This is a genomic window from Halorientalis brevis, assembly GCF_023077655.1.
This window is the reverse complement of sequence record NZ_JALLGV010000011.1, coordinates 1-57,363: the sequence shown is the minus strand read 5'-3', so window position 1 is coordinate 57,363 and position 57,363 is coordinate 1. Positions and strand designations below refer to the sequence as shown.

Annotated in this window: 54 protein-coding genes, 1 pseudogene and 1 CRISPR repeat array (1 of these 56 only partly in view); of the genes and pseudogenes, 35 read left to right on the top strand and 20 right to left on the bottom strand. The window is 58.2% G+C overall.

What is annotated here, in order from left to right:
• The 8 genes in view from cas10d (MU553_RS21885) to cas2 are tightly spaced (at most 4 nt apart) and all read left to right on the top strand, a layout consistent with a single transcriptional unit that may run on beyond the window.
• Positions 1-566: the end of a type I-D CRISPR-associated protein Cas10d/Csc3 gene (gene cas10d / locus MU553_RS21885; protein ID WP_282594423.1), read on the top strand. Its footprint begins 1,942 nt before the window's first position; the window shows 566 of its 2,508 coding nt (coding positions 1,943-2,508); the start codon falls outside the window, past its left edge; the stop codon is at positions 564-566.
• On the top strand, positions 563-1,006 hold the full coding sequence (gene cas10d, locus MU553_RS23695; protein ID WP_282594422.1) for a type I-D CRISPR-associated protein Cas10d/Csc3: 444 nt from the start codon (positions 563-565) through the stop codon (positions 1,004-1,006). Before cas10d (MU553_RS21885) ends, cas10d (MU553_RS23695) begins: the two co-directional genes overlap by 4 nt.
• Entirely contained in the window at positions 1,003-1,998 is a 996-nt protein-coding gene (gene cas7d / locus MU553_RS21880; protein ID WP_247381630.1) for a type I-D CRISPR-associated protein Cas7/Csc2, read from the top strand. Before cas10d (MU553_RS23695) ends, cas7d begins: the two co-directional genes overlap by 4 nt.
• A gap of 4 nt (positions 1,999-2,002) precedes the next feature.
• Positions 2,003-2,710 (top strand): type I-D CRISPR-associated protein Cas5/Csc1, encoded by a 708-nt coding sequence (gene cas5d / locus MU553_RS21875; protein WP_247381627.1) that lies wholly within the window; start codon positions 2,003-2,005, stop codon positions 2,708-2,710.
• The gene (gene cas3, locus MU553_RS21870; protein ID WP_247381625.1) at positions 2,707-4,812 is read left to right on the top strand and encodes a type I-D CRISPR-associated helicase Cas3'; all 2,106 of its coding nucleotides are present in this window, start codon (positions 2,707-2,709) and stop codon (positions 4,810-4,812) included. The genes cas5d and cas3 overlap by 4 nt, the downstream gene beginning before the upstream one ends.
• Complete coding sequence (gene cas4 / locus MU553_RS21865; RefSeq protein WP_247381623.1) at positions 4,809-5,417, top strand: CRISPR-associated protein Cas4; 609 nt, start codon at positions 4,809-4,811, stop codon at positions 5,415-5,417. Before cas3 ends, cas4 begins: the two co-directional genes overlap by 4 nt.
• Positions 5,414-6,409, top strand: coding sequence for a CRISPR-associated endonuclease Cas1 (gene cas1, locus MU553_RS21860; protein WP_247381621.1), 996 nt, complete (start codon positions 5,414-5,416; stop codon positions 6,407-6,409). Before cas4 ends, cas1 begins: the two co-directional genes overlap by 4 nt.
• A 2-nt stretch (positions 6,410-6,411) precedes the next feature.
• Entirely contained in the window at positions 6,412-6,684 is a 273-nt protein-coding gene (gene cas2 / locus MU553_RS21855; RefSeq protein ID WP_247381619.1) for a CRISPR-associated endonuclease Cas2, read from the top strand.
• 115 nt (positions 6,685-6,799) lie between these two features.
• Positions 6,800-7,423: a CRISPR direct-repeat array (repeat unit 37 nt; unit sequence GTCGCGACGGGCAGAAAACCCAGTACGGGATTGAAAC).
• An 80-nt stretch (positions 7,424-7,503) separates the two neighbouring features.
• Here the strand turns inward: cas2 and MU553_RS21850 are convergent.
• Both MU553_RS21850 and MU553_RS21845 read right to left on the bottom strand, forming a co-directional pair.
• Positions 7,504-7,758, bottom strand: a complete 255-nt coding sequence (locus MU553_RS21850; RefSeq protein ID WP_247381618.1) for a hypothetical protein — start codon at positions 7,756-7,758, stop codon at positions 7,504-7,506.
• Positions 7,755-8,084 carry a class-II aminoacyl-tRNA synthetase family protein gene (locus MU553_RS21845; RefSeq protein ID WP_247381617.1) on the bottom strand — a complete coding sequence of 110 codons (330 nt, stop codon included), beginning with the start codon at positions 8,082-8,084 and terminating at the stop codon, positions 7,755-7,757. Before MU553_RS21845 ends, MU553_RS21850 begins: the two co-directional genes overlap by 4 nt.
• Positions 8,085-8,243: 159 nt before the next feature.
• On the opposite strand from MU553_RS21845, the gene MU553_RS21840 reads away from it, so the two are divergent.
• Positions 8,244-8,471, top strand: coding sequence for a winged helix-turn-helix domain-containing protein (locus MU553_RS21840; RefSeq protein WP_247381616.1), 228 nt, complete (start codon positions 8,244-8,246; stop codon positions 8,469-8,471).
• Here MU553_RS21840 and MU553_RS21835 read toward each other — a convergent pair.
• A complete protein-coding gene (locus MU553_RS21835; protein WP_247381615.1) occupies positions 8,450-8,722 on the bottom strand; it encodes a winged helix-turn-helix domain-containing protein in 273 nt (90 codons plus the stop codon). The genes MU553_RS21840 and MU553_RS21835 overlap by 22 nt on opposite strands.
• Before the next feature lie 369 nt (positions 8,723-9,091).
• Between MU553_RS21835 and MU553_RS21830 the strand changes: the two genes are divergently transcribed.
• From MU553_RS21830 to MU553_RS21820, 3 genes are all read left to right on the top strand, one after another.
• Positions 9,092-9,877, top strand: coding sequence for a hypothetical protein (locus MU553_RS21830; RefSeq protein ID WP_247381614.1), 786 nt, complete (start codon positions 9,092-9,094; stop codon positions 9,875-9,877).
• Positions 9,878-10,294: 417 nt separating this feature from the next.
• A complete protein-coding gene (locus MU553_RS21825; protein WP_247381613.1) occupies positions 10,295-11,287 on the top strand; it encodes a hypothetical protein in 993 nt (330 codons plus the stop codon).
• 399 nt (positions 11,288-11,686) lie between these two features.
• Positions 11,687-13,111, top strand: a complete 1,425-nt coding sequence (locus tag MU553_RS21820; RefSeq protein ID WP_247381612.1) for a hypothetical protein — start codon at positions 11,687-11,689, stop codon at positions 13,109-13,111.
• Positions 13,112-13,172: 61 nt separating this feature from the next.
• Here MU553_RS21820 and MU553_RS21815 read toward each other — a convergent pair whose 3' ends face one another.
• Positions 13,173-14,114, bottom strand: coding sequence for a hypothetical protein (locus MU553_RS21815; RefSeq protein WP_247381611.1), 942 nt, complete (start codon positions 14,112-14,114; stop codon positions 13,173-13,175).
• A 53-nt stretch (positions 14,115-14,167) separates the two neighbouring features.
• On the opposite strand from MU553_RS21815, the gene MU553_RS21810 reads away from it, so the two are divergent.
• The 4 genes from MU553_RS21810 to MU553_RS21795 all read left to right on the top strand — a co-directional run bounded on the left by MU553_RS21810 (position 14,168) and on the right by MU553_RS21795 (position 21,416).
• Positions 14,168-15,031 (top strand): hypothetical protein, encoded by an 864-nt coding sequence (locus MU553_RS21810; protein WP_247381610.1) that lies wholly within the window; start codon positions 14,168-14,170, stop codon positions 15,029-15,031.
• Between the two features lie 1,031 nt (positions 15,032-16,062).
• Positions 16,063-17,166, top strand: coding sequence for a single stranded DNA-binding domain-containing protein (locus MU553_RS21805; RefSeq protein ID WP_247381609.1), 1,104 nt, complete (start codon positions 16,063-16,065; stop codon positions 17,164-17,166).
• An 894-nt stretch (positions 17,167-18,060) separates the two neighbouring features.
• Positions 18,061-19,521, top strand: coding sequence for an ATPase domain-containing protein (locus tag MU553_RS21800; RefSeq protein WP_247381607.1), 1,461 nt, complete (start codon positions 18,061-18,063; stop codon positions 19,519-19,521).
• Entirely contained in the window at positions 19,518-21,416 is a 1,899-nt protein-coding gene (locus MU553_RS21795) for a PAS domain-containing sensor histidine kinase (RefSeq protein ID WP_247381605.1), read from the top strand. The genes MU553_RS21800 and MU553_RS21795 overlap by 4 nt, the downstream gene beginning before the upstream one ends.
• 11 nt (positions 21,417-21,427) lie before the next feature.
• Here MU553_RS21795 and MU553_RS21790 read toward each other — a convergent pair whose 3' ends face one another.
• The 6 genes from MU553_RS21790 to MU553_RS21770 all read right to left on the bottom strand — a co-directional run bounded on the left by MU553_RS21790 (position 21,428) and on the right by MU553_RS21770 (position 31,122).
• On the bottom strand, positions 21,428-22,423 hold the full coding sequence (locus MU553_RS21790; protein ID WP_247381603.1) for a methyl-accepting chemotaxis protein: 996 nt from the start codon (positions 22,421-22,423) through the stop codon (positions 21,428-21,430).
• Between the two features lie 858 nt (positions 22,424-23,281).
• The gene (locus MU553_RS23990; protein WP_465262020.1) at positions 23,282-23,725 is read right to left on the bottom strand and encodes a toxin-antitoxin system TumE family protein; all 444 of its coding nucleotides are present in this window, start codon (positions 23,723-23,725) and stop codon (positions 23,282-23,284) included.
• Positions 23,726-23,728: 3 nt separating this feature from the next.
• Positions 23,729-24,250 (bottom strand): DUF7342 family protein, encoded by a 522-nt coding sequence (locus tag MU553_RS21785; protein ID WP_247381601.1) that lies wholly within the window; start codon positions 24,248-24,250, stop codon positions 23,729-23,731.
• Positions 24,251-25,853: 1,603 nt separating this feature from the next.
• Positions 25,854-29,165, bottom strand: a complete 3,312-nt coding sequence (locus MU553_RS21780; protein WP_247381599.1) for a VirB4 family type IV secretion system protein — start codon at positions 29,163-29,165, stop codon at positions 25,854-25,856.
• A 6-nt stretch (positions 29,166-29,171) separates the two neighbouring features.
• Positions 29,172-30,722 carry a TrbL/VirB6 family protein gene (locus MU553_RS21775; RefSeq protein WP_247381597.1) on the bottom strand — a complete coding sequence of 517 codons (1,551 nt, stop codon included), beginning with the start codon at positions 30,720-30,722 and terminating at the stop codon, positions 29,172-29,174.
• 58 nt (positions 30,723-30,780) lie between these two features.
• Entirely contained in the window at positions 30,781-31,122 is a 342-nt protein-coding gene (locus MU553_RS21770; protein WP_247381595.1) for a hypothetical protein, read from the bottom strand.
• 218 nt (positions 31,123-31,340) lie between these two features.
• Here MU553_RS21770 and MU553_RS21765 point away from each other — a divergent pair, with 218 nt between their 5' ends.
• Together MU553_RS21765 and MU553_RS21760 are read left to right on the top strand one after the other, a co-directional pair.
• Entirely contained in the window at positions 31,341-32,387 is a 1,047-nt protein-coding gene (locus tag MU553_RS21765) for a hypothetical protein (RefSeq protein ID WP_247381593.1), read from the top strand.
• 96 nt (positions 32,388-32,483) lie between these two features.
• On the top strand, positions 32,484-32,756 hold the full coding sequence (locus MU553_RS21760; protein WP_247381590.1) for a DUF8069 family protein: 273 nt from the start codon (positions 32,484-32,486) through the stop codon (positions 32,754-32,756).
• Positions 32,757-32,787: 31 nt separating this feature from the next.
• On the opposite strand, the pseudogene MU553_RS23915 reads toward MU553_RS21760, so the two are convergent.
• Positions 32,788-32,886 (bottom strand): annotated as a pseudogene (locus tag MU553_RS23915) (PadR family transcriptional regulator); the annotation flags it as partial.
• Between the two features lie 101 nt (positions 32,887-32,987).
• Between MU553_RS23915 and MU553_RS21755 the strand changes: the two are divergent.
• The 7 genes from MU553_RS21755 (at position 32,988) to MU553_RS21725 (ending at position 39,342) form a co-directional block, all read left to right on the top strand.
• On the top strand, positions 32,988-33,941 hold the full coding sequence (locus MU553_RS21755; protein ID WP_247381588.1) for an ImmA/IrrE family metallo-endopeptidase: 954 nt from the start codon (positions 32,988-32,990) through the stop codon (positions 33,939-33,941).
• A gap of 354 nt (positions 33,942-34,295) precedes the next feature.
• The gene (locus MU553_RS21750) at positions 34,296-34,589 is read left to right on the top strand and encodes a PadR family transcriptional regulator (protein ID WP_247381586.1); all 294 of its coding nucleotides are present in this window, start codon (positions 34,296-34,298) and stop codon (positions 34,587-34,589) included.
• Between the two features lie 1,288 nt (positions 34,590-35,877).
• Positions 35,878-36,873, top strand: a complete 996-nt coding sequence (locus tag MU553_RS21745) for a hypothetical protein (RefSeq protein WP_247381584.1) — start codon at positions 35,878-35,880, stop codon at positions 36,871-36,873.
• A 53-nt stretch (positions 36,874-36,926) separates the two neighbouring features.
• Positions 36,927-37,679, top strand: a complete 753-nt coding sequence (locus tag MU553_RS21740; RefSeq protein WP_247381582.1) for a mechanosensitive ion channel family protein — start codon at positions 36,927-36,929, stop codon at positions 37,677-37,679.
• A gap of 425 nt (positions 37,680-38,104) precedes the next feature.
• Positions 38,105-38,575: a DUF7992 family protein gene (locus MU553_RS21735; RefSeq protein ID WP_247381579.1), complete on the top strand. Its 471-nt coding sequence runs from the start codon at positions 38,105-38,107 to the stop codon at positions 38,573-38,575.
• A 186-nt stretch (positions 38,576-38,761) separates the two neighbouring features.
• On the top strand, positions 38,762-38,965 hold the full coding sequence (locus MU553_RS21730; protein ID WP_247381576.1) for a hypothetical protein: 204 nt from the start codon (positions 38,762-38,764) through the stop codon (positions 38,963-38,965).
• Positions 38,966-39,009: 44 nt separating this feature from the next.
• The gene (locus tag MU553_RS21725) at positions 39,010-39,342 is read left to right on the top strand and encodes a DUF5789 family protein (protein WP_247381573.1); all 333 of its coding nucleotides are present in this window, start codon (positions 39,010-39,012) and stop codon (positions 39,340-39,342) included.
• 161 nt (positions 39,343-39,503) lie between these two features.
• Here MU553_RS21725 and MU553_RS21720 read toward each other — a convergent pair whose 3' ends face one another.
• Both MU553_RS21720 and MU553_RS21715 read right to left on the bottom strand, forming a co-directional pair.
• Positions 39,504-39,773 (bottom strand): HalOD1 output domain-containing protein, encoded by a 270-nt coding sequence (locus MU553_RS21720; protein ID WP_247381572.1) that lies wholly within the window; start codon positions 39,771-39,773, stop codon positions 39,504-39,506.
• Between the two features lie 910 nt (positions 39,774-40,683).
• Complete coding sequence (locus MU553_RS21715; RefSeq protein ID WP_247381570.1) at positions 40,684-41,493, bottom strand: formate/nitrite transporter family protein; 810 nt, start codon at positions 41,491-41,493, stop codon at positions 40,684-40,686.
• A 614-nt stretch (positions 41,494-42,107) separates the two neighbouring features.
• On the opposite strand from MU553_RS21715, the gene MU553_RS21710 reads away from it, so the two are divergent.
• Together MU553_RS21710 and MU553_RS21705 are read left to right on the top strand one after the other, a co-directional pair.
• Complete coding sequence (locus MU553_RS21710) at positions 42,108-43,316, top strand: CBS domain-containing protein (protein WP_247381567.1); 1,209 nt, start codon at positions 42,108-42,110, stop codon at positions 43,314-43,316.
• Between the two features lie 267 nt (positions 43,317-43,583).
• Positions 43,584-43,826, top strand: a complete 243-nt coding sequence (locus MU553_RS21705; protein WP_247381565.1) for a hypothetical protein — start codon at positions 43,584-43,586, stop codon at positions 43,824-43,826.
• 82 nt (positions 43,827-43,908) lie between these two features.
• Here MU553_RS21705 and MU553_RS21700 read toward each other — a convergent pair whose 3' ends face one another.
• Complete coding sequence (locus MU553_RS21700; protein WP_247381720.1) at positions 43,909-45,717, bottom strand: SLC13 family permease; 1,809 nt, start codon at positions 45,715-45,717, stop codon at positions 43,909-43,911.
• Between the two features lie 288 nt (positions 45,718-46,005).
• Between MU553_RS21700 and MU553_RS23985 the strand changes: the two genes are divergently transcribed.
• The gene (locus MU553_RS23985; protein WP_465262021.1) at positions 46,006-46,236 is read left to right on the top strand and encodes a DUF8106 domain-containing protein; all 231 of its coding nucleotides are present in this window, start codon (positions 46,006-46,008) and stop codon (positions 46,234-46,236) included.
• A 259-nt stretch (positions 46,237-46,495) separates the two neighbouring features.
• Here the strand turns inward: MU553_RS23985 and MU553_RS21695 are convergent, their stop codons facing one another.
• Complete coding sequence (locus MU553_RS21695) at positions 46,496-47,587, bottom strand: AI-2E family transporter (RefSeq protein ID WP_247381563.1); 1,092 nt, start codon at positions 47,585-47,587, stop codon at positions 46,496-46,498.
• 128 nt (positions 47,588-47,715) lie between these two features.
• Between MU553_RS21695 and sp36 (MU553_RS21690) the strand changes: the two genes are divergently transcribed.
• Complete coding sequence (sp36, locus tag MU553_RS21690) at positions 47,716-47,901, top strand: Sp36 family protein (protein WP_247381561.1); 186 nt, start codon at positions 47,716-47,718, stop codon at positions 47,899-47,901.
• Entirely contained in the window at positions 47,894-48,889 is a 996-nt protein-coding gene (locus MU553_RS21685; RefSeq protein ID WP_247381559.1) for a DUF7972 family membrane protein, read from the top strand. Before sp36 (MU553_RS21690) ends, MU553_RS21685 begins: the two co-directional genes overlap by 8 nt.
• Before the next feature lie 72 nt (positions 48,890-48,961).
• Here MU553_RS21685 and MU553_RS21680 read toward each other — a convergent pair whose 3' ends face one another.
• The 3 genes from MU553_RS21680 to MU553_RS21670 all read right to left on the bottom strand — a co-directional run bounded on the left by MU553_RS21680 (position 48,962) and on the right by MU553_RS21670 (position 50,974).
• The gene (locus tag MU553_RS21680) at positions 48,962-49,978 is read right to left on the bottom strand and encodes a DUF7972 family membrane protein (protein WP_247381557.1); all 1,017 of its coding nucleotides are present in this window, start codon (positions 49,976-49,978) and stop codon (positions 48,962-48,964) included.
• Positions 49,975-50,181, bottom strand: coding sequence for a Sp36 family protein (gene sp36, locus MU553_RS21675; protein WP_247381555.1), 207 nt, complete (start codon positions 50,179-50,181; stop codon positions 49,975-49,977). Before sp36 (MU553_RS21675) ends, MU553_RS21680 begins: the two co-directional genes overlap by 4 nt.
• Positions 50,182-50,254: 73 nt before the next feature.
• On the bottom strand, positions 50,255-50,974 hold the full coding sequence (locus MU553_RS21670) for a DUF2270 domain-containing protein (RefSeq protein WP_247381553.1): 720 nt from the start codon (positions 50,972-50,974) through the stop codon (positions 50,255-50,257).
• Positions 50,975-51,600: 626 nt separating this feature from the next.
• Here MU553_RS21670 and MU553_RS23980 point away from each other — a divergent pair.
• The 4 genes from MU553_RS23980 (at position 51,601) to MU553_RS21655 (ending at position 53,867) form a co-directional block, all read left to right on the top strand.
• The gene (locus MU553_RS23980) at positions 51,601-51,753 is read left to right on the top strand and encodes a DUF7837 family putative zinc-binding protein (protein WP_465262022.1); all 153 of its coding nucleotides are present in this window, start codon (positions 51,601-51,603) and stop codon (positions 51,751-51,753) included.
• An 84-nt stretch (positions 51,754-51,837) separates the two neighbouring features.
• On the top strand, positions 51,838-52,251 hold the full coding sequence (locus MU553_RS21665; protein WP_247381551.1) for a TRAM domain-containing protein: 414 nt from the start codon (positions 51,838-51,840) through the stop codon (positions 52,249-52,251).
• Positions 52,252-52,567: 316 nt separating this feature from the next.
• Positions 52,568-52,966: a hypothetical protein gene (locus MU553_RS21660; RefSeq protein WP_247381550.1), complete on the top strand. Its 399-nt coding sequence runs from the start codon at positions 52,568-52,570 to the stop codon at positions 52,964-52,966.
• A 667-nt stretch (positions 52,967-53,633) separates the two neighbouring features.
• Positions 53,634-53,867 carry a HalOD1 output domain-containing protein gene (locus MU553_RS21655; RefSeq protein ID WP_247381549.1) on the top strand — a complete coding sequence of 78 codons (234 nt, stop codon included), beginning with the start codon at positions 53,634-53,636 and terminating at the stop codon, positions 53,865-53,867.
• Between the two features lie 358 nt (positions 53,868-54,225).
• On the opposite strand, the gene MU553_RS21650 is transcribed toward MU553_RS21655, so the two are convergent.
• Together MU553_RS21650 and MU553_RS21645 are read right to left on the bottom strand one after the other, a co-directional pair.
• Positions 54,226-55,515: an MFS transporter gene (locus MU553_RS21650; RefSeq protein ID WP_247381548.1), complete on the bottom strand. Its 1,290-nt coding sequence runs from the start codon at positions 55,513-55,515 to the stop codon at positions 54,226-54,228.
• A gap of 3 nt (positions 55,516-55,518) precedes the next feature.
• Positions 55,519-56,628, bottom strand: a complete 1,110-nt coding sequence (locus MU553_RS21645; RefSeq protein WP_247381547.1) for an MBL fold metallo-hydrolase — start codon at positions 56,626-56,628, stop codon at positions 55,519-55,521.
• Between the two features lie 89 nt (positions 56,629-56,717).
• Here MU553_RS21645 and MU553_RS21640 point away from each other — a divergent pair.
• A partial coding sequence (locus MU553_RS21640) for a helix-turn-helix domain-containing protein (protein WP_247381546.1) occupies positions 56,718-57,363 on the top strand: 646 nt, incomplete at its 3' end.

Genomic DNA, 57,363 nt, shown 5'->3' with positions numbered 1-57,363 from the left:
GATTCGAGAGTGCGCTGTTCGACACGGATACCGGCCGCCAGATGGCTGAAATGCTCGATCAAGGGTTTGATCCAGGCTCCCAGTTCGGCGCTCGTACGCTCGGGTACTACAAACCGGAGGACAACGAGACGGAGTTCCAGTTCTTCGGAGTCTACGTCGGTCTCGCAGTCGCAGCCTACGCCGGTCTGCGCGTGTATGTCTCCGAATCGCCGATCCCTGATATCAAGGGCCGTGACTTCCGGAGTTACGCTCGCATCGGAGCTGGATTCACGCAGGTCCACGACTTCTACGGGAGCGAGATTCGCCTGTCTGAGTTAGCATCCCGCCTTCGGGCCGCGTCGGCACTGATCAAACTCGGTTATGGCACCGAACGAAATGACGCGCTGTTCGCGAAGTTCCTTCGCGTGACTCGGAACCAGTTGCTTCCCGGATCCCATCTGCTCAAGCGCATCGCGCAGGCCGATGATAGCAGTGACGCTCGCTATCTGCTGGAGGAAGCGCGAGTGCTGGACCAGGAAACCGGTATCGAATCGACAACCAGTGAGACACAAACATCAAACGAATGAAAGAGACGAGTGATACGATTTCGGAACTCGCAGTGCGCGCATTTGATGTCATCCGCCCCGCCCCGGGCAACGACAAACCATATGCGATCGAACGCGTGTTCCGTGAGAGCGTCAAGGCAGTCAAGCAGTTTGGCCCACTGGATATTTCCCGGCAGGACGCGATCGACGCTGTCGCCGGACGAGTTGGGAAAGTTCCAGAACGGAGTGAACAGGTGTATCGCGTTCCACACGAGGACAGTGACATTAGCGGCACCTACGACGAGCGCGTCGAACGGTACGCCGAGTTCTTCGTCGATGAAGTCCTGATCGGGATGTTCGACGGCAAGCCATCCCGATTGAAACGCCGAGCCAATAATCTCGCCGACGGCTTCTACGCGGCGACTCTGCGCCTGCAGCGTGAACAGTTCGACAACGATTCCGAAGATACTGACGACCAATGATCGACCAGAATACCTACCCCGAACTTGAACCCGGTACCGTTCCCGCAGACGAGATGACGCTCCGCCCGCGGAGTAACTTCGTAAATATTCTCGTCTTGCGCGAACTCGAAAGCCACGCCGTCTTCACGACGAACGGCGAGGATGCCGACATCGCGACAGTGGCACTCGATGCTGAGGACGGCTCGATGGACTACGCCCCTGGATTGATGTTCATGCGAAAACAGACTGGGAGCGACCGCCGGTTTGGAAAAGCTCTCCAGCGAGATCTAGGTCTCTTCGATGAAGATGAGGACGAGTGCACGATGCAGGTCAACGAGATGTGCCAAGACTGCGTTGACTGTATCCTCTATGGGAGTGCCGCGAGCAGCGATGAAGGCAACGACGTGTCGATCACCTCTCGGGTGATGTACGATACGGCCTATTCGCTTCGGGACGCCAGCGTCGTGATCGACGAGAAGTTCCAGAACGCCCCCGGTGATGACTACGCCAAATCCGCCGAGGCGACGATCCGGGAACCAGACTTCTTCGAGCCAGGAACGATGTTCCCCAGTGTGGTTACACTACGAGACGCCACTCCTGCGGAACTTGCCTTCGTACTTGGAATCACAGCGAAGAACAAACGCTACGGGGCTACTACGTCGCGGCTGGGCCGCGTCAAGAACCGCATTCTCGGCGTCTACGTTGGGAGCGAAGAAGGACCGGCGAACCTCGACCTCACCCGGGAAACGATCGCTCGACTTCGGGCAGACGATGAGACGGACTATGAAACAGTGTCGGACATCGTGATGGCCGAGGCGTTGGATCCATCTCGCACAGCTGAGCATGTCAGCGATGCGTTCGACGCGGCGATCGACACAGAGGGTCTCGATCTGCAGCAGGTCTCTAACGAAACTGTAGACAGCATCGTCGATGTCGCAACCAGCGACGACCTTGCCGAGGTACTCACTGAACAGCGCGATCACTCGACGACGTTCCTCGATCAAGCGGAGTAGAGGGATGGAGGTTCTCGAAGCGACTCTCAGGACGCGGGGTGAAGTCACCTTCACGTCGCGTGAGGTCGGACGGCTGGCAGACACCGGGACTTACATCCTCAACACGGCCCTCTACTACGCTCTGGGGCTGGCAAGCGGTCGCTACGTGGATACATCGTACGAACCCACCTATGTTGAGGACACTGCTGACGTCACTAGCGTGTACGTCTCGCCTGCAGCGCCAGTTTCGGGAACGACACCGAACTACGTGACGACGACCTACAATGCGACAAGTGACGAGTACGCGGAAGTGAATTATTCGGCACAGGACGATCCGAACGCCAAACAAAACCTGCCTTCGTACGGGCGGCGTCGATCACTCGCACACGGAACACCGCTTAGGTTTTTCGTCATCTCACGTAACCACGCTCCTAATAAACTTGCTGAGCGGTTGCCTCGGTACATCAGGTTAGGGAAGAAACGGGGTAAAGCTCGACTCGACATCCAACGCCGATCCGCCAGCAAGCAGACCGGAAAGTTTCAACTGAACCATCCGATTGGAGCGTACGATTATCCCGATCCTCCTGAGGGAAACGTCATCACGAAATCGATGAAGCCGACGCCGCTCGTGATCCAGGGTGATTACACGGGCGAATACATCAGAATCGATCGAGGGGACAACGACCAGGTCTGTTTCCCAACAGGTCTCACATTCCTCGAAACCAAACGATGACGAGTCTCGAACTCGCAGGTGTTGCCTTACGGACCCACGACATAGCCTATCCCTTTGACGTATCTCCGTTTGCTCACCAGAGAGAGCTGCAGCAATTGTTCGACGATGCCAACCGATTCGTTGCCGTCAATGACAGTCCGACAGGCGGGGGAAAAACATCATCATGGCTAGCCCCTGTGCTCGCTGACAAGATCGATGCAATCGCGATCTATCCGACAAACGCACTCATCGCGGATCAGCAAGAGGCTATCCAACGGCAGGCCACGACGGCAGTTGATCACGACGTAACGGTGATGAAAGTGACGTCAGCGACGCTGTCCGAACAAAGTAAGGACTTCGGGCCGAATTCTCACGGTGCAGTTCTCGACGATTGGCTCAGACAGGCGGGACGATACAATGACCAGCGGATTCTCCTTACGAATCCAGACATCTTCGTGATGATGCGCCGTGGTCTCTACCGAAAGGGATCACGTGAGTACAAGGATTTCGAGGTAGCCGTCGTCGACGAGTTCCATCGCGCTGGTCGGAAAGAACAGAACACACTCCGGTTTCTCCTTGACGAGATGCAAACAGAAGACGAGGAAATCGTTGCGCTCCGCAAAGTAGCGTTTCTCAGCGCTACGCCCGATCAGCGTCAGGAGCGATTGTTTGAGGATGCGATGGAAGCCCCGTACTTCCGCGTGACCGAGCACGACAGCCGAGAACGGGCTTCGTACACAGAATCACCGGACGATGGCTGGTACGGCGTGATGCCACCGGTCAAACTCGACGTGCGTACTGCTCCAACTTTCGGTACTGCAGAGACACTGCTTGAGGAACAGGAAGACACGCTCGCATTCTGTCGAGGAGACCGGACAGTCGTCATGCTGGATGGTATTCACGAAGTCGGACGAATCCATACGTGGCTTGACGAAGAGATCGATGGGAACGTCGAACGGATCGACGGGTTCTATGAGGAAAACAAAGCCGAAAAACTGGACCGGTTCGACGTACTGGTAAGCAACTCTGCAGTCGAAGTGGGTATTGATTTTGAGGTCGATCAAATTCTGTTCGCTGGTCACAACCGAGATAGTTTTCTGCAGCGACTTGGGCGACTACGATCGGCCTCCGACTGGAAACAGGCGCGATGTTACGTTCCTCGAACAATCGCTGACTGCTTGTCGGAGTACGGGGAACGTGTTGTCACCCGAAGCGAACTCGACGATATCTTGGCTGCGGCTTATCCTGAACCACGGCAGCCCGAGACATTCGATGCACGGTATTCGGCGGCCGAGGGGTTTGAGCATCTGGACGATCGCCTCCAGAATGCACCCCCTGACGAACAGCAGGCGATCAAGCAGTCGACGCTTGATCGAATTGAGCGGCACTTCGGCGTCGGTTCTGGGGCCGGTTTTTCACTCCGGGACATGGAAGCGTTTACAGACGCGCTTGATTGGCGTGTCCTGACGGCCTTACAGTGGTATCGGGGTGACAACATTCAGGCACTGGTCTACGATCGAACAAGAGATCGCATCACCACCTATGACCTGTTCTACTTGCTTCGATATGGCGACGTAGAGTTTGTTGATCGAAATACCTTCGAGCAGTGTGCTCCACCGGATCAGAGATCAAAGATCGATCGGCAAGAGCGCTACGTCGACGGATTCTGTCTATATGACGGAACGATAGAGACAAACGATGAGGGATTTGGCCGAAACGTGTACTTCACGGGAGCTGTGCTGAACGCCTGGATAGACGGTACGTCGAATACCAGTCGGAAGCCACAGATCCAAACCGGGCTGCAAATCGATGTCGATCCCAACGACACTGGTTCTCGCGTCCCGTCTGTGACGAAGGTTAACGAGAGTCTTCGTGAACGTGGACAGAACTCTATCGACGACGAATCTGGGCTGTTGTGCTATGCCGTTAGTGGAACTCCAAACCGGGTGAAACGGCAGTATGAACTCGACGACTTCTTCTTCCTCTATCCGATTCGCGTTCAGAACGAAGACCTCCATAGCCTCGCTGTTGGCACCGATGCGCTCTATCTGCATTGTCACGTTCTTGAGCAGGAACAGCAACTGACCGGTAATGACGACCAAGAGTTCCTCAGTGGTCTATGACGAGAGCCAGCTTTCGAGACGAACTCGTTCACGTAAGTGCGTTACAGGAATACGTGTACTGTCCACGCCGGTACTACTACCAACGGTATCACGATCAGATTGGCACGCCGTACGAACTGGCCGATGGACGTTCAAAACATGCTGCTCAGGCACAACGTGGCGGCTGGACTACTGAACAATACTTCCGATCCGACGAGTTGGGGTTACACGGGAAAATCGACCTGATAGAGAGCGACAGAGGGACACTCACCCCAATCGAACGGAAGCGAGCCGAAAGCGGGGACTACTACCCGAGTGACGAGGTACAGATAGCGGCATATTGTCTGCTGCTCGAAGATGCTATCGACGAATCAGTGAATGTTGGATACATCTATCTTTACTCGACTGATGAACGTCATGCAATCCACATTACAGACGAACACCGCCGCACGGTAACCGAGATTATTTCCCGGATTCAATCAATGACCGTTGACACAATCCCTTCGTTCACTGACAACCCATCGAAATGCGAAGCGTGTTCGGCACGCTCGTATTGCATGCCCGAGGAGACGGCGATCCTCGAACCAGAGAAAGCCCGCGGAACCGGGTGGGAGGGTGAAGTATGAAAGCGACTGAAGGCATGTTCGACGAGTCGGTCGTCTACGTCACCACACAAGGTACGCAGGTTCGCAAAGACGGCGGTCGAATCGTCGTGTGGGACGTCGACGGTGACGAGGGCGAACTGGCCACCTTCCCCACCGAGAAACTCGACACGATCAACGTCTTCGGTGGTGTGAACTTTTCGACGCCGTTCGTAGCCGAAGCGAACGAACACGGAATCATCCTGAACTACTTCACCGAGAACGGGCAGTATCGAGGGAGCTTCGTCCCGGAGAAGAACACGATCGCGGAAGTTCGACGGGCACAGTACGCACTCTCCGAGACGACCGAGCTGGATATCGCGGCGGCGATGATCGCAGCCAAAATCCGCAACGGCAGAACACTGCTTTCCCGCAAAGGCGTCCACGGGACAGATGTGCTGAAGGATCTCGGTGTTCGAGCGACCAACGTTACCTCTAAAGATGACCTTCGGGGTGTCGAGGGAGAAGCCAGCGAACGGTACTTCACCCGCCTCGACGAGACGCTCACTGACGGGTGGACGTTCGAGAAACGGACGAAGCGGCCACCGGAGGACCACATCAACTCGCTGTTGTCGCTGACCTACGTCTTCATGAAAAACGAGGTGTTGAGTGCGCTCCGGCAGTACAACCTCGATCCGTTCCTGGGTGTGCTGCATGCCGACCGACACGGTCGGCCGTCACTGGCACTCGATCTTCAAGAAGAGTTCAGGCCGATCTTCTGCGATGCCTTCGTGACACGATTAGTGAATCGGGGCGTCATCACGCACGACGAATTCACCCAGGACAATCACCTGGCGGATGATGCGTTCAAAACCTACTGCTCGAAGTTTGACGAGTTCATGCAGGAGGAATTCACACACCCCTACTTTGAGTACACCGTCTCACGCCGCAAGGCCGTTCGACAGCAGGCGATCCTGTTACGGAAAGCGATTACTGACGAACTGGACGAGTACCACGCACTCACGTTCTCAAAATAACGATGCGCCTGGCAATTGCGTACGACATCAGCGACGATGCGAACCGTCGACGAGTGTATCGAACGCTTCAGCGATATGGGGCGTGGCGACAGTACAGCGTCTTCGAAGTCGACGTCTCCAAGTCTGAGCGAGTCGAGCTCGAAGACGAACTCGAATCGCATATTGAACCGAGCGATGGTGACCGGATCCGGATCTATCGCCTCTGTCAGTCGTGTCTCGATGATACGACGGACCTTGGCGAGGATCCGCCGAGCGAGCAATCCAACGTGATCTGATGCTGGTTACGTGGACCTTTATGAAGTAGCTGTACAGCCCCGGTCGACGTAGTCGGGTGCTAATTTGCGGGACTGAGAAAGCTTTTTGAGCCATATAGCCGTATTTCGACCCCCTGTCGCGACGGGCAGAAAACCCAGTACGGGATTGAAACCGCGGATGTCGCCGCTGCTGACGCCGGCGAGGCGGACGATGGTCGCGACGGGCAGAAAACCCAGTACGGGATTGAAACGCGTTCGCTTCTGTTTGATGTACCGGAGTTCCGTCGCGACGGGCAGAAAACCCAGTACGGGATTGAAACGCCGATCGATATCGTTCGGCACATCTCGATCGTAGGTCGCGACGGGCAGAAAACCCAGTACGGGATTGAAACTCAATAACGACATTGAGGGTGAAAGCTTCGAACCTGTCGCGACGGGCAGAAAACCCAGTACGGGATTGAAACGATCAGGACGCGTCGCGATAAACTCGCGGATCTCCGTCGCGACGGGCAGAAAACCCAGTACGGGATTGAAACTCGCTGACTGCGCTCGTCTCAAAGGTCCCGCTCAAGAGTCGCGACGGGCAGAAAACCCAGTACGGGATTGAAACGGCGTGAAACCCCACACTATCGAGGGCGACCCTGTCTTGTCGCGACGGGCAGAAAACCCAGTACGGGATTGAAACACCATCTTTTGTTGGCGAGGATACGACCGAATAACCGGGTCGCGACGGGCAGAAAACCCAGTACGGGATTGAAACAACGTCACGTACTACTTCGACGCGAAGCCCGCAACCGTCGCGACGGGCAGAAAACCGGTTCAAAAATATCTGATGGTAGCTTACTGCTCAACCACAGCCATGCCGTGCCACCAGTCGCTGCGTGGGCCGGCGTGTTTGAGCGTCAGTCCGTATTCGCCGAGAATGCTGTTCACGACGGCTGGAACCCCGTCAGTTCGGAGCGTCAGTTCCAGCGTCCACTGGTCAGTCGGATCGACGCTCGGGGCGATAACGTCGACCCCGATCACCGCGGGGACGGCTTCGAGTTCGTTCACGGCGTTGTGGGCACGGTGGCGGGCTTCCACGCGGCAGTTCATGCCGTCGCCTCCTGCGCAGAGTCCTTCGCCAGGTTGTAGCGGATGTCCGCCGCCTGCGCCTTCGCGGCCTGGTGGCGGTCGTGCGCTGGCGTTGCCGTGTTCCACCACTCGTCGATCCAGCCGCACTTGTCGTCGCGAACGTAGTCGATCCAGTGCTGGACGGCCGGCCGGGCGAGTTCCTCCGTGTGGACGACGTCGCCGTCGACGGTGACGTAGAGCGTGGCCCGGACGGGGTCCCAGCGGTGGCACCGGCCGCGTCGGTCGTAGCCGATGACGCCGGCTCGCTGTGCAACAGATTTTTCTCTCGAAGTGTCGTTGTCTGTCATGCGTAGCTTCCTACGCGAACCCTGCTCGCCGTGTCCCTAGCACGGTGGGCAATTCACATTCATCCAGTGTAATCGCCCAAGAGCGACGTGTTCGCGTATCTAATTAATGTGCCGCCACCACCATAAACTCTTTGACGCGGAACAACATTCAATGGAATAATGAGCGTGACTGACCCCGATAAGGTGGGTGAATTGAGCTACGAGAATATCAAGCGGTTGTTTCGCATCTCGGAAACGCCTGTTCTGACTGCCCCGGAGATTGCAGAGACATTCGGAATCTCCACCCAGGCAGCAAACTACCGGGTGAAGCAACTCCACGAGAATGGAGAAGTTGGGAGAAAACGAGTCGGCAGCTCGGCTGTCGTTTACTGGCTCTCAGATGATTGACGCCATTCAGAGAGCGTTTCTCCTACTTTCTGCTTCCCAGCCGGAGTCAACCAATAGACGACAGCAGCTGCGCCGACACGCTTCGACGCGATCAGATCATTTTCTTCGAGTTTGTTGAGTCGCTTATTGACTGCCTGGTTCGAGATCGGCAAGTTCTCAGTCACTTCTTTAGCTGTGAAGACCGGATCAGGGAGCAGAGCAGCTACGCGAAGAAATTCATCATCGGGGATCGAGCCGTCGTTTGTCGGCACTACCTACACTGCAGCCCGGAGCTTAATAAATATCTGAGCATTGTCAGAAGTTGATGCGCATCACCCATTGTTCCGGAACAACTACATGGTTCGCGATTAAAATCGAGCATAGTCTCGACGCGGTGGCACCGTCGCCACGCTTCAGAAACGGTGGCGACCTGCCCTAAACAGGCCGCCGCGTGAGGCTCCCGACGAGGCAGAAGCCATGTCAGCCTACGATATCGAGGGGCTTGAAACCTCTCACCGACAGTCGATAGTATCTCCACAGAATCTCCAGATCCCATTAACCAACATCCAACTTACTACCCCGACTCTGTTGGTTAGAAGTGTTGCCACACTTCCCGCCAGCCACGGTGGTCAGGAGGCATCATGACAGAGCCATCCGACGACCCCGAATGTTGCCCCATTCCTGACGATACACTCACGGCTGAGGAAGTATCTCTCACCAAGCAACTCCTCGCCGAGTGCCAGCAGCTCCGCGAGACCGTCGAAGCACAACAGGAACTCATCGACAAGCAACAGCAGACGATCACCGACCAGGTCAGCCGGATCAACGCCCTGGAGGAACGCGTCGCCGACCTCGAAGCCGACAGCGAGAAGACGCGGGACATCGCCCGGAGTGCGAGCGCCAAAGCCGAGCAGGTTGCCGCCGACACAGACCAGCAGGAGGATGCCGAGCAACTCCCCCAGGGCGTCGAGCCGTCGTCGTCGCCACTGGATTTCTTTGCGAACTGCCGGCAGTCGAAGGCGAAGGAGCTGTTCGTCGAGGACAGCAATCGGTCGAACACCTACCGCGCGATCTGTGTGGCGAAACGCTGGCCGGAGTTCGCCCAGCGACGGACCGACGGGAGCGGGATCTTCTTCACGCGGGACCACCTCGAAACGGCTCTCACGGCGCACCTGGGGGAGTCACCGCATCGCCAGACGATCCACCGGGTGTGGGATCAGTTGCAGGAGTTGGGGGGTGACGACGTCCGGGTGAAACGCCGGCAGGTCAGCCGGTCACAGGAGCCGAAGGAACTACTGACGATGGACATGGCAACGGCCGAGGGGCTGCTGGACAGTCGGTATCTCGGGTTGGATCTGTTGGAGGCGACCGCTGGGAAAACACGGACGGGTGGCGTCACGCCCGTTGTGACGGGGGTGACCGGCTGATACCGTGACGAATCCGGCATAGGACCGTCGCGACGACCAGCGATCCTGATCGACTTGTTTTCCCCACTCTGCAGGCGGCTGGTGCCTGCTGTGGCTAGCTGCAGGACTGTGCGGGACCCTACTCGTTCTAGGTTTAGTGAGCGTGTTCGTTACATGCGACCGGGTCTGGTGCTCGTGCCCTGCGTCACAACGTCTGTGACAGGATCCTGGATACGGCGTAGTGGGATTGAAGTTACTGCGGGTGATGTCGACTTTGGACGGGTTGAAACTGGGACGCCAACGATCTCTACCGAATTACAGCTCATAGAAGTTATCTAATTATCTCTTCAGTATTCTATAAGGCGTAGATCTGGTTATTTCACTTTCACTCTGGTGACGGAGCGCTAATAGGTCACGATATTGAACTGGTGAGTATAGATGACAACACGAAGATCTGTCCTGAAAGGTCTCGGCTGCTGCGCGGCTACTCTATCTCTCACCGGTCCTGGATCTGCGGTTGCCTCAACACAGTCCGGTAGTTTAGGGCAGTCCGTCAAGAGTTTCCAGGATGAGTTGGAGGACCGAGGGTTCACGGAGTATGAATCGTTGCAAGATTCTGGGAGTTCTCCTGACGAGGAAGGTGAGTACAATACCCGAGTTTACCACAAAAAGGAGGTTACAGAGCAGATCAGGGAAGAGTCTGAAGGAGAGGTGGAACGCCCGGGGGCTGTTTTCTTTGAACAGGAACTGACCGGTGACTGGGAAGGTTCCTGGGAGATCGATGCTTCCCTGGGGGAGGTATCGAACGAAACGGATTACGAGTTGAGCAACACGAACAATGTCGATATGAGTTTGTTCAAGATCAACGTCCCTATTCTCAGTCCTAAACTGGACGCAGACTATACTAAAAAGAACACTACAATAGAGAACCAGACGGTGGAAGGAGGTAGTAGTGAGTCAGAGAGTTTGGTCCCGCCTCACGCAATCGGCCATATCGTAAGTTCGTATGAGAGTTTGCTGCTGGAGTTAGGGTGTGACGATCTTCGATACTCGGATGGACTATGGCAGGATATGAGAGCAGGAAAAAATTGGGGAAAGACGTTCGTTGCACAGGATGAGGAAATAGACTATTCTAAAAGCGGTGTAGCCATGGCTCACCGGACATACAATGCAGAATGGGACGGTGCAGAGAAGTCTCTAACAGAGGGAGTCGACGGGGACATTTACAACAGTCATATCGATATCCGTGGGTATCTCTCGATAGAGAGTCAAGGTGGAGAGCAGCACTTGGCTGTCGGCGGTTTCTACATTAATGAGGACGAAGTCGATTTCAGCACTGGTCCTCTGTCGTCACCTGAGGTCGAAGTTGACGGAGAATCACTTCACGAAGATCTTATCCAGTTAATGTGTTCCCGAGAACTCAGTGAATGAGTGAGTGTTTCTCGAGCGGGCTGGCTACGTCGGTCTAATAATTTGGGTACGAATCCTATTGTGTAATTTATCCACTCGGTTGTAGTCGGGGACAACGGACTGTCACCTCCGGTCTGAGAGCGGATTAAATCAGCCAAACTCTCTCTTCTAAAATGACGTTGGCCGACTTTGCTACGTAGTTGGGGAGATTACGTTGAACGCCTACTAGTAACGTGGCTTTTCTTGGGAACACGGCGCAATCGTCTTTGGTGCAGTGAGATCCGAAGATTATGCCACTTCTTAATCCAGCTGGTCCCGGTGATACCCCATCAAATACACTTTCGGTGGCTCTCCATGCCGTCACTGATCAGGATTGCTAGTCTGGAAAATTTATATTTATCCTTGAACTAAACCAAGGTGATGAGATGGACGTATTTTGCTGCTCTTCTCGTACTCTGTGGGTTTCTTGCAACCTCTACAGTCGTTTCCGATACGGCTACTGCTCAAGCGCAATCGACTACTGACTCATGTCTTGATCCCCAGTCCGATATCACGCTTCAAAACGGCGTTTCAGTCCCTCGTACTGAAGCGAATGTCACCGGTGTACTTGATTACAACAGGAACACCCAGAGACTGACCATTACATATCATAATCTTTCCTCGGTTGAGGAGTTCTGGGTCGATCTATCGACGACCCATTACAACCGTGGTGTTAGAATAGTGAATGCGACTGGATTCGCCAATCTGTCGTCTGATATTGGGTATTCCTTTCGGTGGGATGGAAAAACGTCACGGCCAGAGGTGACCTTGACCGTCGTCGGTCAGCCGGCCTCTGGGAGAGAGAATCATGAATATGCAGCATCCTCACGCTGGGGGTTCTTTCCAGTCCCAAGCCATTCGGAGGCAACGAACCTCAGCTTCGCTAGCCAGGGATTTGTCGGCGATCAATTCATCCTTGCAGGACCGAACACAGTTCATTCGGCAACGGCGGGGTGCCAGGACATTCGCCTCATTGTGCCGCAGGCTGCGAATTTGTCCGAATCACCGGACAGTATCGTTAATTCGCTTGCTTCGGCCTCCAGCCAGTTCGATGCTGGACCACGATACACCTACGTCAATGCGTATGCAGTCACCGACCCGATCCGTCGTGGTGGGGCAGCGGAAACACACGAATTCTGGGTCCACGATGCAGCGACCTTTGACTTTGGTTCCGAATTCCGTGGCGGTGTGATACTGGCGAATACCTGGCTGCACGAATATACGCATACACGCCAGCTATTCACCTTTCATTCGACAGTCGATCTGGGAGAGAAGATGTGGTGGTTTACCGAGGCAAGTGCGACATACTATGCCGTCGATCTCACCACCCGACAGGTGTACGCGAGTCCATGTAACTATACATACTACTTCTGGAACTTGAGTCGCAGACGGATGGGCAATGTCGTTCTTAGCAATCAGAGCCGGTGGGGACCGCACGAGCAGGGCCAATACAGAAAAGGCGCTGTGGTGCTGTCAGCCCTGGATCAACGAATCCGGAACGAGACTAACGGACAACGTACGCTGGATGCTGTCGTCTATCGCATGAACACGCACAATGGGACTGTCACTTACGCCGACTTCAAACAGATCGTCAAGGATGTAGCGGGCACCCCACTCGATTCCTGGCTTGATACACATATCACAACCAGTACCTATCCAGAGCCAGGCCTCCGCAAGAAGGCCTGCCGCTGGCACTTAGCAAAGCAGCAATTACTCTATACGAACAAGGGCCGCGTAGCCCTCCTCTTGGCCTGTCTCATTGTCATTGGTACTGGCTATCACATATATCAGTGGAAACAAAACTAAGTCTGATACAGTGAACCAAACCAGTGAGAAATCGTAGTCCCCGGTATCCTATCTCGACAGTCTACTTCGCAAATACATCTCGAATATCGAACAGCAACGCTAGCGCTTTGTCGAACTGCCGGTCACGGGCCGACTGTGTGGTGTCGGGGTCGGAGGCGGTACGCAGGTGCGAAAGTGCCGTCCGATAGTTCGAGAAGATCGTGGCGTAGTCGCTGATGGCCAGCGACGAGGAGGCGAGCGCATACGACTGTACGGGGGACGGAATATCGACTTGAGCGGGTTTCTGTGCGGACTCAAACTGTGTGCGTGCCTGGTCGAAATTTGACTGCTCGAACAGCTTCGAGCCGGCTTCCACGTCCGTACTGATTCGGCGAAACGCCTCTTGAAGTTCCAGATGCGTCTCGTAGACAGTCATCTGCTTGCGGAGTCCTGTGGTTACCTCCTCGGCGGCTGGTAGGAGCCGGGCTACAGCCGAGGATTCAAGCAACTGAGTTTGAAGTTCATCAACGTCGCTGATTCCGCTCCCAAAGTTGTCGAGGGAAACATTTTGTAAGTCCGTATCGCCTGCCTGACCCCGGTTGAATGCCCGCTTTTCTCGGTCACGAATTTTCACCCTCACGTCGAACCCATCCAGAAGAGTCGTCCGGAGGGTGGTGTAATAATCGAACGCTGAATTGATCGCCCCGATGTTCGGTCCCGTTGGAGTCGGGCTATTTGGTGTGTGCCTTGACCGACGAATCCCTTGCTTCTCAAGCGATTCTTCGACCCTACGTAAAGTGCGTCTGATACGCTGGGTCACGTCCGGGAGCTGTTGTGGATCCGCGAGATCGCGCTGATCGATGAATGACGCAAGCTGCTGGAACTCCGTCTCGGCAGTCGTGAAATCCGGAGGTGACTCTTCTTTGTCCGATTGGGTAGACAGCACTATAGCACCAGCTGTGCCAATCGCACCGATCTTGAGCAGTTTCCGCCGATCGGGGTCTGGGCTGTCGCCGTTCGCCATTGTCGCCTCGTCGTAGTGACAATAATTAAATTCGTCGGCAGAGACCGATTCCTATGGTCGAACTGGAGTCCGCCCGGACGGAACTAGCCGGCCAGCGATTGCAACAGGGCTTCCAGACACACGCCGCTGTGCAGAGCCGGGAGCCTGCCCTGGCGCTGGCACGCCAGCTCGACAACGGGCACGACCTGGCGATGGATTTGGAAATCAATCCGGAGACGGAACTCAAGGACGTCAAATCCCAACTCTCGACAGCCTCGCTCAGGCGGCTCCGTAAGATCGTGGATGTGCTCGAAGACGATCTCGGAGTGAAGTTAGCTCACGGCAAGTTCGCCCGGCTCGCCGGAACCGCCGCGACACTCAACTCGTCCCTGGCGCTCGCAATCGCGGGCTGGAATCTACTGGAGAGTGCCAATACGTTGACCGGGGCCGCCGCCAAAGTGTCGTCGCAGGCTGCGATTGACGAGAAGTACTACCATCGCTTCTACCGAGCGGGGGGTATGTTCCTCGTTGAGTGTTTCCTCTTCACGACGCCACTGACATTCGAAACAGCCTGGAAAGGCACCCGGTTTTTGAACAATCGGTATCTCTATCGACTGCGGAACGTTTCGTCGTTCCTCTACCGGTTAGTCCTGAGTGAGGTGCATTTCGCTATCCAGAACCTTCTGAAATCCAGCCTCCGGAAGCCAGAGGAACTCTACTCGTATCTCGTCGAGATGACCACCCAGACTGTGACTATCCTCAAAAAACAGTCTTCCGATGGAATCGGTGAGGTAGCGGCTAAGGTTGAGACGATCGTGGACGAGTTCTACGCGTTTATTGAGGACACCTATCAGGTCGTGGTTCCCGATGTAGATTTTGCGGCGATTGTCCAAGACGTCTTAGAGGAACTCGATCTGTCCATCTCGATTCAGTGGTAGCTGGTGGTCACCAGCCGCTTGACACAGTCGGTTGCGTGGAGGACCTTAGCAGTAAAATCCATTATTGCGAAGTATGAGAACTCGGGTTCGGTCTTTGCGTGCCGATCTCGTCGTACTCAGGGAAGCCCCTGGCAACGTAGCCACCACGAACCAAGGGACCGATTCAGTGTCAACTAACAACCCGTGAGCCCTCGGCCGGGTCGCGGTCGCTGTGCGGGATATCCGGGGGATAGGGCCCGCACAGACGACCACGCAAGCGCGACCCGGCCTCGCCCTCACAGTCCGCCAGGCCCGCCCGTGGGCCATCTGACGAATGGCGACGCTTCCAAAAGCGACGCTGTAAGATAGCGTGGGTCGCTTCCTATCTCGCGATCCCGCGCGCCTTCGGACAACCCGACAACTCGCGCACGCGTCGAGTCACGCGCACGGACTGCCAGCACTCAGGCGCGCGGACTGCGCGCCGGGGCCCACCCGCACCTCCTTGAGTCGGTGCGGGTCCCGCCCGGTGCTCGGTCGCGCGGTGCGGGCCAACCGCGCGACTCGCGTCGTGAGAGTAATCTGTTCACACGTAGGTGCCCCGGTTCCTGCGCTCGCGTGGCGTGCTCGGATACGCGCCCCCGCTCGCCGATGGCGAGGCTGCGCGGGGGCTGCCGGGACGCGAGCGCAAAGCGCTCGGTCCGGGCTGCCGGGCGCGACTCCCGCACATGGGATTCCATCCGACGCACAGCGCGGATTCCATCCCATGTGACGCCGTCGTGCCGGGCGCTCAGGGGCCCTCCCGCGCACGGCGCGGGCCCCTCCCTGACGGACCACCTACGTGCGAACGGCGGGCGAGCCGGCGGCTCGCCCTTGGTCTTCGACCAGATCATAGACGGGGGTGGCCCGTCCGGGGCAGGTCGCGATCCCGGCGGTTGGTCGGTTCGTGACGTGTCGTCGGCCACCGGGCGGGGCGTGGGGCGACAGCCGTGGCTCGCGAGTGCAGAAAGCGAGGCGCGGTGAGCACCCCTGTGTGAAGCAATTTGGTGATTGCAATGAAAGGTAACACGACTTCGCTGAAAAAGGTATCGACGGATAACTACGGCGCGCTGGCGGACAAGCGGCGCGATCCACGCGAGGAACAGCTGACGGTCGCGATGGCCCAGAAGGTTAGCGGGCCGGAACACATGCTCCAGCAGGTGGCCAAAACCCAGTCCGGTGACGAGTTGGACTTCCGGCCCAACAAGGGCAAGGACTCACGCGCGAATTACTACGACGTCCAAGATGACTACAACTGGACGCGCGATCCGGACGTGGCGCCCGCTCGCCGCGCCGGCGAAACCCTGGCCCAGCAGGAACGGCGGCTGGCGCGCGAGGATGAGCTGACTCGCCACCGGACGCTCGCCCGCGATGCCCACGAGGCGGGCGTGAACCGTGCACAGTCCTGCCGCGTCCAGAACGCGGCCGACACACCCTCCCAGCGGACGACGGCCGACGAGCGCCCGGACGTTGGGCTGGAAGACAGCGCCGATCCACGCGAGCGGCTCACCCAGGACGACCTCGCGGCGGTCAATCGGGTCGCCATGTCACTCGCCGACGAGTTGGGCCACGACGTCCAGCTGGGACGGGCCGGGCTCGCCAAGCTGGTTGCCCGGCGCGTCCGCAGTGGGGCAGACCCGATCGGGGCAGCAACGGCCGTCAAGCGCTCGCTCCAGCGGCTGCCCGACGTCGCTGAGACGTTCACTGACCTCGACCAGTTCACGACCTGGAAGACGACGGTCGACGTCACAGTCGACAAGCTGTTCGCGATTCCGGCCCCCAGCCAGTACCAGGCGGGGTACGTGGAAGACGCGAACGGCGACCGACGCAAGTTCGTCTACTGGGAGAAGTCCCACAAGGCATCTGGGATGCCCACGCTGCGAGAGGGTGACGAGGTGCGACTGGAGGACGTGGCGGTCAACGTGTGGCACGGGCAGGCCTGCCTGGCCATTCTGGGCGACACGGCGATCACGTTCGACAAGCGTGGTGACGGGCCCGCGCACCGGAGCGGGACGCGAACGGACGCCCCAACGATCGGGCCCTGGAAAGTCGACTCAGACACCCACGCCTGGATCGAGACGGCGGACAGCGAGCGCGCGCTCGAGCACCTCGCGGACTAACCCTCTCGCCGCTCTTTTTTCGTAAGGGGTTCCGTCGGTGAGGGAATCAGTGCCGCCACTCGTGGGGCAGGCAAATGGGCGACACGCCCCGGCTGGTACTCGATCGCCCCGCGCGCGACGCCAACGGGGCGCTGCGTCGGCGCAGCGCGCGTCTCGCAGCGGTCCATCGTGCTCACATCCGTTGCGCGCGATCCCAGTTCATGCAACAGTTTGAGCGTCGAGCCCGCACACTTGCGGTGGTTGGGCGGTGGGCAACAGAAAGTTCGGTTCTGGGCCGTGAGTCCGTCTGCTATGGCGGGGCTGGAAGCGTCTTGCATCCGTTGCTGCAGGTATGGAGCAGGTACTGCCAGTCGCGATGGCGTCGGTGTGTACCCGCCGTCTGGTCCGTGCCTGTGGTTAACCCAGCCGGTTCCCAGGTGAGAACAGTATATATCGGCTGGGGTGTCACTCGATACCGAGTGTGAGTCGTGTGGGTGAGTGCTGCTGTGGTCCGTTGGAACTTAGACTCACAAACTCTCGGACATGTGGAGTGATGTGAAACGTGGTCGGTAAACGACTCTTGGCGTCAGACTCGCCGCTCGCATCGCGACACTGATGACGTCGTGACGGGTCGTTCCGTTTGCGTGGAACCAACGCGCTTTCCAGCCTTACCGAACGTTCACATCATACCTTTTGGCAGTTTGGTAAGACCACTGGTGATGCATCGGGTGCCTCTCCAGTCCAGCTATCATCATCCAATCCTTCGATTTACCTGCTGATACACAGTGCAAAGGCTGAGCCGTCTGATTAAGCCCCTCTGCGCTGAAAATACAACTCCCATAATATGATAGTGTATATACTATATCGCATCTATAGGTCGGTGGTCTGATGTGTGGGGCGAACAACTCGATACCTATGAACAAGGATTTACAACAAATTGGTAGTGGGGTAGCCGGTCTCGATGACCTGCTTCGGGGCGGATTTGCTGCAGGACGGATGTATCTCACCATCGGTCCCCCGGGGTCCGGAAAGACGTTACTCGGCATGCATTTCCTCGAACAGGGGCTTGAAAACAGTGAGACGACCCTGCTCATTCACGGTGAGGAATCACAGCCAGAGATCGCCACCAGTGCAGCCGCAGTCGACATCGACATCGACGGGACGGAGTTCCTGGACATCGGTCCCAAGTCGAGCATCTTCATCGAAGACCGCACGTACGACCTGGTTGCCCCGAGTGAAATCGAACGCGACAGATACACGCCGGAGATTCACGAGGCAGTCAGCGAGATCGATCCGGATCGAGTCGTCATCGATCCGATCACCCAACTGCGCTACGTCGAGGCGAACGACGCACAGTTCCGCCGACAACTCCTTTCGTTCATGCGCTTCCTCAAGGGTGAGGGTATCACCGTGCTGGCCACGGCGACAGCAACACCGGACCGCGAGTACGAATCTGAACTGCGGTCACTCAGCGACGGGATCGTCGAACTAACCCAGGGTGAGGGCGGCCGTCGGATAGAGGTCACAAAGCATCGAACGATCGGTCAGATAGAGGGGAGCCACGGGATGGAGATTCGGGACGCGGGAATCGAGGTGTTTCCTGCACTGGTTCCCAAACAGCACGAACAGTCGATCGGCGATTCACAGATCTCGGCCGGCATCGACGAACTCGATCGACTCCTCGGCGGTGGGATCGAACGAAACACCGTGACGTTCATCACCGGGCCGAGCGGGGTCGGCAAGACGACGCTGGGTGGGCAGATACTCGCCGAGGTTGCGCAAAGTGGAACTGCAGCGCTCTACCTGTTCGAGGAGAGTATCGAGACGTTCACCCACCGATCCGAGGCGATCGGCATTCCTGTGGCACAGTTACGTCAGGAGGGGAGGCTGGTGATTCGCTCAGTCGAACCGCTGGCCCGCTCCGCCGAGGAATTTGCCAGTCTGGTCCGGCGCGACGTCGAACAAGAAGGCGTTGAGACGGTCATGGTCGACGGTACCGACGGATACACGATGGCCATTCAGGGCGAGCGAGAGCCACTTATCGCCAAACTCCACAGTCTCTCCCGCTATTTGACGAACAACGGCGTGACGATGCTGGTCACGGACACGACCCCGGAAATAACGGGCGTCTCCACAGCGACCAGCTTCAATGCCAATTATATCGCCGACAACATCGTGGTGTTGAGTTACATCGAGATGGACAGCGCCCTGCACAAGGTGATCGGCGTCCTCAAAAAGCGTGCCGGACGGTTCGAGCAAACCCTCCGTGAGTTCAAGCTCACGGACGACGGCATTCAGGTCGGTGACCCGTTAACGAACGTCACGGGTATCCTTCAGGGTACTCCCTCCATCGCAGAGACACCGGACGGCAAATGAACAGCATTGCTCTGCTCATCGACCGGCCGGCGGACAGAGACGCCGTTCGAGACCTACTTCCCGCCCGATATGACGTCGTGACGAGCGGGAACCTCGACGAGAGTGACATCGTGCTGGTCGACGAGCGTGCCTTTCCGACGTATCACGCCAGACTCCAGGCACGGGTCGAAGCTGAGCATCCCCTATTCTGTCCGATTATTCTCATTCGGCATCCGACATCAGCCGTCGACGTATCGGTACACGACCCTGACGAGCGTGAGCCACCGCTGGTCGTCGACGACATCGTGGAAGCGCCAGTAACTCGGGAACGTCTCGTTCGGCGGATCGAATCGTTACTGGCTCGTCGTGACCAGTCGAGAGAACTCCACGAGACAGTCCAGACCCTGGCCGACGCCAACCGGCGGCTGGCGCGTCACGAGGCGATCGTCCAGCAGATGGACGATTTCGCCCTCGTCGTCGATAGTGACTGGACGCTTGCATACATGAACGAGACAGCCCTCAGCTATGCAGACACCTCACTGGGAGCCGTCGAAGGCGAGCCGATCATGGACCTGGTCTCAGGCTGGGTCGCTAGCGATGAGGACCCAACGCGATTCGAAGAGGCACTGGAGACAGTGTACGAGGACGAGTCGTCGACCGAGTATCCAGTGACGGTCGAACTCGAACTGGCGTTGCCAGTCGGCTCCATCACGACCGAGTATCACTGCTCGCCGCTCGAAAACGAGGGCCAGAAAGTCGTCGTCATCGGCCGCGATATTACCGAACACAAAGACCTCGAGAAGACGCTCCGCAGTTTCAAGCGAGCCGTCGAACATGCCGGCCATTCCATCGTCATCACGGACGTCGACGGGACGATCCAGTACGTGAACCCAGCCTTCGAGGAGGTCACCGGGTACACGGAGGCGGAGGCTCTCGGAAAGACCCCACGGATTCTCAAATCCGGCGAACACGATGAAGCGTTCTACGAGCAGTTGTGGGAGACGATTCTCGACGGCGAGGTCTGGCAGGCAGAGATCGTCAACGAATGCAAGAACGGCGAGCAGTTCATCGCCAGCCAGACGATTGCGCCCGTGTTCAACGAGATGGGAGCCATCGAACTGTTCGTTGCGATCAACCACGACATCACCGAGCGGAAAGAGCGTGAACAGCAACTCGAGGAACAGCGCGATAATCTGGACATTCTGAACCAGGTACTTCGCCACGACATCCGAAACGATCTCCAGATGGTGACCTCCTACGCAGAGTTGCTCAGTGACTCTGTCGACGGGGAAAAAGCAGAGTATCTCGACGCGGTCCGCGAGAACGCGGCCCACGCAGTCGACCTGACGACGACGGCACGGGAGATGGCCGAGGTGATGCTCACGACCGCCGATGAGACCCAGTACATGCGTCTCCGACGGATGCTCAAAGATGCCGTGGATGAGATACAGGCGGGGTATCCTGACGCCGAGATCACCATCGAACCACCGGTTCCTTCGGTGAAGGTCCAGGCCACCGAGATGCTGGATTCCGTCTTTGACAACGTGCTGAAGAATGCGATTCAGCACAACGACAAGGACGTCCCCGAGGTTACCGTTGCAGTCACAGAACGTGACCAGATGGTTCTGGTCCGAATCGCAGACAACGGGCCGGGTGTCCCCGACAACCAGAAGGAGGAAATCTTCGGCAAAGGGGAAACCGGGCTGGACAGTTCGGGAACCGGGATCGGTCTGTACCTCGTCCAGACGCTCGTCGATATGTACGGAGGAGACGTCTGGGTTGAAGACAAAGCGGCGGCGGGAGACACCGGCAGCGCTGGGCCGGAGGCCACCGAGACCGACAGTAACGGCGCCGTCTTCATGATCGAGTTACCAAAGCCGGCCGAGCACGACCAGCTGGCACAGCGGGGTCGGTAAAATCAGGATGATTAGGATCCGGATCGACTGTTGACCAGGTCATCGAGTCGCTGGTCGATAGTCGCGATCTCGTCGGTTTGATCGTCGATATCGTCGGCGATGTCGGCGGTCTGTGTGGCGATCTGGTCCGCCGCGGTCGTGGTCTGTTCGACCATGCTCGCAACTTCTTCGGTCGAGGCCGCCTGCTGGTCGGTCGCCGTCGCCACCTCTTTGATTCCTTCGTTCACCTCGGAGACAGCGCTGTGGATGTCGTCGAGGATGTCCGCTGCCTCGTCAACGGAGTCGATCCCGTTCGCGATCCGGTCGTTGTTCGCTTCCAGCGACTCGACGGCGTTTGCCGTGTCCGTCTTGATGCCGTTGATCATCGACTCGATTCTGCTCGCGTGGTTCTGTGACTCGCCGGCGAGTTGTTTGACTTCCTCGGCGACGACGGCAAACCCCTCACCGGCCTCGCCCGCCCGCGCCGCCTCGATCGAGGCGTTCAGCGCCAGGATGTTCGTCTGCTCGGCGATGTCGTTGATCACCTCGACGACCTCGTCGATCTCGGCGACGCTCTCCTGGATCTGGCCGACATCCTCGGAGACTTCCTCGCCGGCGTCCTGAATCTCGGCCATCGCCTCACGGACTTCGGCCGCCGACTCCTGCCCGTCGTCGGCGAGTTCCTTCGCTTTCTGACTCGACGAGGACACTTCCTCCGATGAGGAGGCGATCTCTTCGACCGCTGCCGAGAGATTCGACACTTCCTGAGACACCTGCTCCATGCCCTCGTACTGTTCGGCGGTCCCCTCGCGAATTTCGCCGAGTTGCTGCGCGATCTCGATCGCGGACTCGTGCAGTTCCGCCACCGACGTCTGCATCTCGTCGGCAGCCTCGTGGTCGTAGCCCTCATTCCTGTTAATGTTCTCCTCGATATCGTCGATGTCTGTGTCGAGATCACCGCCGACGTTGTCACTGATGTCCTGTTCTAAATTAGCAGTGTCGTCACGCGGACCCGTGTCAGGGGACATACATCTAGCTGTTATAGACATGTGTAAAATAAACTACCGACCGAACATCTTCGGCGGTGTGTAGTGAGGAGTTATTCCTAGGAACTATTGTCGTGATACCACTACGACCGCGTCAATCTGGGCACTTCACATCCGCAAAGGACCAGCAGTGCAGTGGCTGTGAGCCAGTCGCGTTCTTTCGGCGGCTGGGCAGTGGCGAGTCGTGTACTCAGGCTCTCCGGCGGCGTCGCTGTGGGTGGTCTCCCTGGGGGTGTGTTCGGTGGTAGGCAGCCGCGCTGCTGTGCGAGATCGCCCGCACGGTCGGCTCGTCTGGGGGCACGCTCCCCGGGTCCTGGGCGTGAGCGCTGGGTGTCGCGGGGAGTTTCACTCGACACGGAGATGTCCCGGGCGACCGCGGTGTGTGTCGGGCCCGTACTCGTGACGTGTGGGGGTCGGGTCGGGTGGTGTGCGTGGCGGGCTCGTCGCGAGCACCACGCCGGGACGCAGCCGTTGGGCCAGCCCGGCGTGGTCTTACCAAACAGTGCGTGCCTGATTTCTTTCTGTGTTTGGTAAGATCGGTGGTGCCGGGCCAGTCTGTTCTGAGGACCTGTCGCCACTGCCGGCGACAAAGTCGCCTTGTCGGATGTCGCTTCAATCAGCTAAGGTTCCCTCTGAAACCGTCCGTGATGGTGTCCTGCTCTCTGACGTTGTCCTGTTTCAACCCATCAAGGGTCCGTCTGGGGCCCTGGAAGGTCGACTCGGATACCCACGCCTGGATCGAGACGGCGGACAGCGAGCGTGCGCTCGAGCACCTCGCGGACTAACCCTCTCGCCGCTCTTTTTTTTGCGTCGGTGAGACACGCTGCTCGCTGGCAGATCTCACGGTGGATTTGAGTGGGAATTAACTAGCGAAGGGTCATCACGGGTAAGCGCTGTGCGCCAGCATTTCAAAACCGCTCGCGTGACCACGTCGACCGGTTCGACCTCGATACACGAGGGGACTCGTGTGTTCGCAGTCGGAGGTTCGTGAAAGTGATTCTCCGGAGCATGCGGTTCTGGATGACGGTCGAACCGAAAGTCAATGCCATCTGACTCGGTATAGTGGAAGTTGTAGCAGTCGCGTTCGGTCCAGACGATATCGAATCGACCACATGCGCTCTCGCCAAACCCTTTGTCGACGGTGATATTCAGTTCCGGCCGCGGATCCAATCGATCACTGAGATCGTGATGGGTGACCAGTGGCTCGTGTTGCAGAAAGATATCACGGATGCGTTGGAGGGCCCCGTAGTCGATTGGGCCCGTATTCCCGGTCAAATACGACATTTCTCAGACAACCACTTTCCGTGCGTCATGGAAGCTGATCGCTGCTTTCGTGAGATAGAGGTTCTTCTGAGCGGTCTGCCACGTCGTATGGTCATCCCAGCCCTCGTGGTCGTCTGGATCGAGTTGCTGTGCGAGTTCTGCCGGTGATTCAACGCCATATGTCGTCCGGATCTCGCTCACAGTCTGCTTCAGTTCCTGCAGTGTCTCGATCAACTCGTCTTCGGAGTACTCGTCGTGAAGCTTCAGCACCTGCTGATAGATATACATCTGATCGTTGCGCTTGTACAGTGCGCCCTGTCCACCCTCGATTTTCTCGACGAGTCCGATCTCAGTGAGCTCGGTGAGTTCATCACGGACTACCGGCTTGCTCGCTCGTGCTTGCTCGGCGATCTCGGATGCTGGCGTGGGCTCGGTCGTTCGCGTGATGACAGCCTTAATTCGCTCTCGTGTCGTTGTCTCGCTCTTCCAGTCAGCCACTGCCGCCTCGTTCACGTCGTCGTACTCCTCGATTGGGTCAGATTTCATGCATCCTCTCTGTCTCCGTTCCCAGTGCGTAGCTAAGATATGGTTCCGACCGGAAATATATCTTATCCACAGTCGGCTCTCTCCGACGGCGAACACACTGCCTGGATCCGTACGAATCAGTTACTGTAACAGTCTGCACTGGTCACGAGGGGCGGTGAAGACGTCCGACGCTGGGGGATTCGATCGGTGTGTGGAGTGCGTCGAGTTAGGCCTCCCGGTCAGAGCAAGTCATTCGGTGGATACTGAGTACTGTGATACTGACGTCTGCATTCTGGTCATCCTGCATCGAGTTCCACCGTCGATGCTTCGGTCGTGCAGGAGAGCACTGTTCTCTGACCGGGTGTCGCGGGGGTTGCCAGACTATTCTGTGGGCCATCAGGGAACCAGTTAGACACGCCATCGAACAGTCCCTGGAAGGTCGACGCAGACACCCACGCGTGGGTCGCGCGGATCGACTCCAGTCGCGCACTCGACATGCTCGACGAACCCGCTCTCGCCGCTCTTTTTTTGCGCAGAAGACACGATGGAGTTCTGGTACGTCGGCGGTTCAGTGGGCCAGGCAGCCGAGCGACCGTTCCCCGGTTGCAAACGGCGGTGCTCCGCGCGCGGCGCCACCGGCCACCGCCCACTGTGCGGTCGGTGTCCGGTGTCCAGGCACCGCCTGGACGATGGGTCGCTGCATCGGCGCTGCGCGCGCCGAGCATCGGTCCATCGTGCTCGGCCGCTCACGACACGTCGCGACCGACCTGCGCGCGATCCCGCGCCGCGAGTTTCAGCTGTGACGTTGCGCCGGCGGCACTTGAGGGTCGACGTCGACGCTAGTCTTGATGAGAGCGTCGACTTAGGGTCAGGCTGGGACCGACCGATCCGAGTCGGGGCGCATCGAACCCGGACCTGCTGTGGCGGCCAGGCAACGAGCAGGTGGGGAAACAGGTGTGGCGAGCCGGTGGATCCAACAGTGAGTTTAGACGTGGCTGTGGGGCAGAGTGAGTGCGACAGTGGGGCACCCAGGCCAGCGTAGAGAGGATCGAAAATCGACGAGAGGTAGGTCAGCGAGCGTATGATTTTCAGGTGGCAGATCCGATTTCGGGGGCCGATTCTGGAGGGCAAGATAAAGGGGTACCACACCACAGTCAAAATCGCAAGACGGCAGTCGATCCAATCTACCACACACCACAAAATCTGTGCTAGATTGGGTGCTAGACCGGTGCAGTCCTGCGGTTTTCGAAAAATCTGTGCTAGATTCCACCACCGTAATATAGCAGACAAATAGACCGGATCGAGATCCGATCGCACGCTCGGCAGGACGCGTAATCCGTCGGACAGTAAGCAACACAGCCCCATAGTGTCAAAAGTGGATTATTTTGGAGACACAAGCCACACCAGTATTCTCCGGTGGTCGATTCCCGCTCTCCACACCAGCAGATTCACGGCTGAATGACTCTCGCAATGGCTGCTGGTAGGTGGAGTTTCAAACGGTGGAGTCCCCGCTCCATGATCGCCGGTAGTCGAGCCACTATAGCTAAATTATCATCGAGAACAACGCGACTGACTTGCGACCCAAACTCAGTGATCAGCCGAGACTGGAAGGATCCAACGTAGGTTACTCGTCTTCATCTTCGTCGTCGTCCGAGAGGATCTCGTCCTCGATCGGGGATGCCTGGACGAGCGTTCGCAGCCAGCCCTCGACATCACGGAAGTCCACGAGTGCCTCGGTGTAGCCGACACCGGCTTCACCGGGCGTCGCGTCCTGTTTCACGAAGGTGATATCTTTCTCGTTCATGCCGAATCCATCACGGGCGATTTCCCGATCCAGTTTCGGAGTGTTAAAGAATTCGACAGTTGAACACTGGCCGGTAATCGTCTCCCGATGGCTATCGGCTTCTTGGTCAGTCGTCGCGACGAACTCGTCGGGATCCTGGCTGACGAACCACATCATCGCGTCGTGATGACGCCAGTGGCGAGCCGCTCGCTGAAGCCACTGGACCATCTCGTCGGAGTGCAGCAGGTAGTGCGCCTCGTCGATCACGAACATCGTCTGACCGGGCGCGCGTTTGACCGTCTGGTACGCCTGGGTGAGCATCAGATGGAGCATCGCCGACTTGTCGGCGTCGCCCTGTCCTTCGATCTGCTGGAGGTCGAGATACGTGACCTCGCCCGGATCGATCGACACCTCCGTCTCACCCCGGAGATGGTTGTACTTGCCCGTCTCTTTGAACCCCGAGAGGTAGTCGAGCAGCTCGGCAGCCTGCTGAGCTTTGTGCTCTTTCTCCCGCTCGGTATCACCCATCGTGAATCGCCCCGGGTGGCGGGCCATCTCCTTGGCAGTCTCGATGAAGTCATCCAGGGTGGGTTGCTCATCGACCTCGATATCATCGGGCGTGATCCCGTGGTCGATGAACGTGTGCTCGATGCACTCTTCGATGGTCGAGGAGTATTTGTCTGGGTCTGGTCCGCTGATACTGACGATCCTGGCGATGAACTCCCGCCCACTATCCACGGCCATGCGGAACGGGTCAACCGAGATATCGGTGTTTTCCAGCACCGCTTCGGGTGGTTCTTCGACATCGAGCGGGTTGATCGTATCTGCCCCGTCGACGACGATGTGCTCCCCGTTACACAGGTCGACGATGTCGTCGAACCCACCCATCGTATCACAGAGGATCAGCGTCCGGTTCCCCGGATCCGCGGCCCACCAGCGAAGGGCGCGCTTGCCGACGGCATAGGTTTTGCCTGACCCACTCGGTGCGATCGTCAGCTGGTGGGGAGCTCCACCGCGGTTGAACGGGTCCGCCTTGAGCACCGTCCCGTTCTGGACAGAGCGCCCGTACTCGACGCCGGAATCTTCCTGCATGTACCGGGTCGCCGGTGGGAACGTCGCTGCTGGCGTCCCGCCGAGCGTCATGCGATACCGGTTACGGAACGAGTTGTCGTCGTAGACATCCCGACCGACGGGTCCACAGGACTCGAACATGAGCTTCTGCTTCGAGGCCGGCGCCAGCGCCATCATGTCCGCTGGCTTCGATTCAAGGATATCGTGCACCTGGTCGGCTTTCTCGTCCAGCGCCCGGATCTTGTACAGGTCCATCGTCGAAGCCTGATCGTCGAGCAGTTCGTCAATGCGTTCCTCAGCTTTGTCCAGGGCCGCCTCGTTGCCCACCCGGACAGTGACGTAGGCATTGATGTCCCAGGGCTGGGTGTTGGACTGCTGCAGAAGCTTGTACATCGTCATGTACGTGTCGAGATCGTCCGTAAGCGCAACCGACGACACGTCCGTCTCGGCCTCGCGTTCGACCGCTTCAGCGTCGATCTCGGCGATCAGATGTTCGAGTTCGTGAATGGTCGACGCCCGGTCGCGTGGGCGGCACTTGATGTTGACATCCACGTCGACGCCCTGAATGGTGTAGAGGTCCTGCAGGAGCATCGACTCGGGGTTCGCCGGCCAGGACGCCAGCCAGAACGTCTTACAGAACTGATCGCCGACACGCACGAATCCGGTGTCGATATCGTACGATTCCGGCGCCAGGCGATCCTGCAGCCCGACAGACTGGTGACGCTCGTACAGGTCCTCCGGGTTGGCGCCGTCAGCAGTTGTAGCCTCGTCACCGACGGATGGGATTCGTTCGACGGCAGCCAACAATCGGTCAGGCATGACCTGTGTAGCCGTCGCCAGTCGTGAGCGGTCAGGACCACCTTCAGCGGTGTCAGACTCATCTTCTGACTGATCATCACTATCTGAGTCTTCTTCAGGCGCTACCTGCGTAGCGCCACCGTCAGCCGCTTTCCCGCCGGGCTGGTTCGAACGAACAGTGACCGGCCCGGTCTGGGTCGACTCCAGATCCACGTCACCCTCGACGTGGTCAGGGACGTCGCCGGTGTCCATCCACTCCCGGATGTGGGGCCACGTCGACACCGACGAATCAGTGCATACCTGCTCCTGCGAGAGGGAATTCGACTGTTCCGTTCCCGTCCACTTGTCGGCGACCAGCGCTGCCAGTTCCTCGGGTGACACCCGGTCGACGGAGACACCGTCGATCGGCGAGAACACGTCGTGTTCGAGCGTGGAGAGGCGACGGTGCAGGGTTTCGACCATCTTTTTCCGTCGTTTCTGTTCTTCGAGCGTGTCATCCGTGAGGAACGGCACGAACAGTTCGAGCAGCCGACGCCCGCGAGACTGGACTGTCTGTTTGCGGACGGAGACCTCCTCCGGTTTGACCTCCACACGAACGTAATGCCGCCACTTGCGAGGTTGCCAGACCGTCTCCTGTTCCTCGTGCCACTGGTCGATATCGTACAGCAGGTTCCGGAGATCGAACCACTCGGGGCCAGCCAGTTCCTCGGAATTGGCGGCCTTTCGGTAGGGCTCCGTGATCTCCGCTGGATCAACCCGCGACGTCGTCGAATAGAACTCGAAATTGAAGTCCTTGATGTCTTCGTCGATACCCTTCGCGAGTTGCCCGACGAGCAGGTTCAGTTCCGACTCGGTGGCCTTGTCCGTATTCCGGCCGTGGAGCCGGACGAGCCCGACCAATCGGCCGTCAGCCATCTTAACGAAGCCGTTGCTATGGATCTGTTCGACGCCGTGGACCGTCTCTTCGGCTGCGGTCTCGTGACTCATCGGGAGCTGCAGCCAATTTTTGAGCTTCAGACGCGGTGCGTACAGTTTGTCCCTCGGACTCGTGAAGTCGTGACTGCTGAGTACCACGAGGAAGGCAGTGAGCGCCAGCAGGACACCCAGCGCGATGACGAGAGCGCTGCTCATGCCGGAGAGAAGGAACAGGCCGGCGACGGCCACGAGCACACCCGGGACCACTAACACGAGTTCGGCCGCTGGGATCGGACCGAGTTTGATGCCCGTATTCACATATGGCGGTACGACCTGCGTCGGATCGCGATCGATCTGTTGCTGTGGCATGAGTGATTACCTCCGTCGGCCATCGCGGTCGAGAATCTGGTCACGGCGAATCTGCTCTCGGCGGCGACGCTCTCTACTCATTCGCTGAGAGGGCGATCGATTCCCGTGCTCGTCGTAGGGCCGGCTGGCACGGCCGCTCTGAGCGGGAGTCTCATCGCCATCGTCACCACCACCGCGCCCGTCGGCACCGCTGTCATCTCCGGTCAGTCTTCCTCTGGGCAGCCGGTTGTTTCGCGGGAGCGCAATGGGGTTTGCAGCCGTCCCCCGTTCGGCCGGTGGCCCTGTCGCGCGGCCTCGGGGGAGTCGAGCGACTACCCCACCGCCACCCCCGCTACCTCCTTCCGGGTCCGGATCATCGTCATCGGACCGGAATCGTGAGCTAACCGCCGACAGCGTCGCCGCGACATCGCGACCCGTCTTTTTCACCTGCTCCTTTCGCTTCTCGTACCGCCGTTCGGCGTTTCTGTAGTGCCGGCCGGCGTACTCGGCCTTGTGGCCCAGGTCACGCATCCCCAGGTCGACCCCGGCACCCATCGTGATCTGTTTGAGCATCGCATACGGGAGCAGAACCGTCGCGAACAGCACCCCGCCGGGAATCATCAGCAGCGACATGACCGTGCCCTGGACTGACGCCTGCGTGAAGTCGACTGAGAGTAACAACCGAAGGATGAGCCCCTGAGCCACGTTCAACACGAGCAGCCCGCCGTACAGGTTGACGACGAACTGTCCCACACTGTGCAGATACCCCTCTTTGAACGAGACTGCGGCCCACCCGAGCGGCCAGAGGTAAATCACCAGTAGCAGCAGGAACACCTGCACCGTGATCACGAGCAACCCAATGAAGCCGATTGCAGGGAACAACACGACGATAACGGCGTTGATGAACAGGCCGTAGCCGAACTTGGCGAAGTCGGTGAAGCCACCAGAGAAGACATCGAGGAACTCGTTGGCACCGGGCGCTAACCCGTCCGACAACGTACTGGCGACGTGTAACCCGAAGGGGGCGATGAACCACGTGAGAAAGACCATCGAGAACGACAGGCCCCAAGTCTTCCACGCCTGGCGACGTCGCACGGCGTTGCTATACCGGAAGTTGAGCGCCCCGGAGAACGCCAGCATGATGACGGCGAGGGCGATATTGATCTGCGTCGCCTCGTACACGTCACCCCAGAGCGTGTTTTTCGCGTTCCCACTGCTGTCGACGGGGACCCACGTCGACGGATCAGTCGGGTCACCAGGAGCCGGCACATACGTCGCCAACTCAACGGTGTCGCCGAACAGACCGACGAATCCCGAGGCAGCCGACGATAGTATCCCACTCAGCACCTCATGGCCCGTCGCGATCGGATCTGTGATAGCTGGTGGTAATTTATCATAGATATTCTGGGGCAAATCCGAGATACCGCTCTGTATGCCCCCGAGGGTGTCAAGGATGGAGCTAAGTACGCCATCACTTCTCCCGTCAGCGCTCTCGTTCTGTGCCACTGCGACGCCAGGCACTGTCGTACACAGTACTACCAGTGCCAGCAATGCAGCCACCAGACGATTGTTGTCCATCAATTACTGATATTCCGCAAAGTCATCTCTGGAGCTACTGCTCCGTGGACAGCACCCGTCAGAACATGACGGGCGCGAGGACCAGGACGTTCGAGAGGTCCACACACGAGAGCGTAACGAGGCCCACCTGATCGAGGATCGCTGCAAACACTCCCGGCATGAAGGCCCCCACCAGCGTGATTCCAGCCCCCTTCAACTGTTCCTGGCCCTCGCGCTTCTTTTCCGTCCGCGGGCTGCCATACTTATTGAAGGCGAGCGTCCCCCGGTAGACCGCAAGCAAGACCAGAAAGATCGTGATGAGCCCCAGTCCGATCACGATCAGCTCACCGAATCCGGTCTCACAGACTGCTGTCCCCGCCTGATCCGCACCTGACTGTAGGACAACTGTCTCCCCCAGCATCGATGGCAAAGCCAAGACTGTCATCGTGTATTTATTTCAATCCAATTGCCTAGTTAATTTTCACCGCGGCTATACACTGTGTTTTAAGTCAGATTTCTCCAGTCAAAGTGTAGTTTCTCCCCGATTTGGTGGCTCAAAATTAGTTCATGTCGTTGAGTGGCCTCACGTGAGGTGAGTGAGAGCGAGTTTGTTTCCCTCGAGAAGAGTGGAGCAGTCCAATGACCAGCAAGCGATCGACACTCGCGAAATTCAGCGAGACCGACAGCGACCTTGATCCCTCAGCAGTTGCCGTCGCCCGGTGCTCTCGACTCACTTCGGTTCCAGACCGCGACACTGTCGGATGGGAAAGCGGAGATGAGGAATGGGGGCTCACCACCCGCCGACCGACCGCACCGATCAGGACCGGCGCTGGGCCAGTGAGTCCTCAGCAGGTTCGATGGGTCACCGATGGGAACGTCGCAGCCTACGTCGACGACCACGGCGACGGTGAGGTATGGCGGATTCCGGACACCTTTGACCAGTTCAGCGAGATTGGGACGTACGTCTCCTACGTCGACGGACGGGCTGAGCAGTACGGCTACGGTATCGACGGCCAGAGTCTCGAAAAAGCGTTCCGTGCGTTGACCGGCGGTGGCCGCTACGATGCATCGGATTATTCTGTGATCCCATGTGGTCGCCAGCCCTGGATTCTCTCGGGCCCAGAGGGGACGCTGTTGTGCAGCTGCTTCCCCGTCGACCGTCCATCTGACGAGAACCAACGACGAACCAGCACGATCACGCCAGCTGGCCAAGCAATCGAGATCGAAGAAGAAAACTCCCTGGTTCTGGCCGGCGCCAGCCACTTCGTTGAGTTGCTTACCGAGGCAGAAGGTGTCGAAATCCTCGAAGCCGAGTATGACCAGATCCGTAATCGGACCATGCATATCTTCCACGGCGGTGGTGCCAACTGGAAGATCAGCGCCGAGGACCTTGCGACGCTCGGTCGAATCGCACTCGATCCAGCATCGGTTCCAGTCGCCCAAGAGCGAATGGTTCAACCACCGAACAGCACTGGAGAGATCTCTGTCGAATGGGACGGGCCAACTCACCAGGTTGGTGAACGCGTCAACGACGCTATCATCGCCGGCTACGAGTTTACCTGGGAAAACCCGGGCGACACACTCGAATGCGTAGCGACGGTTCGGACCTACCGACTCAGAAACTCACACAGCCGCTATCGAGTCGACTATCATTCAGATCGACTTGCTGCAGTCGTTCCGAACTAGCCACGTAACAGGACTAATCGTTATTAATGCGGCAACATCATTACATATAACCCTAGCGGGAGCCAGCGGTTTGTTCTCCCCAAGTGGGGTGCAGGCATGGACTACTACGATGATACATTGAACGACCACGAACGATTTGAGCGCCGTCAGCTAGCTCAAGACCGGGACCGTCGACGGCAGGGTGTACTCTCCATCGACGAGCAGCGGGCCGCACAGATCGTACGTGCCCTCCGTGAGCAGCACATCGTCGACGTGCAACCAGAAGGACAGCTGTTAATCCACACCCCAACAGGAACGAAGTTCGAGGACGATCGTGCTCTGGTGTACTTTCACCGGGGCTGGCAAGCAGCAGACGACAGCGATAGCTGACCGACGCCGTCAATGTCTTCCCAAGCTTACCATCGTTGACGTACTGCTGTTCCCACTCACGGCGGGCTTCGAGTTCGCGGCGACCCCGTCCGGTGATCGGTTGACTGGTCGTTCGGTTGTCGATCGGACCGTGTAGCTGTCGACTACTGCTTTGAGAGCACGCCAGGCAGAGTTTATTCTCCCCGCTGCGGGTGCGGGAGCGTTCCAGAGTGAGCGTTCCGCGGACTACCAATGTCGACGAGAAACACCGACACGACTGACGAACTGGCTCACCAGCAGACGACGTCCTTCGACGATACTGACGAGCGTGCCGATGAGATGCGTGAGCAGCTGGACGCCTGGGTCGAAGACCTCGCAGATCTCGCCGACGAGGCACTCGCGAGCGACCAGTTTCAGGAGTGGCTGGACGTCCAGAGCAAGTTCCACGACTACTCCCACCGGAACACATTGCTCATCAAGCTGCAGTGCCCCGAGGCCACGAAGGTCGCTGGGTTCTGGACCTGGAAAAACGAGTTCGATCGCTCCGTCAAGAAGGGCGAGTCGGCGATCTGGATCTGGGCACCGATCATCACGAACCGCTGTCCCGAATGCGAAAACTCGCCGTCGTATCACGAAGGAAGCGACTGTGACTACGACGAGACTGAGCCCGAAGAGTGGTCCGAAGGGCTCGTCGGGTTCAAGCCGACGTCGGTGTTCGATATCTCCCAGACCGAGGGTGAGCCACTGCCCAAGCTAAACACAGATACTCACGGTGAAACTGATGGTCTCGTCGACGCGTTGCTCGACGCCGGCGAGGCGCTCGGATTCGATATCGAGATCGTCGACCCATCTGACTGGACACACGGGAACGCCAACGGGGTCTGCGAACGGCGGAGTCCGACCACCACCCGTCCAGTGATCGAAGTGGTTGACCGGGACAACAGTGCCGACCTGGCACGAACGCTCATTCACGAGTTCGCACACGCGATCCTCCACTTCGAGCCGGATGCCGACGAAGACGAAGCAAAACTGGAAGTTGAAGCCGAAGCTATCGCCTACATCGTCTGTCGGTATTTCGGCCTCGATGCGGACAACTCCAGGTTCTACCTGGCTGCCTGGGATGGGGATGCACCCGAGACGATCCATGATCGGCTCGCTCGAATTTCCCGGACTGCCGAGGAAGTGATCACTGCTGTCGATGAGTGAGGGGAGATAGACAGCAGTTGAGTAATTGAATTCACCCCTGAAAAACTACAAGACCATCCTGCTGTATACACGGCGCGTATGCAGCACGTCGCACACCGAGAATCGAGGTCGTCTGATTCAGTCAGTACAAACCTTGAACTGCTCTGGCTGCGGAGGGATTTTGAGTCTCCATCGGCTATTAGTCGTGGTGTCGGACGATTGTTCTAGTGGGGACTCTTCTTGGATGCATCCAATCAGAGCCAGACCCACGGCCGTTTGACCGAGTGCAGGACAGCGTCACAGGCCAGTCACGGACTCTCGGCGTCGGTAATCAGCTCATACTGATGAGGGACACGAATCGATTCAGTGTATCGCATGTTCGACCTGACTGGTTTCCAGCGCGATATCCTGTACCTCGTCGCTGGCCTTGACGATCCGCATGGCCTCGCCATCAAAGACGAATTGGAGTCCTACTACGAGGACGAAATTCACCACGGCCGTCTGTACCCAAACCTCGACGAGTTGGTCGAGAAGGGACTGGTCAACAAGGGCAAGCAAGATCGGCGGACCAACATCTACAAACTTACTGACCGCGGAACTCGTGAGCTCGAAAATCGTCGTGAGTGGGAACAACAGTATTGCCAAGACGTCCCCGTCCAGCCAGCCTGAGACAGATAGCCGTCGACGGCACGACCGGCTAGGCTATATCGAGGCTGCTTGTCAACTGGTGTTGCAGGTCCCCACCTGTATAGAAGCGGTCGACGATAGCTGACTGGTGGCGGGGACAGGCTGGCACGATGACGACGCCGTCGCCGACTGACAGCACTGGGTGTGGTGGGTTGTGTGGCGCAAGCCGACACCCTGGACAGACGATGCCGCCCGCTGGTCGGTGTGGGATGATGCGTGGGGTATCCTCTGTGGTGTAGCCACATTGTTCGGCAAACTGGTCAAGGTGGTCATCACACCCGATAACCGGGACTGTCAGGTGATCGAAGAGCAGGTAGCTGACTGTCTCCCACCCCTGCGATTCCAGTGCTGCTGCACAGTCGTCACAGTGGATCGGTGGCCGTGACGCTGGACTCTCTGGCTCATGCTCAGATAGTTCGCAGGGACTCATTAGCAGTGTATCAGTACGATGGACGCGAGCCAAGTAAGTTATACGACGTTACACCGTCACGCCAGCGAACCTGCTGCAACAGGTCCGCTGCGAGCGACCCCGACCCGAACACATCTAGCGGAATCATTCGTGTCGGGCACCGCTGACGCGGTGCGCTTGTCTTGTTCGACTCTATAGCGACCGCTCAGCAGTATCAACAATCACCTACGGATGAGCGATCTGCGTTTTTTTATTCAAAAGACGCGACCGATGAGGACCTCAAAACCATGTGGATTCGATCTCCAGAGAGTGAGACCATCTAGTTAACAGATCAGAAATGACTGGCAACTTATCGGGCTGTATCCGACGATAGCGTCGAAGTGTTCTCTCTGTCCGCAGTAGTGGTCCCATTGCTATCTATCCATACACGAGACTCAGTAACGGGAAAGGTTCTCGCACCAGGTGTGCGTTTTATATCTTGAACGCCTTTGTGATAGCATACGAAAGCTGTTAGATTTCTCAACGGTCAGTAGGCAGTTCTACTGACCGGCTGATTCATCCGAATCGGTGTGAAACCGACGATGGCCGACTGCTGACTATATCCTCTGAATTCAGCACGACACGTCTGACAGAAAGTGGAGAGTTTTCAGTGACCCTGCAAGATGCACAGCGCGTATTCAGCGGCGGTAGCGCTACAGTCCGTGGATGGGCCGGGAGGACAAATAATCAGTGACTCGGATAATCGTCTCACAGCCGTGTTGAGTCGCGAGCCAGACGAATTGAGAGGGTGCTGAAGACCGTCTGAGGGGATTGATCCGAATCCGGTATCATCAACCAGCTTGACGTTGAGGGGAGGATACTATGAAGGATAGTACCGTCGAACGGGGACAACGGTGGCCGGACGTCGATGTCTCCACGCTCCTCGGTGCCGACCACGAGGCGTTCGAGGCGGCCCTCTCGGGCGAGGAGGGCGGGCCGGTTGCCGTCGTGGGCGATCCCTTCTCCGGACGCAGGTCCGTCCTCGACCGTGCTGTGCGAGAGCTGGACGCAACCCGGGTTAGCCTTGACCCGGGCGACGGGGTCGACCGAATCCGGCCGCGGATCAACCGGGGACCAGTCGTGATAGAGGACTGCCACCACCTGTACGAGCGTCGTATCGGCGGCTTCGAGGAGCTGTCTGCGTTTCTCGACGAGCTGGTGGGCGTCGACGCGACTGTGGTGACCGGCTGGAACCGGTACGCGTGGGCGTACCTCGAGTCGATGCAGGACCTCGACCGGGAGTTTCCCGTCACCGTCGAGATCCACCCCCTTTCCGCAGACCGGATCGCGGAACTCGTGCTCGATCGGTACGACGAGATGCCGACGTTCGTCGCAGACGACTCCGAGCGGAGCGGCATGGTCGTCACGACGCGCCACGAAATTGGCTGGCGGGACTGGTCGGTATCGGTGCCGGTCCCTACGCTGAGTCCAGGTGCAGTCAAGTCCCTGTTTTCGGATGGAAATCTGGATCCAAAGGACGTCACGTTCGGCCGGCTTGCTGCGGTCTCGAACGGGAACCTCGGTGTCGCCACGGCCATCTTGGAGACCCGTCACGGGTCGGAGGTGCGCCCGAGCGACATCGCCGTTCCCACCTCCGGCCGGGACATGGACCGCGAGGAGGCGTTCTGTCTGCGGATCGTGCTCGCGAAAGAGCGGGTCGACCGGGAACAGCTCACGGGAATCGTCGACGGACTCGACCGGGTCCTCAGGCGCCTCGCGCGCGACGGTCTCGTCACGGTCGAGGACGATATCGTGGAACTGGTACCGGCGGCAGTGCCGGCCGCCGCGCCGGCGATCGAACGGGGGAAGATAATGTGACCGCGCTCCAGGCGCTGATAGACCTGGGGTCAGTCCAGGGGACGATCACCAGAATGGTGGGTGTGCTCGTCGCCGCGTACCTGGCCACTCGGGTGGTCGGGTACCTGTTCACGCTGGTCGCCGAGCGCGTTCCCCGCCGGCGGCTCAGCATCAAGATCTTCAATCCGATCGCGCGGGTCCTCATTTACGGAACCGCGACGTATCTGATTCTGGGACCGTTGCTCCAACTATCGCCCTCACAGTTGCTCGCAGTATCGGGACTGTTCGGGGCGGCGCTGGGGCTCGGCCTCAAGGACCTCTTCGGGGGGATAATCGGTGGGCTGGTGCTCGTCTCCGAGCGTCCGTACGAGATCGGCGACAAGGTCACCATCGGCGGCGACTACGGCGAGGTAACCGATATCGACCTCCGCGCGACGAAACTGCGGACGCCCGACGACAGCATCGTCAGTATCCCGAACGCAACGATGTTCACCGAGAACGTCTCGAACGCCAACGACGGCGACCCGGAGATGATGGTTGTCGTCGAACTCGCGGTCACCGCCTCTGCGGACGTCGAGCGAGCGAGCGTGATCGTCAAGGAGGCCATGGTGACCTCGAAGTACGTCTTCGTCGACGACGACCACCCGTTCGTGGTCTTTGTCGAGGACGAGACCTACTATCGGACGATTCGCGGCAAGGCGTATGTGGCCGACCTGCGCGACGAGTTTGCGTTCGCCTCGGACGTGACGGAGCGCTCGATGGCCGCCTTCGCCAGCGAAGGGATCGAAATGCCCGAGGCGCCCCTCCATGACTCCGAGCACCGCTGACTCTGCGTGTCGCCTCTCGGTTTCGTCCGATCGAAGTCTGTGTCACGGAGGTCGATCCTGGAGCTGATCACTTCTCATGCCCGGCTGGATGCCTGCTCGTTGTAACGACTCGGCTCACGCTTTCTCTCCCGAAACGAACACTGGATTCTGCTGAATAGATGCTCTAAGTCGGCACCGCCTGTTCTGACGATAGCCTGGGACTTCGTTTCAGCGTCTGCTACATAGAAACGCAAATCGTGCATTGGGAGTCCGTTGGCCAGCCAGGCAAGTCACCTTGACTGTTCGTCCCTGGACTGGGAGCGGTGCTCGGGAGGGTGTGTCCGCAGAGCGTGTCGGGGAGCGACCTGTCGATTACCACTTCACCCGGATTCCCTTCTCGTGGAATCGCTACGGGCCTTTATTGTCGTGCCCGCTCTACTATCGGTATGGCACTCGACGTATCCATCCCAGAGCCACCCGATCTCTCGAACCGGGGGCGACCGAGCGGTTTCGACTGGGAAGAATCGGAGACCCTCGGATCCGAGGACTTCTACCGCGAGGATCTCGAGAACCTCCTCCAGGAAGGCGCGTGGCGTGAGGGGTTCGAGGAGTGGGCGGAGTACACGGATCTCGACGAGGAGGAGGTCCGAGTCGTCGACGACCTCGACCTATTCCAGGCCTTCGACTTCTACCGTGATCCAACGGACGACCACCTCCGCTTCGACGCCCCGACGGTGCCTGAGGACTGGCGCGAGCGCGACGTGACCGACTCGCTCGATTCGAGTTCGGTCTCGGCCATCAACGGCGAATTACATGACCTCGGCCGGGCCGTCCACGAGACACTCCAGAACTACCTCCAGCGGACCCGCGACGCCTCCGACCGGAACGAGGAACCCTTTGGCGAGCGCGAGGAGTAGAGCGAGGTAACGGAGGAACGCGGGCGGTAGTAAGGTGGGCGTGGGTGAGACGGAGGGTGGAGTGGCGGACGGTAGTGAGCCGGGCGGTGGATTGGCGGGCGTTGGTGGGTCAAGAAGCTCTAGGAAGGTGATTCGGGATGAAACCCGAACCGTAGCTAAATCCACCGAATACCGGGCGCGAACTACATGGGTCGTGCTCTCGAGCCATTGGCGACTCAGGAGGACCTCTCGATCCAAGAGGTCTACACCCAGCAGTGGGAACCGAAGACCGGCAACAGCGCCAGGGCCGCCGGGACCGGGTTCGTTGGCGACTGGGTCGTTTTCCTGGTCTTGGGGAGTGGCTTCGAGATCTGGGTCAGTCGGGAGGGGAAGTTCGACCCACATCTCTGACAGGCAGCCCTACTGTTATCCGCCTGAATCCCCTACAGTGGCATATGGCAGATGATGAACAGGGCCGAGATGAGCAGGCGGATGATCAAAAACGTCGCCAGCGAGAGCGGATGCAAGAGGAAGCACGTACCCGCGCCGATGAAGAAGAGCCGATGCGCGTCAACTCCGGTGAGGGGCTTGGTGATCTTGACGAAGCGCTCAAATCGCACGACTATCCAGCCACGACAAATGAGTTGGTTGAGGCCTATGGCGATTATGAACTCGAAACTCAGGACGGCAAGAACTCCCTGGAGGACGTACTCGCTTCAGCTAATGACGAAACATATGACTCAGCTGAGGACGCTCACAGACGGATACTGGGGCTCATAGGGCGATAGCACAACGGTCCGATATACACAGCTCGCAAATTGGACCGCCCGCGCTGAGATAAACTCCGTCTGTGGTTACCTCTCTGCTGAATCCACTCCCTGTATCCCGCACGTTGTTGCTACTAGAACCCGAGTAGGTTTGGCGACCATGCTGCATACAGGGCGCGTACTTAGCGGTGTGACTCGATTGTGATAATCGGGTTCCCTCTTTTGTTGGCAACAATTGTTACAGTCGTCGTATCAGCCTCAAACTGGAGGACCATATTGAGATTCTGTTCCTGAAAAAGCCCGTCAAGGGCGTCTGTATTAATATCTTCACTGATGCACCATTTCTGGTCGATTATATCCTCGTCGTGAGCCTCTGCAATCGCCGAGACGACTGCTAGGCTTAGTGTCTCGTCCTCGTCTGGCTCGTAGTAGAGCTCTTGTGTTTCTTCCATACTGCTAGTGGGACAGTCAACGCAAAATCCGCTATTGCTATTATTTGACGGGATTTCACATTATTAACCTTATTTTTAGGCGACTTCCAAAAGGAAGATCTGGAAAACGGTCGGTTCATCCACTAACGTTGACTACTCAACCTGTACTCAACACGGCGTGATTCCGCTCAGAACACGGTGGAGGATGTCGCTCACTTACTTACATTTTGCCGGGTCTGCAATACATTCGAGGTGCTTGATGCCCAATGGCCACCAAATGCAGTCCATCGTTTAGACTCTCGAACCCAATGTTCCCTACCGCGTGAGAACGCGGCTCGGTCCCTTGATTACCCGACTTGGGCGAACTCTCGGAGAGCCCGAGTACCGTCTCCGTGATACCGAATACGTCGGCACCGTCCAGCAGCCGCTGGATGAGTTCACGGGGACACTCCAGAAACACGGATTCGAGTGAGACCCGCTAGCGTGGTATCACCAGCCGGCAGTTGGATCGGAACCAAATGGTAGCTGGACGTATCGACAGTCTTTGCTGGCTGACAGACAGATTCACGTCATCCTCATCGCCCACTCGCCGGATTATATCGACGTTTTCGCCCACACGGAGTACAGTTGGCTGCGACACCCGATCAAACACCTCCGACAGGTCGGCATCGAGCGGAAAGCCGGTCGTGGCAAAATGCGGGAATGGATCGAGAGTCACAGCATAGAAGTCGATGTCAACTCGCGTCGCCGGCGACGGGTCACAAACGCGGTAAAAGACCTCCGCAAGTACCTTGTGTCAATCAGTCAGTAGCGTGGATTCAACTAATCTTCGATGCGGGGGGCGAGCTGTGCCGCACTCGGTGTTTTCCGGAATTCAGCACGCTATCCGATACCCGTCATCTATGCGATAGCTCAGCATGGCCACTTGCCACTACTCCCCGCCCCGGACAACGTGGCCGTACTTCAATAGGGCAACGAACACAACCCCGCCAACCGCGTTTCCCATCGTGGCTAACGTGAGGAACGATACATAGTCAATCACTGATATCTGGGGCGACAGAAAAACGCCGAATAGCACCTCGACGTTACCGGCAATCGAATGGGGGAGGTGGAGGATCGCGATAACACCAGTGACAATAAAGATGATAATGAGACGGCTTGTCGTCTCCTGGGCAGCGGTAACCAGCCACGCGAGCAGTCCCATCAGCCACCCCGCAAGCACGCCAGCGACGAATAGCCATGTGAAACCGTGGGTAACGAGTGAGAGACCGATAGTTTCGAAGGCTTCCGGCGAGGCGACACCCAGATCGGGCAGCTGCGTAACGATGAGTGCGACGAACACTGCACCGCCGACGATATTACTGACGTAGACCAAGCCCCAGAGACGGCCGAGTTCCGCGAGTGACGCTCGTCCGTCGAGGACCGGCATCACGGCCACGGTCGTATGTTCGGTGAACAGTTCTAATCGTCCCAAGATGACAAACATGAATCCGATAGAGTAGACACTCGCAAGTAGCAACTCCGTCCCGAGATCACCATACCCACCCGGTGAGAGGGTGAGTATCACCGCCATCAATACTGGACCAAACCCAATATCCAGACCAGCAGACAATCCAGAAAGTAACAATCCGTTCGTCTCGCGGTTGATTTCGTGGAACCCGCTTTCAATCAACGAATCGAGGACCTCTGTAACTCGCGTTGGATCAACCGAGTCCTTGCTTTCCGGTCCTGATTCTTTCACACACTTCCACTGAGTCCGTCGCTGCAAAAGCATAGTGACCGAAGCGATTGACCTCCTCCTCCGCGTGAACAGAGAGGGATCAAAGATCCCTCAGGCAGCCGGCCGTAGGCCGGCGACACGGAGGAATCCTACCACGGGATTTCAGGCCCAGCGTTGCGGCCTGTTGGTTTCAAGACGCATACCCCCTGCTGGGTTTCAGCATCGTCCCCAGAAATCTCCGATTTTCGAACGACCTGCGTGACCGGGCCACAGCCCTAGAGCGAGGGAGAAAACGAGAGTTTCGCCGGTATGCTGCCGGTTCCCTCTGAGTGTGGGTTGGAACCGGTACGGTCTGTTTCCGCAGGCCGATCATCCGGTAGCCGGATGCCACGGCCGTCAGGCCGTGGAGGAGGTCACTTCTGGTAGCGACAATATATTTTCACACAATTCGGGCGTAACATAGATACCCATCAATCCTCCGAGGTTGTGACGCAGTGAGAATGGGACTCTCAATTCATAGCGAGTCTGTCACAGAAACGCGCCTTATACCCCGGCAGTACTCAGCATACCGCTGCTTCCAGGTTCGAGGGGAACAAGCATAACCGTCCAGCGCCCCTCCTTGTACAGGGTACCATATGGACATCTCAGAGGTTCTTTCGACAAAGTTCACGGAGTTCGACATCGGCACACCGCTCTCGAAGGTCGCAGGGTCGTTCGAGAATCAGGAACTCGATGCCGTCGTCGTAACGGACGGCGACGAGTATCGCGGCGTCGTCAGTCGCCGACAGCTGGCGTCCTCGTCTAACCAGCCGTCTGCGAAGGTCGGCTCACAGGTACAGCACGTCCCGACTGTCGACCGCACTGAGGACGTCCGCGAGGTTGCACGGCTCATGATCGGGAGCGACGCCAAAACGCTCCCCGTGCTCGATGACGACCGCGTCGTCGGTGTGGTGACCGGCGATTCCGTCCTCGAAGCTGTGCGTCCGTTTCTCGACGCGGTGACCGTCGACGACGCCTACACGGAAGAGTTGATCAGTGCGACTCCTGACACCACGATCGGGAAAGCACTCAATATGCTTCGAGAAGCCGGTATCGCCCATCTCCCGGTCGTCGACGGCGAGGACCTCGCGGGAATGTTGAGCCTGTACGACGTCATCGAGTTCACGACGCGAGGCGGCAACAAGAGCCAGGGTGGGTCGTCGAGCGGGTTCGGTGGCCGAGGCGGTGGTGGACAGAACCGCGGTGGGTTCGGCGCGCGCGAGGGCGATGCTGACCGGATGCTCGATCTTCCGGTACGGAACCTGATGTCCGACGCGGCCGCGACGGTCGAACGGAGCGCCCCGCTCGACGAGGTCGTCGAGACGATGTTCGACCGGGAGATCTCCTCTCTCGTCGTCACGGCCGACGACACCGATGAGCCGGTCGGTATCATCACGAAAACGGACGTCATCGAGGCGCTCACCTGGGAGCGCGACGACCAGAACGCCGTGCAGGTGTTCGGGCCCGACCTGCTAGAGGGGATGACCTACGACGACGTCTCCGCGCTCATCGAGGACATGACCTCGAAGTACGGAGACATGAGCGTAATCAAGGCCAGCATCGAACTGCAGGAGCACAAAGAACAAAGTCGGGGCGTGCCGCTGGTGCTGGCTCGAATTCGACTGGTCACCGACCGCGGCTATTTCACGGCCGACGGGGAAGGCTACGGTGCATCCCACGCCCTCCGGCTCGCAGCGAACGCAGTTGAACGCCAGCTTCTCAAGGGGAAGACCTACGGCCAATCGAAGAAGCACCCCGACACGGAGGAGCAGGAACAGCTCTACGGCTGGTGGATCGGTGGGTGACTAGACGACGTCCAGCCCACCTCCCGATAGCTTCCCTATCCGCTGGAAATGTGTGCTCCGTCGAAACATCAGTGACTGGTAGGAACCCCATGCTGAAGACAGAAGAGCCGTTTCAGCACGGGAGTTCATTTTATTCCACACGATTTGTGGTAAATCACCCGATGACTGCATCCAGTGTCGTGACCAGATAATCTTATTCTACGAAGTAGACAGAATCCAAGTGATATCCATAGTATCCTCCTTTCCTCAAGGGAGGTTACTTACTAGATGGGATTTCTTGAATCATTTGGGACATTAGCGAGTTGTATCATCGCGGCACTCATCATGCTGGCGTTTGCTATTCTCAGTTTCTTTGTGACGGTGTTCATCGTGCAGGTTGGTGCTGGACTGGCCGGCTACGCACCGAGTGGCGACTTCGTTGTGCTGTCGGCCGCGCTACTGGCAACAGGTACCATCGTTGCCGGTGCTACGCCGATGACGAGTCTGAGCGACAGTAGCGAGTGGTATTGAGCGCGCTGTCGACGGCGGGATTCCCTCGCTGACTCACACCGCTTTCGCGGTGGGTAGCTCAACTCGCGCAGAACCGTTCGTCTCACACGCGGACGCCCCAGAAGAACGCGATCCCGAGGACGGTAACGATCGAGAGAAGGAACTGTAGCGGAGCGCCGACGCGAATGAAATCAGAGAACCGGTAGCCGCCAGGCCCGTAGACGAAGAGATTCGTCTGGTAGCCGACGGGCGTCATGAACGCCGTCGAGGCGGCGAACGTGACCGCCAGGACGAACGCGAACGCGTTCGCCCCGATCGACTGGGCAGCGTTGGCAGCCACCGGGATCATCAACACGACGCTCGCGTTGTTGCTGATGACACTCGTCAACAGCCCGGTCGCGAGATAGAACACCCACAGGACGCCGATCGGCGGCAGAAATACCGCCGTCGCAGCGACGGCATCGCCGAGCAGCGCCGCAGCGCCCGTCTGCTGTAGTGCGATCCCAAGCGGGATGACGCCTGCGAGGAGGAAGATCACGTTCCACTCGACGGACGAATACAGTTCGGTCGGCTTGAGGACGCCGGTGAAGATCATCGCCACGACGCCGGCAAGTGCCGAGACGACGATCGGGAGGACGTTCAGTGCCGGTAATGCGACCACGCCGCCGATGATGCCGACAGCGAACGGGATCTTCTCGCTCCGGTAGGACACCTCGTCGAACTCGTGGGCGACGATGAAATCCTCGTTCTCGACGAGTCGGGTGAGGCTATCGGGCGGTGCCTGCACGAGGAGCGTGTCGCCGACGCGAATACGGATGTCCTCGAAGCGATCCCGGACGACGTCACCACGGGTGCGAAAGGCCAGAACGTGCGCGTCGTACCGCTGTCGGAAGGTCGAACTCGCCAGGGTTTCGCCGACGAGGAACGATCCCGACGGAACGACGACTTCGACGAGCACGGGTTCGTCCTCCTCCGGATGCAGGTCGTCCTCGGTTGGCGGCCCGCCCGACAGTGTAAGTCCTTCCGCGTCCATGATGTACTCGAGCGTCTCTCGGTTCGTCCTGAGCCGGAGCGTGTCGTTTTCGTGGATCTCCTTGCGAGCGAGCGGTTCGTCGAACCGCTCACCGTAGCGGATCAGCTGTAATACGTCGATATCGAGGTCGTCGTCGCCGAGCGCCTCTCCGACAGTCTGGCCGACCAGTGGCGAGTTCGCCGGGACCACCACGTCAGCGAGGTACTCCTGGAGGGCGTACTCCTCGACGAGGTCCTCGTCAGCCGGAATCCGTTCGGGAAGGAGGCGAACGCCGATCGTCATGAGATAGAGCGCACCGACGGCGAAGACGATGACGCCGAGTTTGGTGAACTCGAACATCCCGAACGCGTCCAGCGCGAGGCCGGGTGTCTCCGCGCCGAGTTGGGCCGCGATATCGCTCGCGAGGATGTTTGTCGACGTTCCGATGAGCGTGAGCGTCCCCCCGAGCATCGACGCGAACGACAGCGGCATCAGGAGCTTCGAGGGAGAGGTGTTCCCCTCGTGTGCGAGGTCGGCGATCACGGGGACCAAAATCGCGACGACCGGCGTGTTATTAATGAATCCTGAGACTGGGCCAGTGACCCCGACCGTCGCGGCGAGCTGCTTGCGCCGGTCGGTCCCGGCGAACTCGGCCATCTTCCGGCCGATCAACTGGACGAGGCCGGTTCGATTGATCCCCGTACTCAGGATGAGCATCGCCAGTACCGTGATCGTCGCCGGGTTCGCGAACCCCGAGATCCCCTCCCGTGGAGAGATCTGCGTCCACGGTTCGAGTACCATCAACAGCACCATAATCAGGATGGCGGTGACGTCGATCGGAAACCGCTCGGTCGCAAAGAGAACGAGTGCGAGGAGAATGAGGGCGAAGACGACGAGCATCTCGGCCGTTACCGGTGTTGAGGCCAGACCCTGAACTGCCAGAAGATTCAACGAGAAAGACATACCGAAAAAAGACGCTAACAACGGAAAAGAACTGGTATTGTCACCGTCTTCTCTGTGCCCTGGTAGACTCGCTTTGTGCGATTCAAAGAGTGTCTAGTACTATAGTTTCATTGTCTCTGATTTTGCAGTCTGACGTGATCGGCTATCGGTTTCGCTTGCTGATACTAGATATTCGCTGAGGCAGATGTCCCCACCGTTATCCGTGTGAAGACCGTAAGGTTGTTGATGACATCTTATCAACAAAAACGCGAGTCTAAGCCGTCTCGAAAGGCGACGCTTTACTGCCTCAACTGCGCTCATGAAAGCCCCATTGAGGGGGACTGGAGAGTCCAAGCGCACGGCGACCATGTCGATTACACGTGCCCTGAGTGCGGGACAAAAATCACTTCCCGTCGAACCAACATCAATTCGGCCGCACAGATCACGAGAAACCAGTTCTGCTGTCCTGGTGACTGAGATGTCGGATGTCTTTCTGTGCGCAGTACTGTCCACCCACTGAGCAGTCCGATCTTCCTCATTCACTTTGGACTGGATCGCTGAATTTGCGCCCTGTGTCTTGCGGGATTACTGAATCCTACCTATATCTACCAAAAGTATTGAGCTAAACTGCGAGCATGTAATCAGCAATCAGGATTCATCTATTTTGGGAATCGTCTCCGGGCGGTAGTCTCTGTCAGCGTCGCGGCACCGGCTCCCAGCTGTAACCTGAGGTTGGTCAGTCAGCCGAGAGATTGCTGACGAGTCGTGGGAATATCGAGTGGCCGAAATGGACCGTGAGCACCACAACAATCGGTCCGAGAAACAGTCCTGACCAGCCAAACGCCAGGGTGCCCAGGGCGTACCCGAGGAGCACGAGCCCCATGTGGACGCCGCTCCGTGCAGCCAGCCACGACCGGATGAAGAAATCCGGGATCGTATCGACGATGACCAGCGTGACGAGAAAGAAGACGAGCGGATGCCAGAGCGGCGTTTCTGTCGTCGCAGTCGTCCCGAGGAGGAGCGCGGTGTAGGGGATATACACGATCTTCATGCCGACAAGCGGGATGAGCGTCGCGATTCCGGTCAGCAAACCGAGGAGGACGGGGATCGAGACGACTGTGCCACCAGGAGCGACGAAGTTCAGCGTGTAGTACGTGAGGACAGCGATACCCCCCGATACCGCGATGATAGCGAGGTTCCCGAAGAAAACTGTCTCGAGGTCGTTGCTGACCTTTGCAACGAACTCGACGACCCGTTTGTCGTGGTCGACGCTCTCGAAAAACCAGTCGCGTACCTTGTAGTCGTCGCGGAGGAAATAAAAAAGGAAGATACTCACCAGAAATAGCTGTGTGAGCACGGCGAAGACGAGCCCAGCGATCGTGCTCACTCGCCCGAGGACGCGTCGGATAACCCGTCTGGCCGCCGGGGGGAGCGGCTGTTCGGGGTTCGTCACGAGCAATTCCCAGAGCCGCTGGAACTGCCGCTCACGCACGAGGCCGAGGTACGGTTGCAGGTACGCCCGAATGCCGTCGAGGGGATGCGTCGCGAGGAACTGGTTCAACTCTTGGAGCGCGATGATGACCGCGTAACCGGCGACGAGTAACATGGGCAAGACGACCACCAGCACCGTGAGTGTCACCGCGAGGTTCGGATGGTCGAGAGCAGCATTCAATCGGTGGTACAGCGGCCGCGTGGCGAAGTAGAGAAAGACAGCAAAGAGAAACGCGCCGATGTAGGTCGTCAACCCGACCACGATCACACTCCCGATCGCGATCCCGAGAAGCATCCAGACAGCTTGGCCGAACTCGAGTCGGTCGAACTGTCCCATAGGCTTGTATCGACCGCTAGCTCATTGAGTCCGGCGGTGGCACCGGACCTGTTTCACTAACTGCGAGCGGGCGTCCCCGCCAGCAGTCTCATCATCGTGGGGGCCAACTGTTCACATGGGTACTGAGTATGTCCCAGCAATGGGAGTACAAGACGCTCGAACCGCCAAAGGGATTGACCAAACGAGAAACGGTCGATCCGACGGACGAACTCAACCGCCTCGGCGCGGACGGGTGGGAACTGACGGAGACGATCAGCTACGACGGTGGCGGCACGAAGCTCCTCGTGTTCAAACGGCCTGTCCCTCATGAGTGATCTCTCGACGGACAACACGCTGCGTGCGCGGACGGACGTGAACAAGTACTATTTCTGGATACTGCTCGGAGCCAATCGGTGGGCTGTCGCCGGTGGTATCGCCTGCCTGATATTTCTCGTATTCATGCTCTGGGGCGTGATGAAGCCGGTGCCACTTCACTCGACCATGCAGTCCGGCGACATGGTCGAGACGGTGTTCGCCGGCCTCGTCGGGGCGATCATCACGGGGACGACGCTCGTCGTGACGATCAATCAGCTCGTGCTCTCCCAGGAAATCGGTTCGCTCGGAAGCCAGCGGAGTCGGATGGATACGACGATGGATTTCCGCCAGAACACCGACGACCTCCTCGGTACGGTCACGCCAGCCGACCCTGCGGCGTACCTCCTCGCGCTCGTCGAAACGAGCGAACAACGAGCGAGGACACTCCGAGACACACTCGCCGACTCCGGACACCAGGACCTCCAAGAGAAGGTAGACGAGTACGTCGATGACCTGTTGGAGAACGCCGACCACGCTCGCGACCACCTCGAAGGAGCTGATTTCGGGACGTTCGACGTGATATCACCGTCACTCGATTACAACTACGACCGGAAGATGCACGACTTGCGCCGGCTCGGGATGGAGCACGAGGCCGACCTGACGGACGAAGAGCGGGACGCATTCAGAGACCTCCTGGAGGCGCTCACGATGTACGGGCCCGTCCGCGAGTACATCAAGGACCTCTATATCCAGTGGGCGCTGGTGAAACTCTCGCGAGCCATCCTGTACGCAGCAGTGATCGCACTCACCGTCGCCGGTGGCATGGTCGTCTTCGTCGACCCGACGACGTTTCCCGGAACCTTCCTCGGAATCGAGCGCATTCTCTGGGTCGTCAGCGCCGCCTTCGCCGTCTCGACACTGCCGTTTCTGCTGTTTACCTCCTACATCCTGCGACTCGCCACGATCGCGAAGCAAACCCTCTCGATGGGGCCGCTCGTTCTCAGCTGACCGGACTCCTGTGTCCCATCGGAGGGGTGGCACGAACGGAGCGAGCGACGCTCGTCGGGCAGACCTTGATCCCTAGCGCTGTGAGTCGCGCAGGATTAACGGTTCGATGGCGAGCGTCCGTTTCGCCACGGTGACGATCCGAAGGATGTAGGAGACGAACAGCATGAACGGAACGAGCGTCACTGCAAACGCACCACCGACGATCAGGACGATGTGCTCGATGCCGAACGTACTCCCCGGGAACGTTCCCGCGTCCACGATTGCGACCATAATCCCCGCAATGGCCAGTGCTGGAATCGCCGCATAGAGAATAATCTGTGATAGATTGATGAGCGCCCATTGGAAGTACAGCGTCTTGATGTGCTCTCGCGCCGGCCCGAACAGCGATAGCGCCGTTTTCAGATCGTCAAGTAGGTCGTGCTCGGTCTCACCAAGACTGTCCTCGTACTCGTTCGCGAACCGCTCGACCTGGAAGATCTTCCACGCGTAGTTGAAGTTCAATGCGGCAAACAACACGTCGAACGAACCAAATTTCGCGCCGTCGAGCTGGTCTTGCACCGCATTGGCGTTCCCTGTGACGCTCTCGGCAAACTCGTCAACCTCTGTTCGAAGATCCCCGTTATCGTTCTCGTCGATAGCTTCTCGAAGTGTCGTGGTTCGCTGCGCGGTGACGTCGACGATATCACTGAGGAACGCAGCTGGTTCTACGGGACTCGGTGCGCCGATGAGTTCCTCTGTGTAGTCACGGAAGTCCATCGAACTCGCCATCCGCTCGCGCTGATCGCCGAGGGGACCATTCTCCTGTGAGAGGACGAGTTGGCCGATCGTGACGACGACCGTCGTCCCCGTAACGATGACAGTGATCATCGTCGAGAACATCGTATCGATCATGTCTCCGGATTCGAGTTGCCGCACGAACGGCGGATCGAGCGTGGCGACGGCGATCACGAACGTAGCGAACACGGCAACTGTCAGGACGCTGGCGACGAGAAGGCGGCTTGAGCGCAACAGTAGCCAGAGTTTTACCCGGCTTTCACCAGCGCGCTCGCGCATCGTATTTGCCGTGCTGATGTCTGGTTCGTCCGTCATGCACCATCACTCGAATGGGCAGGGCGTTTGAAAACGAGATACTTGGTGCCGCCGCCCTCGTACTCGATGGTCTCCACGAGTTCCCAGCCGTCCGAACCGAGTCGGTTCAGCTCTGCTTTCGGGTCGTCTGCTTCCTTTCTCGTTTCATCGCGAGGCGGGCGAAGCGTCTCGTACTCCCAGCGGGTCGCCTCTGATTCGGGCATCACTCCTAGTAGGTACTGCAGCCCTCTATATCCCGTTCCACTACCGAGATGGGACAGTATACGGCGAACGGATTTATTGGTCTGTCTCTTTCCAGTCGTCCGTGTCTCCTTCACGGAATTCACCTTTGGCATGGCGCTCGTGGGGCCAGAAGGCGACGCCCAGCAGTACGACGTAGAACACACCCACAACGGCAACTACAGCAATCCCAGGGATACGGGCGATTCCAGCGGTTGTCAGCCAGTCTTTGCGCGGCGTGAACGCAGTAATCCTGAAGACCCACGCAACCAAGAGGACACCGAGCAGAGCGATATACACACGCCGGAGCCGGTTTACGAGTGCTTCGAATACCGAGACTTTCAGCGTCGGCCTGCGATAGTCTCTGCTTAGTTCCGCCCGCCAGTCGTGACTTTCGACCCCCTCAGACGGATCAAGGGCGTTTGCAAACAGGTTCTCCTGGAGAAGCCGAACGCGCGAACGAAAGACGTCGTAGTCCCGGTACCGACGTGCTTCGATTCCTAGAAAGATGGTGACGGCAACGATCCCGGTCAGCAAAATATAATGTGGGTTATCGGGACTCGAAAACGCCCACGTCAAGATTGCTGCCATCAGCGTCACCGCCCACGTCGTCGTCTGGTCAAGGCGCTGGCGCCACGTCCCCACTCGGCCTACCTCTCCGCGATAGGCGTGGGCCATCACCGAACCGAGCCCCGTACTGTCGTCAACCATTTCGCGGCCAATCTCCCGTTGGTCTGGTGCTGTTGGGTCGAACTCGTCGCTACTCGAATCGGTCATAGAGGAGAAACACCTCCTCGCTCAATAAGCGGCGACGGTGACGGCGTGAGAGACACAGCCAATTGAGCACTATCCCGCGTATAGTGGTATTTATGTCGCGTTTACCGATGGTCCATCGAGAAATATACAGGCGTACCTAACAGCTGATTCAACCAAAAACGCCTGAATAGAACGCACTCTCAGCGATGAACTCAGCCTCTAAGTCTCGCACGTGGATTTTGACAGTCTCATAGTAGATTAGAACTCAAATCGGAATCTGATCGCTCTGAACTCATCAGAGATGGCACTCCTCGTACAAAACCACGAGACTACTCCGGGATATCATATCGACAAATCTCACTGCCCCCACAATTCGGACACTCCTCAGTCTTCGGCGACACACTTGTCCCGCAGTGACGGCACTCGACTACGACATCGGAGCCGCCACCAGGGAGGAGTCGCGCGACGAGCGAGTGAACTCCCATCGTCTCTGCGCTACAGGTGACGGTGTGTTAACTGTAGTGGACAGTTCATTCAGCCAGAGATAAGGCATTTCGATCCCTGAAAGACCGACGAAAGCTTACAACCGATGACGACACAAGACCGAATGGAAGGACCACTGTCACACGCTCCTTCCATCCCTTTGCATGAATACCGACGAATCGTCTCTTGGTCGGTGCCCGGACTGCAGCAAGCGGATTCCCGAAGCATGGCTGCTCGTCGAATACACCAAAGACGACGGCACCGATGGAATATGGGCCGAATGCCCGACGTGTGAGGATGTTGTAGCGCCAGAGTGACAGTTGTAATCCGACGATGTTCGAGCGAATTCGGACAGCAGAGTCAAGTGTTCTCGGTTGCGTATTTCGCGGAAGACACTACTGATGGAAATTCCTGATCAACTTCGCTGTCTGTTTACTGCCACGCTTGAAGAGCGGGACGGCTCATATGTCGTTGAAGTCCCAAAACAGGAGCTCCGACGTGGCGACATCCACCAGGGCGAGACATACCGCGTGGCTGTGCTTCCCTCGACATCTACCACCGAAACCGCCGACACCGACACACGATCACAGTTCGAACCAGACCCACAGGAACCACCGGTTACAGAAGGTGAACAACGGACCGTCGAAATCGAAGACATCGGCGATCAGGGCGACGGGATCACCCGTGTCGAACGTGGCTTCGTTGTCATTGTCTCTGATACCGAGCAGGGAGAACGAGTCACCATCGAAATTACTGATGTCCGTGAAAACGTCGCCTTTGCAGACGTAGTTGAACGCATTAGCTACTACGACTGAGCCTTACAGAAGCTGGAATTGGCAAACATAGGTACGTTCCCTACTTCTGAAAAAGAAGTCGTTCACGTTGAGTGATGGTGAACCAGTTGTTCAATGTGTTTGCCAACTGAGCAGAAGACACTTATGGAAGTGTAATGGGTTAGTAATTATGTCCCCTGTACGGTCTCGCCGTGCCATCCTTGCCAGTCTAGGGAGTGGGTTGGTTGCCGGCTGTATTGGTGGTTCACCGGCCGGTACAACCACACAGGACACGACCTCCACATCTCCGTCATCATCGCCACAACCATCGTGTTCGGCTTCTGGCGACGTGTCTCTCATGGCTGAAAGTGAAGTATTTACAGTCGATGAGAGGTACGAAGGATTTGAGTTCACATTACACAATCAGACCCAGTCTGCTGTGGCAGTTGAGACGACGAATGGATGGGAGATCACGGCACACTCATCTGATGGCTGGGAGCAGATTGCAACACAGGACGGTGTAGGAACAGATGGGAAACGCACGCTTGACTGTGAAGAGAAACACACCTGGCACCTGGCCCTCTTTGAACATCCGACACCTCATGGCCGCACGACAACGTACGTATTTGTTGACCTTTTTGAGGGACTGTATAAATTCACTGTGACAGGGTCCCTCGAAACTGGTGAAGAGCTAACCCGTGAGGCACAGTTTGAGGTGCGGAGACGTCTCCCGTCTGAGACAAGGACTGATGACTAAGTCCCCTGGACTGATCAAAAGTGAGCAGAGAATCGGTTACTCACTCTCCTGACTGCCTGTTCCAATTAAGTAGATAACTTAGTGGCCGGTCGGTGTCTTGAATTCCGCATTGCCACAGAGACAAGTACCGTCTGTGCCGATGGGATGGATCACATCATCCGCAAATCGCTGGACTGTATACACCTTCCCGCAGTCTGTGCATTGACCCACCGTGTGGAGAATCCGTCCCTTCTCTGGCGCACCCTTGTTGTCACCCATTCTTAATCACAGTCATGTATACCAATGTGATCATGTTACTGCTTACCGCCCAAAGAGACCGTTCTGTTCCACGATAATCCCGTATCTCATGAGGAGGAGAAGGGGTCGCATGAGCAACCCCTTCAAATACGCTGTACAGAATGAGGGATGCGTGGCGCGTAGTTAGGTGGGTGAACGGAGTGCATGCGGAAGAGTGGGGGAGCCATCTGCGATGGAGCGTGGTGGTAGGAGCCAGCCTCGGTCACTCTTCCACATAGAATTGTATGGGGGACTTACCTTGTTATACGGCCCGTAGAAGACGTAATTTTATACTATCAAATATTACGTGGTGAGAATACTCACTCACATGGGCAGTTGGCGTGATAACGACCCTTAATACGGTTGCACCCAACTAGATACTGCGATTGAGATGACGCTCGGAACCGACCCAACTAAGACAACAGCTACACAGATTATCCAAGAGATTGCCAGCCGGGAAGGGGTCGAACCGTCAGCACTCCCCCAGCGGCTCTTTGATGTGCTTGATCCAGATGCCCTCAATAAAATCCTAGCAACTACCGAGGGGCAGGTGTCATTCCACTGCTGTGGGTATGACGTGACCGCTTCCAGAGATGGGGACATAGAGATCACCCCCAGTGAATGACGCCGGTAACAGAAATAAGACGAGTGGGATCTATCCCAATGAAAGCTGCTGAAAACTCACGACCTCGGAAGATGCATCGTGATGCGTACTTTTCTTCTACAGGGAATATTCACAAATTGTCTGCTTTGTAAATTTATTTTACTGACTGACCTCGCCCAAGAATCGGATGTGATCTGGAACATGCTCACTGTGCCTACCAACTGACCGCTGTAAGTTATGTCAGAGTCGAATAATCGTCTGAGCTAGTTGCTGCATACACAGCGCATGGTCAGCAGACGGTTGTCTCAGGTCTTGTTCGTATTGAGAGCACGAGAACGGCTGATAAAGGCGGCTACCACGGCACGAAGGTTCTGCTGCCCTAATCCTGTGGAATTGTCTGGGCCGATTGCTCCGGAGCAGGTTCAGGCGGTTCGTGTGTCCCGAAGTCGGGATGGGTCTCTTCCATCCAGACGAACACGACGGCTCCGGAGAGGAACATCAAGATGGCAGTCATATAGAACGCGGCTTCGGCGTTCACGAACTCCATTGCGAGGCCGATCAAGATTGCACCGACGCCATAGCCGGAGTCGCGCCACATGCGGTAGACGCCCATGCCGGCCGAGCGCCACGTCGGGTGGGCGGCATCGCCGGGGACAGTCATCAGGTTCGGATAGAGGAGCGCCATACCTAGACCAGAGGCGGCGGCTAAGGCTGCCCACTGGAGATAGCCTTCGACGAGGACCATCCCGAGCACACCGCCACCTGCGAGGAACATGCCGGCGATCACCGGTGGGCGGCGACCGATGCGGTCTGCGAGGCCGCCGGTCGCGATCTGGGAGAAGTACATCGCACTGTGGACGCCGACGACGACGCCGACGGCCTCGATACCGAGGCCCTGGCTCGTGAGATACAGCGGGACGGCGATCCAGAACAGCGTGTCGACGAAGTTCTCGATGTGGCCGGCCTGGGCCGCAGCGAACAGCGTCTTGTCGCCGTAGGTTGCCCGCTTCAGCACGTCCATGAACGGGAGGTTCGCGTCGTGGTGGTCGTCGTCACCTTCCGCCTCCGCGTACTGAACGGTCTCCTTTATCAGGAAGATCGAGATGAGGAACGCCAGCACGACCACCGCTGCGAGGAAGTAGAACGGCTCGGGACGGAGATTCGTCCGTGCAGCGATGACGCCCGTGATCCAGGCACCGGCGGCGACGCCAGTGTAGCCGAACGCTTCGTCGATTCCAACCGCGAGCCCGCGTTGTTCGGGGCCTGCCAGATCGATCTTCGCGTTGATCGCCATGCTCCAGGTGAGCGCCTGGTTGATGCCCAGCAGGACGTTCCCAGCCGTGATCCACCCCCAACTCGGCGCGAAGATGAGGATGAGGGGCAGCGGCAGTGCCGTCGCCCACCCGAGGATGAGCACCGGCTTGCGGCCGTACTCTTCGCCCCACTTGCCAGCGTAGAGGTTGAGGATCGACTTGACGAAGCCAAAGGAGACGACGAACGAGCCGATGACGAGGAACGACGTGACACCAAGTACCTCCTCGCCCAGGACGGGCACGACTGCGCGTTCGGAGCCGATGGTCAGCCCCGTCGCGAACACGAGCAGGACGTGCAGCGAGAACTGTCCGAGGTGTTCACGGATTCCTTGTGTGAGGTCTGGTGCCGTACTCATGGATTACTCCGCTGCACAGTTGTTCGGACCCAGTTCCAACTCGGCCAGTTCGTCGGTAGGGACTGATTCCTGACCCACGTTCGTTCGCTTGACGCGCTCGAAATTCGGTGGATGATCCGGAATATCCGCCGCGAGCTCTTGGACGAATTCCTCGCGGTCGCGCTCGAGATCCTCGTTCAGGTCTCTGACTTCTCCGAGAGTCGCTGCCTCCGGCGGTTCGGGCGAGCCCGGATGATGAGCCGGGAGGACCACGACGTCGTCTGATCGGTCGAGCAGTCGCTGGAGGGTCTCGTAGAGCGTCGCAGCGTTCTGTTCGACGTTTGAGTCTTCGATGCCAGCTTCGACGCCGAGTTCGACCCGGCCCACGCTCTCGTGGAAGAGCGTATCGCCGGTAATCAGTGCTGCACCGTCGACATCGAACGAGACGCTCCCTTCGCTGTGCCCAGGCGTGTGGATTACCTCGACATCGAGTTCGCCGACCGTGACGGTCTGCCCATCTTCGACAGGGGTCGCGTCGAGCGCGAGTGCATCCTTCGGATGGAGATAGTAGGGAACGTCGTGTTTCTCGGCGAGGTCCACCGCGCCGGAGACGTGGTCGGCGTGGGCGTGCGTGTCGAAGACACCGACCAGATCAGCGTCGTCGGCGAGAATCGCCTCGTACTCCTCGAGGTAGTGAGAGGGGTCGAAGATCGCTGCTTCCCCGTCCGAAACGAGGACGTGCGAGAGACAGCCCTTGCCAGGGCGTGCAACCTGGACGAGCGTCCCGTCGAGATCGGCCTGCACTGTCGCGTGCCGATGCACGCGACTCCAGCCATTCAATCCGTCCGCGAGCGTCGCCGCGTCGTAGTCCATCTCGTCGAGGAGTTCGGTCGCGGTCTCGGCAACGGCACCCGCACCACAGACTGTTACGATCTCTTGCTCTTCAGGAAGGTCTCCGAGAGCATCCTGTGCCGTGTCAGGATCGTCCTTCAACTCGTCGTAGAGATCCACGTTGATACTATCCGGAACGTGCCAGTCGTCGTACTCCGCTTCGTGGCGAATATCGACCACGAGCAAGTCGTCTCCGTCGTCCTGCAATCGGTTGCTGAGTGTCTCAGGACTAATCTCCGACATGTGTGGTCACTCGTAAGAACAGTATGGGAATATAGGTGCTGCCGGACATGGCCGGTACCGTTAATTTACTCTAATCCATCTACACGCGTATGAGTCTCTACGAGGCCTCGTTCCGGGTCAAACACGAATGTCCGTATCGGGAGATTTCGGAGCACTATCCGGATCTCACGATCCGCGAGTGGTATCTGAGCGACTGCCAGGTGATCGAACTCACAGCACCAGGAGCGCCGACCGACCAACTCCTCGACGAAATCGATCAACTCGGAACGATTCTCCACGAGTCAGTTGACGAATCCGGTCTCCACGTCGTCACCCAGTCCTGTCTCTGTTCGCTGGAGGACTCTATCATCGAGCGCTTCGAGGAGTACAACTGTCTGTACCAGCCGCCGACGATTCACCGCCAGGGATGGGAGCACTACTCGGTGATCGCCTTCGACGAGAGCGACGTCCGAGCACTCCTGCAGGATCTGGAGGCTGACCGTGACATCGAGGTCCTCTCGAAAACCGCGATCACCGAACAGCAGATTCCACACAGTATGCTCGCCCCGGTCGATCAACTGTTCGAGGACGTGACCGAGCGGCAACTGGCGGCGCTCCGCCTGGCTTTGGAAAGCGGCTACTACGAACAGCCCCGGAAGACGTCACTCCGGGATCTGGCCGACAAAACTGCCGTCGCGCGGTCGACGTACGAAGAACACCTCCGGAAAGCGGAGAACAAACTCCTCACGAACGCGG

Coding starts and splice junctions, on each gene's coding strand:
- cas10d (WP_282594422.1), top strand. CDS start 563: ATGAAAGAGACGAGTGATACGATTTCGGAACTCGCAGTGCGCGCATTT.
- cas7d (WP_247381630.1), top strand. CDS start 1,003: ATGATCGACCAGAATACCTACCCCGAACTTGAACCCGGTACCGTTCCC.
- cas5d (WP_247381627.1), top strand. CDS start 2,003: ATGGAGGTTCTCGAAGCGACTCTCAGGACGCGGGGTGAAGTCACCTTC.
- cas3 (WP_247381625.1), top strand. CDS start 2,707: ATGACGAGTCTCGAACTCGCAGGTGTTGCCTTACGGACCCACGACATA.
- cas4 (WP_247381623.1), top strand. CDS start 4,809: ATGACGAGAGCCAGCTTTCGAGACGAACTCGTTCACGTAAGTGCGTTA.
- cas1 (WP_247381621.1), top strand. CDS start 5,414: ATGAAAGCGACTGAAGGCATGTTCGACGAGTCGGTCGTCTACGTCACC.
- cas2 (WP_247381619.1), top strand. CDS start 6,412: ATGCGCCTGGCAATTGCGTACGACATCAGCGACGATGCGAACCGTCGA.
- MU553_RS21850 (WP_247381618.1), bottom strand. CDS start 7,758: ATGAACTGCCGCGTGGAAGCCCGCCACCGTGCCCACAACGCCGTGAAC.
- MU553_RS21845 (WP_247381617.1), bottom strand. CDS start 8,084: ATGACAGACAACGACACTTCGAGAGAAAAATCTGTTGCACAGCGAGCC.
- MU553_RS21840 (WP_247381616.1), top strand. CDS start 8,244: ATGAGCGTGACTGACCCCGATAAGGTGGGTGAATTGAGCTACGAGAAT.
- MU553_RS21830 (WP_247381614.1), top strand. CDS start 9,092: ATGACAGAGCCATCCGACGACCCCGAATGTTGCCCCATTCCTGACGAT.
- MU553_RS21825 (WP_247381613.1), top strand. CDS start 10,295: ATGACAACACGAAGATCTGTCCTGAAAGGTCTCGGCTGCTGCGCGGCT.
- MU553_RS21820 (WP_247381612.1), top strand. CDS start 11,687: ATGAGATGGACGTATTTTGCTGCTCTTCTCGTACTCTGTGGGTTTCTT.
- MU553_RS21815 (WP_247381611.1), bottom strand. CDS start 14,114: ATGGCGAACGGCGACAGCCCAGACCCCGATCGGCGGAAACTGCTCAAG.
- MU553_RS21810 (WP_247381610.1), top strand. CDS start 14,168: ATGGTCGAACTGGAGTCCGCCCGGACGGAACTAGCCGGCCAGCGATTG.
- MU553_RS21805 (WP_247381609.1), top strand. CDS start 16,063: ATGAAAGGTAACACGACTTCGCTGAAAAAGGTATCGACGGATAACTAC.
- MU553_RS21800 (WP_247381607.1), top strand. CDS start 18,061: ATGAACAAGGATTTACAACAAATTGGTAGTGGGGTAGCCGGTCTCGAT.
- MU553_RS21795 (WP_247381605.1), top strand. CDS start 19,518: ATGAACAGCATTGCTCTGCTCATCGACCGGCCGGCGGACAGAGACGCC.
- MU553_RS21790 (WP_247381603.1), bottom strand. CDS start 22,423: ATGTCCCCTGACACGGGTCCGCGTGACGACACTGCTAATTTAGAACAG.
- MU553_RS23990 (WP_465262020.1), bottom strand. CDS start 23,725: ATGTCGTATTTGACCGGGAATACGGGCCCAATCGACTACGGGGCCCTC.
- MU553_RS21785 (WP_247381601.1), bottom strand. CDS start 24,250: ATGAAATCTGACCCAATCGAGGAGTACGACGACGTGAACGAGGCGGCA.
- MU553_RS21780 (WP_247381599.1), bottom strand. CDS start 29,165: ATGCCACAGCAACAGATCGATCGCGATCCGACGCAGGTCGTACCGCCA.
- MU553_RS21775 (WP_247381597.1), bottom strand. CDS start 30,722: ATGGACAACAATCGTCTGGTGGCTGCATTGCTGGCACTGGTAGTACTG.
- MU553_RS21770 (WP_247381595.1), bottom strand. CDS start 31,122: ATGCTGGGGGAGACAGTTGTCCTACAGTCAGGTGCGGATCAGGCGGGG.
- MU553_RS21765 (WP_247381593.1), top strand. CDS start 31,341: ATGACCAGCAAGCGATCGACACTCGCGAAATTCAGCGAGACCGACAGC.
- MU553_RS21760 (WP_247381590.1), top strand. CDS start 32,484: ATGGACTACTACGATGATACATTGAACGACCACGAACGATTTGAGCGC.
- MU553_RS21755 (WP_247381588.1), top strand. CDS start 32,988: ATGTCGACGAGAAACACCGACACGACTGACGAACTGGCTCACCAGCAG.
- MU553_RS21750 (WP_247381586.1), top strand. CDS start 34,296: ATGTTCGACCTGACTGGTTTCCAGCGCGATATCCTGTACCTCGTCGCT.
- MU553_RS21745 (WP_247381584.1), top strand. CDS start 35,878: ATGAAGGATAGTACCGTCGAACGGGGACAACGGTGGCCGGACGTCGAT.
- MU553_RS21740 (WP_247381582.1), top strand. CDS start 36,927: ATGGTGGGTGTGCTCGTCGCCGCGTACCTGGCCACTCGGGTGGTCGGG.
- MU553_RS21735 (WP_247381579.1), top strand. CDS start 38,105: ATGGCACTCGACGTATCCATCCCAGAGCCACCCGATCTCTCGAACCGG.
- MU553_RS21730 (WP_247381576.1), top strand. CDS start 38,762: ATGGGTCGTGCTCTCGAGCCATTGGCGACTCAGGAGGACCTCTCGATC.
- MU553_RS21725 (WP_247381573.1), top strand. CDS start 39,010: ATGGCAGATGATGAACAGGGCCGAGATGAGCAGGCGGATGATCAAAAA.
- MU553_RS21720 (WP_247381572.1), bottom strand. CDS start 39,773: ATGGAAGAAACACAAGAGCTCTACTACGAGCCAGACGAGGACGAGACA.
- MU553_RS21710 (WP_247381567.1), top strand. CDS start 42,108: ATGGACATCTCAGAGGTTCTTTCGACAAAGTTCACGGAGTTCGACATC.
- MU553_RS21705 (WP_247381565.1), top strand. CDS start 43,584: ATGGGATTTCTTGAATCATTTGGGACATTAGCGAGTTGTATCATCGCG.
- MU553_RS21700 (WP_247381720.1), bottom strand. CDS start 45,717: ATGCTCGTCGTCTTCGCCCTCATTCTCCTCGCACTCGTTCTCTTTGCG.
- MU553_RS23985 (WP_465262021.1), top strand. CDS start 46,006: ATGACATCTTATCAACAAAAACGCGAGTCTAAGCCGTCTCGAAAGGCG.
- MU553_RS21695 (WP_247381563.1), bottom strand. CDS start 47,587: ATGGGACAGTTCGACCGACTCGAGTTCGGCCAAGCTGTCTGGATGCTT.
- sp36 (WP_247381561.1), top strand. CDS start 47,716: ATGTCCCAGCAATGGGAGTACAAGACGCTCGAACCGCCAAAGGGATTG.
- MU553_RS21685 (WP_247381559.1), top strand. CDS start 47,894: ATGAGTGATCTCTCGACGGACAACACGCTGCGTGCGCGGACGGACGTG.
- MU553_RS21680 (WP_247381557.1), bottom strand. CDS start 49,978: ATGACGGACGAACCAGACATCAGCACGGCAAATACGATGCGCGAGCGC.
- sp36 (WP_247381555.1), bottom strand. CDS start 50,181: ATGCCCGAATCAGAGGCGACCCGCTGGGAGTACGAGACGCTTCGCCCG.
- MU553_RS21670 (WP_247381553.1), bottom strand. CDS start 50,974: ATGACCGATTCGAGTAGCGACGAGTTCGACCCAACAGCACCAGACCAA.
- MU553_RS23980 (WP_465262022.1), top strand. CDS start 51,601: ATGAATACCGACGAATCGTCTCTTGGTCGGTGCCCGGACTGCAGCAAG.
- MU553_RS21665 (WP_247381551.1), top strand. CDS start 51,838: ATGGAAATTCCTGATCAACTTCGCTGTCTGTTTACTGCCACGCTTGAA.
- MU553_RS21660 (WP_247381550.1), top strand. CDS start 52,568: ATGGCTGAAAGTGAAGTATTTACAGTCGATGAGAGGTACGAAGGATTT.
- MU553_RS21655 (WP_247381549.1), top strand. CDS start 53,634: ATGACGCTCGGAACCGACCCAACTAAGACAACAGCTACACAGATTATC.
- MU553_RS21650 (WP_247381548.1), bottom strand. CDS start 55,515: ATGAGTACGGCACCAGACCTCACACAAGGAATCCGTGAACACCTCGGA.
- MU553_RS21645 (WP_247381547.1), bottom strand. CDS start 56,628: ATGTCGGAGATTAGTCCTGAGACACTCAGCAACCGATTGCAGGACGAC.